Genomic DNA, 57,494 nt, shown 5'->3' with positions numbered 1-57,494 from the left:
CACGAGCTAATTGCTGAGTAATAGTACTGGCACCTTGCCTGGCTTCACCGCTCATAGCAACGACGGTAAAGGCGCGGAACATACCAATCACATCAATGCCAGGGTGTTCATAGAAGCGGTTGTCTTCTGTAGCAAGCACGGCTTTGAGCAGCAAATCAGGCATTTCTTCCAGTTTTAATGGAATACGACGTTTTTCACCGAACTGTGAAATAAGTTCGCCGTCCTGACTAAAGACACGCATTGGCGTTTGCAGCTTCACATCTTTTAATGTGGCCACACTTGGCAGGTCATCTTTGACATACCAGTAACTCGCCGCAACCAGAGCTACAACGGAAAAAGCACCTGCAATCATCAGAATGATTAGTTTTTTAAACCACGACACTGATTAACCTCAATGTATATTTTTGGATCTAGCGGGACTGCTAGTCTGTTTTTTTTTAAAAGCTGTTTGCTGACCCTACGCAATCTTGTATGAAACGACTAAGCTCATGACAGAAGTTCAATATAAATCATTGACCTGTGCACGGGACGCTATGCTAAAGCAGCTGTTTCAAACAAAAAAAACCTTAATGTTAGGGGTCGATATTGGCTCACATGCTGTTAAAGCTGTGTTATTAAGCCAACACAACCAGCATTATAAAGTAGAAGCCTTTGCAATAGAACCTATGCTGAAAGGCACGATGGTGGATCGTGAAATTCAGGATATCGAAGCTGTGGCTCATGCTTTATTGAATATCAGGAAAAAGATAGATAAATCAATTAAGTATGCTGCATCGGCTGTGTCTGGTTCTTTGGTGATCAGTAAAGTCATTTTTATGGATGCCAGTTTAACAGATGCTGAATTAGCCCGTCAGATTGAATTAGAAGCCGATAGTTTAATTCCATACCCGCTGAATGAAGTCAGTTTAGACTTCGAACGGCTCGAAGCCAATGAAACTGACCCGAGTAAAGTGAATGTGTTGCTTAGTGCCGCCCGCACCGAAAGTGTTCAGGCCCGTGTTACCGCGCTGGAGTCGGCTGGATTTACCGCCAAAGTAATAGATGTCGAAAGTTCAGCCTTAAGCCGCGCCGCTGAGCTGTGCCTGGATCAATTGCCCGAGGATGCTGCAGAAAAAGTAGTGGCTGTGCTGGATATAGGCGCCACTATGACGCTGCTGAGCATAGTGGAGGGCGATAAAAACCTCTACACCAGAGATATTGCCTTTGGTGGCGAGCATTACAGCCGCAGTATTATGAATTACTACAATAAAACCTATGAAGAAGCAGAACAGGCAAAAATTCTGGCCGACTTGCCTCCCAGTTACAGTTTTGAAGTCCTGGCACCTTTTCAGACCATGTTATTGCAGCAAATCCGCCGAGCTATTCAGATGTACCTGACCACCAGTGGTAAAGAGCAGGTGGATTATTTGCTGATCAGTGGCGGTACCAGTTTGCTGGATGGCATAGACACTCTGATCAGTGACGAGCTGGCCATTCAGGCTGTGATCGCCAATCCGTTTCGCCATATGGAATCAGCCTCGGCTGTTCATCGTCAGGAGCTGACGGAAAAAGCCCCTTGCCTGATGATTGCCACAGGCTTAGCGCTACGGAGTTTTAACTCATGGCATCAATAAACCTGCTGCCATGGCGTGAAGCCGCGCGTAAACAACAACAATTGAATTATCTGACGGTGTTGGCGCAGGTGGCTGTATTGGCCTTTGTGTTGATGTTTATTGTCTATTGGCTGTATCAGGCCCGTGTGGAAGGGCAACTCAGCCGCAATACCTTACTGGAGACGGAAATTCAGGTATTGGATCAGCGTATTGCACAGATCCGTGAGCTGGAAAAACAAAAAGCCGGTTTGCAGCAGCGTATGTCACTGATAGAGCAGTTGCAGCGCAGCAGAAATCTGGGCACTCAAATTATGGATGAAGTGGCCAAGACTGTACCTGCTGGGGTGTATCTGGTGTCATTAGATAAGAAGTTCAACAGGTTACTGGTGACAGGGAAAAGTGAGTCTAACAACAGATTATCCAGCTTGCTGCGAGTGATTGAACAATCCCCTCTGCTGACGTTACCTGTGTTGGAGTTTATTCAGGCCAGCAAAGAGGACAGTGGTTTATTAAGTGATTTCAAAATGCACTTACATCTGGTGGGTGCTGAACCGCCTCCATTACCACCGGAGCCCGCTGGCAAGGCTGGCGCTGCTAAAAGCGGAGCAAGCAAATGAGCCTGAACATTAACTTGTCCGATATCGATTTATCTGAAATTGATTTTAATAATATGGGAGCCTGGCCGAAAGCTGGGAAAATTGGTCTGGCTTTGGTCGTGGCTTTTGTCGTGATGTTGCTGAGTTATTTTTTCCTGATTGAAGCTCAGGTGACGAACCTCGAAACAGCACAACAAAAAGAGCTGGAACTGCGGGTGGATTACCAAAATAAATATGTAAAGGCGATCAATCTTGAGTTGTACCAAGAGCAAATGCTGGAAATGGAAAAAACCTTTTCCACCTTATTAAAACAACTACCTGCAACCCACGAAACCCCTGGCATGCTGGATGATATTACTTTTGCCGGTACTTCAGTGGGGCTGACCTTTGTCCGGATTAACTGGATGCCGGAAATTGAAAAAGAGTTTTATACCGAATTACCTATCCAGATTGAGGTGGTGGGGGATTATCACCAGATTGGTAATTTTGTCAGTGAAATTGCCAAGTTACCCCGTATTGTCAGTTTGCATGATTTTTTGATCCAAAGCAGGGAAGACGGTAAGCAGAGTTTTAGTGTTATCGCCAAAACTTACAGGTACAAGGAGCTGAAAAAATGAAACTGACTTCATTGCTTCTGCTTTTTATGACCCTGTTTTTAGCTGGATGTTTTGACGATACCACTGATATTCAGCAGTTTATGGCGGATGTGAAAGCGAACTCCAACGCTAAAATTCCGCCTTTGCCACCGGTCAAAGCCTTTGAACACTTGCCTTACACCAGCTCCGACTTACGCAGTCCTTTCAGTTTGCCATCACCGGAGGCTTACAACCAACTGCCTGTGCATCAGCCGGGTTGTATTCAATTGGATAATCAGCGCGAAAAACAAGCACTGGAACAATTTGCCATAGATAACTTAAAAATGCGTGGCACCCTGGGCCATGCTGATCAGTTATGGGCTTTGATTGAAGCCTCAGATCAAAGTTTGCACAGGATTAGTATCAACGACAGATTAGGTTTATTTCATGGCAAGGTGATAGCCGTAAAGCCAGACTATATTGAGATCACAGAATTTATTCCTGATGGCAGTGGTTGCACTGTGCAGAGGAACAGCAAATTGCAATTGTTGGATGCGTCCGCTGATGCAGCCGAAACTAACTGAGCACCCTGAATCATGATAAAAATTAAAACAAGCTCCAGGCTTCTGCACCTTAGTAAAGTAATAATGCTGTTTTGTGCTGTGCTGGCTTTTTATACCTCAGCACGGCAGAGTACAGACTTTATTAATGAGATTGAATCGATAGATTTTCGTCGTGGAGAACAAGGCGAGGCAAAGATTCTGGTGTTTCTGCAACAAAATTCGGCTGCTGTGGATGTGGTTGAACAAAATGGCCAAATCCAACTGGACTTTCATGATACTCAAATCAGTGATGAGTTGTTGTATCAACTGGATGTGCTGGATTTCGCTACTGTGGTTAAAGGTATTGAAACATTCAGGGAAGGCGACAAAGCAAGGTTGGTGATCGCAACTCTTGATTCATTCACCTACAGCTACCAGCAAGTCGATCAGGTGTTTCATCTGGTGGTGCAAAAAAGCGCTGCGGACCAGCAGCAGTCAGCCGCAACAGCTCAGTATGTAGGCCGCGCTATTTCTTTGAATTTTCAGGATATTCCGGTGCGTACAGTGCTGCAGATCATTGCAGATTACAACGGCTTTAATCTGGTTACCAGTGACTCAGTGACAGGCAATATCACCTTGCGGTTGGATGGCACGCCCTGGGATCAGGCGCTGGATATAGTGCTGAAAGTGCGTGGTTTGGATAAACGTATGGATGGCAATATTCTGATGATAGCGCCCTCTGATGAGCTGGCAGCGCGCGAAGCGAAAGAGCTACAGGCTCAGCAGCAGGTTGAACAACTGGAACCTCTGATCTCAGAGTTTTTACCTATTAATTATGCCAAAGCGGCGGATATTGCCGCTTTACTCAACAATAAAGAAGCGACCCTACTATCCGCCCGCGGTAATGTGGCTGTGGATGACAGAACCAATACCTTGCTGGTGAAAGACACTGCAACCACTATTGAAAGTGTGCGGCGTTTATTGCGACGGCTGGATGTGCCGGTGAAGCAAGTGCTGATTGAATCCCGGATGGTGACAGTTAAAGACAACGTGCGGGACGAAATAGGCTTACGCTGGGGCTTTAGCGACCAGCAAAATGACAGAGCCTGGTCTGGCAATGCACCTGGTGCCAATAATCTGGCTGGTGGCACTGTGCCTGCTTTAAATGATAGATGGAATGTGAATTTACCTGTGGCGAATCCGGCTGGCAGTATAGCTTTTCATGTGACTAAATTTGCTGATGGTACTTTACTGGATTTAGAGTTGTCAGCGCTGGAGCAGGAAAACAAAGGCGAAATTATTGCCAGTCCTCGTATTACCACGGCCAATCAGAAAAAAGCCCGCATAGAGCAGGGTACTGAAATTCCTTATCTGGAAGCATCCAGCAGTGGAGCTACTACAGTGACCTTTAAAAAGGCGGTATTGAGCCTTGAAGTCACCCCACAAATTACGCCAGACAATAAAATTATTCTGGATTTGGAGATCACTCAAGATACTCGTGGTGAAACTGTATCGACTGGCAATGGCCCTGCGCAGGCGATAGATACGCAGCGCATCCAGACCCAGGTGCTGGTCGATAATGGCGCTACAGTAGTTCTGGGTGGCATTTACCAGCAGCAGATGACCAATACCACCTCTAAAGTACCAGTGTTTGGTGACATTCCCTATTTAGGTAATTTATTTAAACGCCGCAATGACTTTAATGAAAAAACTGAATTACTGATTTTCGTTACACCAAAAATACTGACTGAGAGCCTGTAGCACGACGTAAAGCAAGGCCGGAGCTGACGCTGGCTCCGGCAGAAAATTCGCTTGCCAAGCCAAGCTGATTGCTGACATAATTCACCGCTTCAAATTTTCGTGGGAGCTTTCGGGTCCTGAAATTAACCTTCTAAGTTAGCGCAGCAGCATTACGAACTATGGCAGAAAAACGCAATATCTTCCTGGTAGGCCCAATGGGTGCAGGCAAAAGTACAATTGGCCGTCATTTAGCAGACATGCTTCATCTCGAATTCTACGACTCAGATCAGGAAATAGAACGCCGCACTGGTGCAGATATAGCCTGGGTATTTGATCTGGAAGGCGAAGAGGGATTCCGTGTTCGCGAAGAAAACGTGATCTCGGACTTAACAGAATTACAAGGCATAGTACTGGCGACTGGCGGTGGCTCAGTGCTGAGCAAAGAAACCCGCAACCGTTTATCCGCGCGTGGCATAGTGGTTTATTTAGAAACCCCTATAGAGAAACAAGTGGCCCGTACTCAACGTGACAAAAGACGTCCGTTGTTACAAACCGAAGAGGCACCAAAAGAGGTGCTGGAACGTCTGGCGGCTGAGCGTAATCCTCTGTATGAAGAGATCGCTGACTTTACCGTACGCACAGACGAACAAAGTGCCCGTTCAGTGGCGAATCAAATCGTTGAACAACTTGGTTTCTAGTTTGAGATAACTTTTCAGGGATATTAAGGAGAGCTGTGTATGCAAAAAGTTGCAGTACAACTTGGAGAGCGCAGCTACCCTATCCTGATCAGTCCCCAGTTATTTAGTCAGCCTCTGACGGATTTTTTACCTCAAGCCCGTCAGGTGGTGATTGTTTCTAATCCAGTGGTTGCAGGGCTTTATTTGCCTGCTGTCACTGCATTATTTCCTGATTCAACAGTGCACTCCTTTATTTTACCCGATGGCGAAGCCTACAAAACCTTAAGCTCTTTTGAACAGGTGATGTCCTTTTTGCTTGAGCACAAAATCAACCGTGATGTATTACTGGTCGCTTTAGGTGGCGGAGTGATAGGCGATCTGACAGGTTTTGTTGCAGCTTGCTACCAGCGTGGTGTACGTTTTATCCAGCTGCCGACCACTTTATTATCTCAGGTTGACTCTTCTGTCGGCGGTAAAACGGCTGTTAACCACCCGCTGGGTAAAAATATGATTGGTGCTTTTAAGCAACCTGATCTGGTGCTGATTAATACTTCGGTTTTAAGCTCTTTACCTGCCTCTGAATTTGCTGCAGGCATGGCGGAAGTGATTAAGTATGCGCTGATCAGCGACCTGGCCTTTTTTAACTGGCTGGAGCAAAATCAACAGGCTATCCGTGAATTGCAACCTGCTGTTTTAGGCGAAATGATCCGCCATTGTTGTCAGATGAAAGCGGATATTGTCAGCCGCGATGAAACAGAGCAAGGTGAGCGGGCTTTATTGAATTTGGGCCATACTTTTGGTCATGCCATTGAGGCCTTTTTAGGTTATGGTCAGTGGTTACATGGCGAAGCAGTGGCTGTAGGTATGGTGATGGCAACTCAGCTGGCCGTCAGTCGTGGTGATGTCAGCTCCGAAGAGTTACAACGTATAATCCAGTTGTTATCTGCTTTTGATTTGCCTGTGGCACCGCCAAAGCAGATGAACATTGCAGATTTTATGCCTTATATGAAAACCGATAAAAAAGTACAGGCAGGCAAAATGCGCTTTATTGTTCCTACCGCCCTGGGGCAAAGCGCAATAGTCGATGATGTGACCGAACAAGAACTAATGGCTCTCTTTAGCATATGAGTAAACAAGCTCTGCAACAGCGTTTAACGCAACATTCCGGCCTTTTAGGCTCCCAACGTCAGTTACTGCAACGTTTGCTGTTGCAGCTGGAATTTAATCAGCCTGACCGTTTACAACTGGTGGGGTCAAGCGGTAGTGGAAAATCTACCTTGATCCTGACGCTGGCTGAAATTTGCTCTGAGCAGTTTAATGTGGCTTTGTTACAGGCTGATGCTGGTCTGAATCCTGTTGATGTACTGAAAGTACTTCAGCAACAATGGCTTGGCTCTGCTGCTATGCCACGCACTTTGACAGATTTTGTGGCTCAGTTGGATAAAACACAACAATACCTATTGCTGGTAGACGATGCCGATCTACTAAACGAGGCCAGTTGGCAGCTGGTTCAGCAACTACCTGTCAGCGTTTTCGTCAGTTGCCTGAAAGCAAAAAATGATATTCGTCTGGCAATGAATATTCCTGCATTCAGTGAAGCAGAAGCCGCTGAATTATTAGCGCCTTATAATTTGCAGGGCCGTGAACAACGCGAACGTATTGAAGATTGTGCCGGCGATTTGCATTTATTGTTACATGGGCTGAATGCCAGCCCTGCCCGTAAGGCGGCAGTGTTTTCTAAACCCAAAGCAGAAGCTGCTGCTTCACCGCTGACATTTTCGGCCAAGGAAGAGATCACTGCTCCAGCTTTTGTAGCCAATGCCAGGGACAGCAGCTTTGATTTAAATGACAGGGACGATCCGCTGGGATTTCGTGCCATAGATACAGCAGATGAACACCCCTCATTTTCAATAGAAACAGAACAACGCAGCGACTATCGCCACCGCACAGTGGAAGATACAAAACCAGCAAAGCAGGCCTCAGGCCAGTTTTTTTCACCTTTTTTAGTGATGAGCCTGGGTTTTGGTTTGATTGCCGCCGTAGTGATGTTCTGGTTGTGGACTGAACAGCAGTTCAGGGAACCTATAGCTAATGATATGGTGCCTTATTATCCTGCAGCCGACACTAGTGCTGCAGCACGCTTGCAAGCAGATCGTCATTTTGAACCTACAGTAGAAATCAAAGCGGAAATACCGGCGCAGTCTGCTGCTACCGTAAATAATTCTGCGGCATCAAATAGCGCGCAAACTGTTGTTGCCGATCAGGGCTTGCCACAAATGGCGATGGAAAAAACCACTGATACCGCCAGTATGACAGTGCGCAAGGAAGTGGCTAAAGATGACAACGGTTTGCCTCAACAGCAAATAGTTTCTATGACTATTGAGTCAGAGCCTATGCGCGAACAACCTGTGATCCCTGCGTTACCTGCGCCAGGTGAGGAAGCTGTTGTCGTTGCTGAGCCAGAACCTGCAACGGAAGCTCCTGTACAACAGGCACCTGCTGAAGCTGCACCGGAGCAAAATGACCTACTTGCAGAGATGGCTGCTGACGCCGAACAATCGGTTCAACAAACACCCCCGACAGCGAATGCATCAGCTCAAGGCGATGCCGCTGTGCTGTTAGGTATGCTGCCAGACACTGTGGCTATTCAACTCGGCGTGTTTTCTCAGGAAGCTGCTGCGAAGAAATTTTTACAGCAGTATTCAACATTAAATCTGCAGTTGTACCAGCGTCAACAGCAAGGTAAAACTCAGTTTGTTGTGGTGTCCGCCTCTTATGTCAATGGCGCAGCTGCACGGCAGCAAGTGAAGTCTATGCCTGAAGAGTTGCGGCAGCAAACCCCATTTGTGAAACCTTTAAGTGATATTCAGCGTGAGATCCGCTCAGCCAATGCAAACTAACCTGATACGGCGGCAGACTAGACAGGTGACTTGCTTATGCTGAAGAAGTCCAGAGCTTTTCTGAAATGGGCTGGCGGAAAATATAATTTAGTTGATGCCATTTCTTTGCAACTGCCAAAGGCGCCTTTATTGGTCGAGCCTTTTGTCGGAGCTGGGTCAGTGTTTTTAAACACAGATTATCCGGACTATCTGCTGAATGATATCAATGCTGACCTGATCCATCTGTACCAGCTGTTGCAAACTCAGCCCGCGAAATTTATTGCAGATGCCAGAGGATTATTTGTCCAAAGCAGCAACGAAAAAAGCAGTTATCTGTCTTTTCGGGAAGAGTTTAATCAAAGTACCGACAGCTATCAGCGTTCGTTATTGTTTTTGTATTTAAATCGCCATGGCTACAATGGGTTATGCCGCTATAACAGCAGTGGTAAATTTAACGTGCCTTTTGGCAGCTATAAAAAGCCGTATTTCCCCGAAGCGGAGTTATGGTTTTTTGCTGAAAAAGCACAAAAAGCTAAGTTTGTTTGTATGGATTACAACAAGCTGATGCAACACATTAAAGCACCGGCAGTGGTGTACTGTGATCCACCTTATGTGCCACTGAGCCGCACGGCCAGCTTTACGTCTTATGCTAAAAACAGTTTTGATTTGGATGATCAGGCAGAACTGGCAAACCTGGCCGAAAATTGCCAGAGCCGTGGCATTAGCGTAGTGATCAGTAATCACGACACTATTTTAACCCGTAAGTTGTATGAGAAAGCAGAGTTAACCTCTATTCAGGTAGGGCGTTCTATCAGCCAGAAAGGCGCAACACGAGGCAAAGTCGCAGAACTTTTTGCGTTATATGCAACCAATGTTCAGCCTTCGACTACCCAACTGACCAGCAGCAGTAATAACCCAACAAAAATCATCACAGCAAAAACTCCTGCGACTAAGTAAGGCCAGATGGTTGTTGTCTGAAAGTCTTGTTGACGTTGTTGCTCAGATTGAACTCCAACAACAGCACCGAATACGGCTTTGAGTACCTGTTTAAAGCCTGGAGCTTTTGCCATTTTAACCTCTGTGGTTAAAACGGTTCAGTAACTCAAGTAAGTCAACAAAATGAAATTGGGTAGAGCGGCTGTTGCCCTGCAACCAGCTGAACCAGCTTTGCTGAGAAGGCTGACATAATGCAGTAATTGCCAGAGGCTTAGAAGGGTCGGCTTGCGCCTGCGCCTGGCATAATTCAGTGGGTGAGTCTTTCTGTTGATAAACAACAACACCAAGACACAAGCTAATGGCCAACGCGGACACTACTTTGCGGTTTGCTTGTTGTTTCATACGAACCTCAACTGGTTGAATTATGTGCTGGATGATACTCAAGTTGAGGACAAGTTACAAGTTTATAACTTAGTCAGCCAGTGACAAAAGTCACTTAAATAAGACTTTTTTAATGAAGCGAACAGAACTACAGGGGCAAAACAGTTGTTTTGCCCCATCAGTACAGATTAAAAGGTTTTACTTAAAGTCAAGACAACACGACCATCACATAAATCGCATTCTGCCGAATCGTCGATATCGGTGTCTGCATATTTCAGCGACACACCCGCACCTAAGACTTCTGTGCTGAAGCCGATGCTCCAGTCAATGTAAGTATCAGTATTGACAGGACCTGCTGCTAAAAAGGTTGCAAACTCACCTTCATCTTCAAAAACGTTGTAGCCAAAGTGTAAGTCTAACGCAATATTTTCTATCAGACTGTATTTGTAATCTGCAGAAAGGTAGTAATAGTCTTCAACTCCGGCGCCAAAATAGTCTGGTGAATAGGCAATACCTAAAGTCCAGCTGTCATAAAAAAACTTGGCATAACCTTCGTAAAAGTTAAATTCATCGACATCGTTATCGCCTTTTGGATAACGGTATTGCATCACACCAACGTCTACATTCCAGCTGTCGCTTAATGCACCGGTCCAGCCAGCTAAAATGTCCAACTCCATGCTGCCTTCACCGAACTTAATGTTTGAACCCCAGGTAGACAAATAAAAGCCAGAGTCTCCGCTTAAGGTAAAACCGCCCTGAACTGCCGGGCCTTCGTCCGTTTGCGAAATACCACGGAATAAATAATCTGAGGTAAAGGCCACATTGCCTGAAAGGCTGGCGGCACTCACACCGAAACTGCTACCCGCGATCAGCAATGCTACGAGGCTACGGCGAATTGTTTTACTTGTTGCTTTTGATCCCAGTGTTACTTTTTTTGTCATTTTATTTGCCCTTATCTATTAGTTCCCGTGAATACAGTCCATTTTTTGTGCCATTGCTTTATTCCTAATTAAATCAATAGGGTACTGAATTGGTATTGCAGAGATTTATCATTTATGTGCAAAAGTGGTGCGTTGCTGCCTGATTTTTGTGCAGTGCACCTTACTAACAAAGATGATTTTTTCTAAGCGATTCAGTAAAGTCTGGGCTTTGTTTTATTACAACAGCTTTTTGGAGAGAAGATGCGCCAACCTAACTGGATTGCTCCGTCAATTCTATCGGCAGATTTTGCCCGTTTGGGCGAAGATGTCGCGCGGGTTTTAAAAGCTGGGGCAGATGTTGTGCATTTTGATGTGATGGACAATCATTATGTGCCGAATTTAACCTTTGGCCCCATGATTTGCAGTGCCTTGCGCAACTATGGCATCACAGCTCCTGTCGATGTGCATCTGATGGTCGAAAACGTTGATAGCCTGGTGCCTGCTTTTGCAGAGGCCGGTGCTTCCATTATCAGTTTTCATCCAGAAGCATCCAAACACGTGGATCGTACTTTGCAATTGATCCGTCAGCAGGGTTGTAAAGCTGGCCTGGTGTTTAATCCGGCAACCCCATTAAGTTATCTGGATTATGTACTGGATAAAGTGGATTTGGTGCTGCTGATGTCGGTCAATCCGGGTTTTGGTGGTCAGTCTTTTATTCCTGCAACTTTAAAAAAACTGCAACAAGCCCGCCAGATCATTGACCAGAGTGGTTTGCCGATCCGGCTGGAGATTGATGGTGGTGTGAAGGTTGAGAATATCCGTGAAATCGCAGAAGCAGGTGCTGATACCTTTGTCGCTGGCTCTGCCATTTTCAGTCAGAAGGATTACCAGAAAGTGATCGATCAGATGCGTGCTGAACTGGCCGGAGTGAATTAGTGCGGCCTTTTCAATTGATAGCTTTTGATTTAGATGGCACTTTGGTCGACAGCGCTCCTGACATTTTACCCGCGCTAAACCAAATGCTGGCAGAGCTTGGAAAAGCGCAGGTCAGCCTGGTTCAGGTGCAGCATTGGCTGGGCAATGGTATGGCGATGCTGATTCAAAGAGCATTAACAGGCCAGCTTGAACCCAATCCCTGTGATGTGTCGGAGTTTAATCAGGCACAGCAGCTGTTTATTGGTTTTTACCAGCAAAGCAACGGCTCGCAAACTCGTTTGTTTGAGCAGGTGCCTGAAGTATTGGCGCAACTAAGTGCGCTTTATCCTTTGGCAGTAGTCACCAATAAACCACGTCAGTTTACTGAACCATTGCTGCGGCATTTAAGCATTCAACACTTTTTTAAAGCGGTTTGGTGCGCAGATGATGTCGACAAAGCCAAACCTGATCCACAGATGTTGTTGGCTTTAGCTGCTCAGCAACAACTACCGGTTACCGATATTTTATTGGTCGGGGATTCTGAAAACGATATATTTGCAGCCCGTGCTGCTGGTATGCCTGTCATTGCGCTGAGCTACGGGTATAATCACGGCCAATCCATTGCACAAAGTCAGCCGGATCTGGTGTTGGAGTCTTTCTCCTTGTTACCAGATGCCATTTGTTGTTTAGAACAGGAAAGATAGATGTCAGAGTCAAAAGCCAATCAGCAGAAAGCCAAACCTATAGTCTTAAGTGGTGCGCAGCCTTCAGGCCAGCTTACTATTGGAAATTATCTGGGGGCTTTGCGTCAGTGGGACAGAATGCAGGACGACTACGATTGTTTGTACTGTATTGTCGATTTGCATGCCATTACTGTGCGTCAGGAACCTGCAGCGCTGCGTAGTGCCTCACTTGACAGTCTGGCTTTGTATCTGGCCTGTGGTATAGATCCAAACCGCTCCAGCGTGTTTATGCAGTCGCATGTGCCTGAACACAGCCAACTGAACTGGATTTTAAATTGCTACACCCAGTTTGGTGAATTAAGCCGCATGACGCAGTTTAAGGATAAATCTGAACGTCACAGCAATAACGTCAATGCGGGTTTATTTACTTACCCTGTGCTGATGGCTGCCGATATTCTGGTGTATAACGCGCATCAGGTGCCGGTAGGCCATGATCAGAAACAACATCTTGAACTAGCCCGGGATATTGCCAGCCGTTTTAACGCTTTGCATGGCGATGTTTTTACTGTGCCTGAGCCTTATATTCCTGGTGTTGCAGCTCGGGTGATGAGTTTGCAGGAACCGACGAAAAAAATGTCCAAGTCGGATGAGAATCCGTGGAATTTTGTTGGTTTGCTGGAAGATCCAAAAATGATCAGCAAGAAATTCAAAAAGGCCATGACAGACTCTGAAGATCCACCTCGTGTGACTTACGATCTGGAAAACAAAGCTGGTGTGGCTAACCTGCTGAGCATTTTAAGTGGTGTGACGGGCAAGCCGATTGACAGTCTGGTGGCTGAATACGAAGGCAAAATGTATGGCCATTTAAAAGGCGATGTAGCAGATGCTGTGATTGCTTTATTAGAACCAGTGCAGGCGAAGTTCCATGAAATTCGTCAGGATCAGACACTGATGGACCAGGTATTAAAACAAGGCGCTGCAAAAGCCAGAGCTCGTGCAGCAGTGACACTTGAAAAAGTGTATGAGGCTGTTGGTTTTGTTTTACCCACCTAAATTACTTAGGGTTTGATTGAAGGTTGATTGATAATAATGCTGTAAAAGCCGGATTGTTATGATTTTATTGATAGATAATTACGATTCTTTTACCTACAATTTAGTTCAGTATTTTGCTGAATTAGGAGAGCAGGTACTGGTACGGCGTAACGATGAAATCAGCCTGACTCAGATAGCTGCTATTCGACCTTCCAGTCTGGTGATTTCTCCAGGCCCCTGTAGTCCGGATCAGGCTGGTATTTCTTTGGCCGCCATTCAGCACTTTGCCGGACAAATTCCTATTTTGGGGGTTTGTTTAGGCCATCAGGCGATAGCTCAGGCTTTTGGTGCCAAAGTAGTGCGTGCTAAGACAGTGATGCATGGCAAAAACTCGCTGATTAAACATCGGGATCAAGGTATGTTTAAAGGCTTAAATAATCCCTTGAACGTAACACGCTATCACTCACTGGTAGTGGATCAAGAGTCGGTGCCGGCTGATTTTAGTATTGAAGCCTGGACTGAAGCTGATGAACCGGAAATTATGGCACTGTCGCATAAAAAATTGCCTGTGCACGGGGTGCAATTTCATCCCGAAGCCATTTTAACTGAGCAGGGACATCAGTTATTACAGAATTTTCTGACATTGTGCAAAGGCCTGAACAATAATGATAAATAAGGTGTGTCAACACACAACGTAAAGGGTAGTTATGTCTTTGTCTTCCTCCTCTTTGGAGCAGCTGTTTATTGATAATCTGATTGGTGTCGACCCGAATCAGAAGCGTTTACGTTATTTAAAAAACCAGCAAACGACCAACGAACAGCGTCCTATGTTAGAAATAGAACGTAAAGCGCTGGAAGCCCGTCAGTCAGGTGAAAACGCTAAAAAAATCTTCCTCGACTTTACGCAGGCTCATTTGCATGACGAGGTCGCTCAGGAGCTGATGCAACGCCTGAGCAGCATTGAAGTGATCAGCAGCTCATTGTTTGATTTAGGGCCGAATTTCCCGGCTTTAATTGATGCTTTAAGTGCCAAAGCTGTGACGTTAAACCAGCTGGATCCATTGATAAGCAATGTGCAATGGCTGAAAGAAGATGTACTGCGTTTGGTGAATCAGCCGCGGTATCGAAATAAGACTAGCTCAGGTAATCTGGTCAAAGACATTAAAACTGCGTTGCGCTTCTTAGGTGTTGAGGCCCTGCAGGCCCTGGTTCCGGTGTATGCGTTTCGCCACTGTATTCCGCACTCTACTGATCCTTTTGTTCAGTTTAAGGTCAAAATCTGGGAATATTCTTTGGCCACAGCTTTAGCTGCCCGTGAAATAGCAAATTCCCAGGGACTAAATGGATTTGTCGCTTTTTGTGCTGCTATGTTCCAGACCATGGGCCATATGGTGGTGATCCGCAACTATTTACGCAGTTACGCACAAGTGAAACGCACTGAGTTATTACGAGCCCGCGATGCCCGCGACAATGAACTGACCGATGCTTTAGAAGCTTTAGATGCCGACGCTGGCTTTTTATCCAGCAGCATAGAAGAATTTGCCGGTATTATCAGTGCTGATTTAATTGCTCGCTGGCAATTAAAACGTATGCCGTTGGCAGCTATTCTGGACCAAATCGCAGATGAAACGCCATTAAGCAGCTGTAGTGATTTAACCCGTGTTGTCAAACAAGCCAATACTTATGTGCAGGTGAAATTTCTGGTTCATGAGCAGCGGCTGGATGTGGAAGAAGCCAACAAAGCGTTAAACGACGCAGGTGTTCATAACGAAATGCGTAAAATGTTGTCTCAACTGGACCTGAAAAAGCTGTCATTTGAATAATTGTAAAAAAATTAGTCAATAAACATGCAGTTTTTTTCAACAGCACTTCTGTAGCGTCAAAAAGCTGAGCAGATCAACAGGGCCATTCGTTGCTCGATGTTTTTCTGCTCTGTTTCCTGAAGAAAGCAAATAGCTAGTTATTCACATCCTATGCAAAACTATCTGGAAGCCTTGTTTTTCAAGGCTTTTGGCCCTTCTGACAGCAAGACTTTTCATTTTTTATCTGTAATAATGCGGTGAAGCATCTTTTTCCGTTTGCTGTTTTTTTACTGAAAATTTGACCAGAGTAAACAGCAGACTTTTATTGCAGCAGAGGTAAAAAATGGCAGAACATATTCAGGTCACCCGTGCTTTGTTTGATGAAGTGATGGTTCCAAACTATGCACCGGCACCTATTATTCCGGTCCGTGGTCAGGGCTCCCGGGTCTGGGATCAGGCGGGTCGTGAATACGTTGATTTCGCAGGTGGCATTGCAGTGAATGCCTTAGGTCATTGCCACCCGGCTTTGGTGTCTGCGTTAAAAGAGCAAGCCGATAAGTTATGGCACTTAAGTAATGTGATGACCAACGAGCCGGCTATTCGTCTGGCAAAAAAACTGGTCGACAGCACTTTTGCTGAAAAAGTCTACTTTGCTAACTCTGGTGCTGAAGCCAACGAAGCCGCTTTAAAGCTGGCACGTCGTTGGGCTTTGGATAACTTTGGTGCGCAAAAACAGCAAATTATCTCTTTTGGTAAAAGCTTCCACGGTCGTACCTTTTTTACTGTGACAGTGGGAGGTCAGGCGGCTTATTCGGATGGTTTTGGTCCAAAGCCTGGTGCTATTGACCACGCTGAATACAACAACCTGGAAAGCTTAAAAGCGCTGATGTCGGAGAATACCTGCGCTGTGATTTTAGAACCGTTGCAGGGTGAAGGCGGCATTATCCCGGGCGACGTTGCTTTCCTTCAGGGCGTACGTGACCTGTGCAACCAATTTAATGCGTTGATGATTTATGACGAAGTGCAATCTGGTGTCGGCCGCACGGGAAAACTCTATGCCTACATGCACTGCAATGTAGTGCCTGACATTCTGACCACAGCGAAGTCTTTAGGTGGTGGTTTCCCGGTTGGCGCTATGCTGACCACTACAGCTATTGCCAGTCATTTAAAAGTCGGTACTCATGGCAGTACCTATGGCGGCAACCCGTTGGCCTGTGCTGTAGCAGAAGCCGCTTTAGATACCATCAATCAGCCTGAAGTACTCCAGGGTGTGCTGGATCGTGAACAGATCTTCCGTCGCGAATTGGCTGCTATCAACGAAAAACATAATGTGTTCAGCACAGTACGTGGTCAGGGCATGTTGTTAGGCGCTGTATTAAACGATGAGTTTAAAGGCCGTTCACGTGACTTTTTCCTCGCTGCAGCTGATCAGGGATTATTTGCTTTAGTGGCAGGCCCGGATGTGGTGCGTTTTGCTCCTTCTTTAGTTATCCCCGAAGCAGACATTATCGAAGGCATGAAACGTTTTGAAAAAGCAGTAGCCCAAGTGAAACAAGGCTGAATTTAGCCTCTATTCATTGTTCGACTACATACTAATAAAGCAAAAAATGAAGCGCCTTTTCAAAGGCGCTCTGAAGCAAAATAACTGGAGTAAGCGACTATGATGGTCATTCGCCCAATCCGAGCCGAAGATTATCCTGAACTGTACGACATTGCTGTCGAATCAGGTCATGGCTTTACTTCGTTGCCCGTCAATGATGAGTTGTTACAACGTAAAATTAGCCGATCAGAAGCCTCCTTTGCCAAAAAGGTCGTTAAGCCAGGTGATGAAGGTTATCTGTTTGTATTGGAAGACCCACAAACAGGAGCAGTGGTTGGTACCAGTGCCATTGAAGCTGCAGTAGGATTGGAAGATGCGTTTTATCATTACCATTTAGGTAAAGTCGTGCATACCTCCCGCGCTTTAGGGGTTTATAACCCAGTGGATATTCTGACCTTGTGCAACGATTACACAGGTGTCTCTGAGCTTTGTACGCTGTTTTTACGTGAATCCTGCCGCAAACAAAACAATGGTCGCTTGTTATCCAAGTTCCGTTTTTTATTTATTGCTGAATTCCGCTCACGTTTTGCTGACAGAGTCATTGCAGAAATGCGTGGTGTGTCGGATGAAGACGGTCATTCCCCCTTCTGGAAATGGTTGCAGGACAGCTTCTTTTCTGTAGATTTTCCGACAGCAGACTACCTGACCGGCATAGGCCAGAAGGTGTTTATTGCCGAGCTAATGCCCAAATACCCGATTTACGTCAGCTTATTGAGTAAAGAAGCTCAGGCCGTGATTGGCAAAGTGCATGAAAAAACCCGTCCTGCTTTAGCTTTGCTGCAATCCGAAGGTTTTTCTAATACAGGTTATGTCGATATTTTTGATGCAGGCCCCACGGTCGAAGCCAAAGTGGAGCATATCCGCACTGTACGGGGTAGCCGTAAGCTGCAAGTCCAGATTGGTACTGTGACAAGTGGCCAGCCTTATATGGTGTCTAACACTAAGCTGGAAGACTTCAGAGCGACCTGGTTGCAACTGCATGTTGATGAAAACAGCGAGGTGGTGATTCTGCCCCAGGACTGTGCCGATCTATTGCAGGTTACTCAGGGCGACTGGGTGCGTTTAGCCCGGATTTAAACCATTATCCAAGGTAAAGTGGAACAGACATCATGACAGAACAAGCAGTGCAATTTATCAATGGTCAGTGGCAACAAGGCGCGGGTCAGTTATTTTCCTCGTTAAACCCAGCCAAACAGCAGTTGATCTGGCAAGGCCAGAGCGCAGATGCCACTCAGGTCAACAGTGCCGTCGAAGCAGCCAGAACTGCTTTTGAAGACTGGAGCGAGTTAAGTTTTGATGCGCGTTTAGATATAGCCCGCGCTTTTGCCGCACAACTGACAGACCACAAAGAACAATTCGCTTTGTGTATTGCTGAAGAAACAGGTAAACCTTTGTGGGAAACCCGCACTGAAGTGGCGGCGATGATTGGTAAAATCGACATTTCTGCCCGTGCTTACCGGGAAAGAACAGGGGTGAAAGAAAACCCTATGCCGCAAGGCAAAGCCTGGATCCGCCATAAGCCTCATGGGGTAGTGGCTGTATTTGGCCCTTATAACTTTCCAGGCCATTTACCTAATGGCCATATAGTGCCAGCTTTATTGGCCGGTAATACAGTGGTATTTAAACCCAGCGAGCTGACACCAAAAGTGGCCGAACTGACAGTGCAGTTATGGCAGAAAGCCGGCTTACCTGCTGGTGTGCTGAATTTACTGCAAGGCGAAATTGATACAGGTAAAGCTATTGCCAGTCACCCTGGTATCGATGGTTTATTTTTTACCGGCAGCTCTGGTACTGGCCATTATTTACATCAACAGTTTGCTGGTCAGCCGCATAAAATTCTGGCGCTGGAAATGGGGGGCAATAACCCTCTTATCGTCCAGAACGTGAAAGACATAGATGCGGCAGTGCATGACATTATTCAGTCGGCTTTTATTTCTGCAGGTCAGCGTTGTACTTGTGCGCGCCGCTTGTATTTGCCGCTAGGTGCAGAAGGCGATGCGATACTGGCTCGTTTGCTTGACGTGACAAAAGCGCTGAAAGTGGGGCTGTACGATGATGTTGAGCAGCCTTTTATGGGCACATTAATTTCCGAAAAAGCCGCTTTGGGTATGCTCAAAGCGCAGCAGGATTTAATAGAACGGGGTGCTCAAGTGTTGCTGGCTATGCAGCAGCAACCACAAAGCCCTGCCATGTTAAGCCCTGGTATTCTGGATTGCAGCACTATAAGCGGTATGCCGGATGAAGAGCACTTTGGCCCGCTGCTGAAAGTCTTCCGTTTTGCACAATTCAGCGATGCGATTAAAGCTGCCAATAACACCAGCTTTGGTTTGTCTGCTGGTTTATTGTCGGATGATGAAGAACTGTATCAGTTGTTTTTCCGAAAAATCCGCGCAGGCATAGTGAACTGGAACCGGCCTATTACCGGAGCCAGCTCTGCAGCACCTTTTGGTGGTATAGGCGGCAGCGGTAATCACAGGGCCAGTGCTTATTATGCAGCAGATTATTGTGCTTATCCGGTCGCTTCAGTGGAGCTTGAACAGTTACAGTTACCAGAACAGCTGTCACCGGGTTTAAGCTTCTGAGCCTGACAAAGTTCGTTTTTTAAGTTTTATTTTAATCGGGGCTATGCCCCGATTTGTTTTATCAAACAAAATTTGCTTAAATGACATTCACTTATCGGCAAATTATCTGGGCTTTTGTGTCAAGCACAGATAAAGTCCAGTATCCAGTGTTGTGCACTATAGGTGTCCCTTTTGTATGGTAACTGATAAACCCGGCTACGAGCATCTGATCCAGTTTTTGACTGAACATTTGTCTTTGTTTGAACAACGAGGTCCAGTCGTCGCCGGAGCTAAAACTCTGGGTGAAGTGTTGGAAGAATCTATTGCTGAACAAATTATCCAGCTCTGTACTCAGCATACCGAATTGGAGATGAATCATCGCAGCATGATAGTGCGGGAAGTGGACGGCATCTTGTATGACTTTCAGGAGGTTCTTGCTTCGGTACTGGAAGAACCTGCCACTGCACAGCAAACTGAGCTCATTCAGGAGATTTCTTTGCTGATCAAAAATCTGTTTGATACTGCGATTGCGGCTTTGATGGATTAATCTTAACTAGCCTCATCTGACTGTTTTCCGTAAAATAGCCGTTCTTTGACTACGGACAACAGGATCTCCTATGCAAGCCAGCGTAAAATGGGCCGGTGACCAAACCTTTATTGGCCGCTCTGACAGTGGTCACAATGTGGTGTTTGATGCCCATAAAGAGGGCAGTGCTGCCCCAAGCCCTATGGAAATGGTGTTGATGGCGGCAGGTGCCTGTTCTTCGGTGGACGTCGTCAGCATTTTGCAAAAAGCCCGCCAGCAAGTCACAGATTGTGAAGTGATTTTAACTGGTGAACGTGTAGATACTATTCCCCGTGTATTCAGCAAAATTCATCTGCATTTTGTCGTGACAGGTTTTAATGTCAGCGAGAAACATGTGGAAAAGGCGGTCAATCTGTCGGCTGAGAAATACTGTTCAGTTTCTATTATGTTGTCACAAAGTGTTGAAGTGACTCATTCTTTTAGTGTGAAACAATCCGAAGTACAGCCCGCGGCTGAATAAAGATTGCATCGGTGCAGCTGTTCTATACTGAATTGCAGCTCTGACTATTGAGGTAAAAAGAACGTGGTAAAACCTTTTGAAAAACTAAGACTGCATGGTTTTAATAACCTGACCAAAAGCCTGAGTTTCAGCATTTACGATATTTGTTATGCCCAGACTGAGCAGCATCGTCAGGAGTATATCTCCTACATCGACGAGCAATACAATGCCGATCGTCTGACCGATATCCTGAGTGAAGTGGTGGATATCATAGGCGCAAACATTTTAAATATTGCCCGGCAGGATTATGATCCACAAGGTGCCAGCGTGACTATTCTGGTCTGTGAAGAACCTATAGAAGGTTCACCGGACAATTCAGAAAACCCGGGCCCATTGCCGGATTCTGTGGTGGCTCATTTAGATAAAAGCCATATTTGTGTGCACACCTACCCTGAAGTGCATCCACAGGATGGCATTTGTACTTTCCGTGCTGATATTGAAGTGTCAACTTGTGGCTTAATTTCGCCACTGAAAGCGCTGAACTTCCTGATCCACAGCTTTGAATCGGACATAGTGACCATAGACTACCGGGTACGTGGTTTTACCCGTGATGTGAAAGGTGTCAAACACTACATAGACCATCCTATTCATTCGATTCAGAATTTTATGGACGAGCAGACCAAAAATGCCTTCCAGATGGTGGATGTGAATGTGTATCAGGAAAACCTGTTCCATACCAAAATGATGCTCAAAGAGTATGATTTAAACAACTATCTGTTTGGTACTGGTGTGGGTGAACTGGATGACGTTGAGCGCAAAGTCATCAATAAAAAAGTGAAACGCGAAATGCGGGAAATTTTTTACGGCCGTAATTTACCGGAAATGGAATAAGATTTAAAAATGGGGTCAGATCACATTATTGGCCTGGCCAATAATGTGATCTGACCCCATTTTTATTCTAACCAGTTAATCTGACCTCTGGCCTGACGCCTTTTAATAATCAGCTGCTCTACCAGTGGCGTTAAAATCAGCTCCATGGCTAAATTCATTTTGCCACCCGGCACCACCAATGTATTAACCCGCGACATAAAAGCGCCGTTGATCATTTGCAGGTAGTAAGGGAAGTCGACATGTTTAATACCGCGAAAACGGATCACGACAAAACTTTCATCTAAAGACGGAATATCTTTGGCGCTGAAGGGGTTTGAGGTATCGACTGTTGGCACACGTTGGAAGTTAATATGAGTGCGTGAAAACTGTGGAGTGATCTGATTCACATAATCATCCATGCTGCGCACTATGCTCGACATCACAGCCTCACGGCTATGGCCCCGTTCTGAAGTATCGCGGATAATTTTCTGGATCCACTCTAAGTTGACAATAGGCACCATGCCGATCAGCAAATCCACATGCTGGGCGACATTGTTTTGTTCTGTCACCACACCACCATGTAAGCCTTCATAAAACAATAAGTCGGTGTTGGGCCGTAAATCCTGCCAGGGCGTAAAAGTACCAGGCAGTTGGTTGTAAGGCACTGCTTCATCAAAGGTATGCAAATACTGTCGTACTTTACCTGTGCCTGTTTCGGCATAGCTGGAGAACAGCGATTCTAAAGCGGCAAAGTCGTTGGCTTCAGCACCAAAATAGCTGATATGTTTACCTTGCTCTTTGGCTTTACGTATTTCCAGATCCATTTCTGGTCTGCTGTATTTGTGAAAACAATCCCCTGCAACAAAACCGGCATCAATACCAAGGCTGCGGAATATATGGGAAAAGGCGCTCATCGTGGTGGTGGTGCCAGCACCTGAGGAGCCTGTGACCGCAATAATAGGGTTTTTGTGAGACATAAAAAGCCAGGTTGTGTTGATTGTCAGCCGACTACCATAAAGGATAAAGTAAGGTTACTGCAAGCACAGTAATGAAGCTGCTGCTGATGAACAGAGAAGGACCATCAAGTGCGATCATTTTCTCTTGCTTTGGCTGTGATGGCGTTGCCAGTGGCAGCTGCCTTGCCACAATACAATTTATATCTGACTGATTTATCGAAAGATTTATCTATTTCTAATAGAATAAAAATTAACGAAATTCCGACTTATATCAACCAGCCAGCTTTTAGTAATGATGGGAAAAGCTTGTTTTTTACGCTGGAGCAGGGCAAAGATGCAGCGGTGCAAACCGATATTGGCGTTTATGTTCTCGCGGATAAAAAACAAGATGTGCTGACTAAAACAGCGTTAAGTGAATATTCACCGACCTTACTGCCTGATGGTTTAGGTGTTTCTGTTGTGGTGGTAGAAGCGGATCAAACGCAACGATTATGGAAAGTGGACTGGCAAGGTAACAGCAGTTTACTGAAAACAGAGCCCAAAGGTGTCGGTTATCATGCCTGGGGGCCGCATCAGGATTTATTGTTGTTTATTTTGGGTGATAAAGAAGATAACCACACAGTGCGTTATCTGGATCAAGACGGAAAGCTGACGACGCTGGCGACAGGGGTAGGCCGGGCTTTAAGCTGGCAGCCCGGTACTCAGAAAGGTTATTACACTCAGGCTAAACACGATCAGTTGTATTTAAGTTCTTACGATGTAAAAACCAAGGCGAACACTCAAACTGAATTGGCGCTTCCAGCTGGAGGCCAGGATTTAGTCTGGTGGTCCGAAGATATCTTATTGGTTTCTGCCGGCACTAAAATTTATCAGTGGCAGGTTCAGGGCAAACAAGAATGGAACTTGTGGCTGGATTTATCCAAAGAATGTGGCACCGAAATCAGCCGTTTTGCACTGAATAAAGCACGTAGCCAACTGGCTTTTGTTTGTAAGGCGTAAAAGAAGGGTCAGAGCTATCAGCTCTGACCCTGAGGTTTAAAACTTAAAGTCGATTAAAACCGGGTCATGATCCGATGAACGGAATGGATCCGGGGCGTATAAGGTTTTTTGCTGAGCTTGCGATTTAAACTCAGTGTTGTAATCCAGCACGGCTGGTTCATCCGCATTAATAGCCCAGTGCTGGAATAAGGTCAGTTGTGTTGCCATAGTTTTGCTGGCAAGCGCATGATCCAATGAACCTGTGCGGCCTCTGAACACATAAGAATAATGCCCGCTTTCATCTTTGGGAGCCAGATGCACCCAACCTGCTTGTTCCAGTGTATAAATCGGATCTTCCTGACGGTAGGCATTTAAATCCCCAATCACCAGCTGATGAGGTGTATTGACGCCAGTGGGCTGGGTCTGTAACCAGGCAGATAAGGCTTTGGAGGCCAAAACACGGGATTGATTCCAGCAGCTCTGACCATCTTTATTATCCCTGTTGCCATTGTCTACAGCGGCTTTATCTTCCGGGCAACTGCCTTTGGATTTAAAGTGATTCACACTGACAGTAAAAAGGCCTTCTGTGGATTTGGCTTTAAATGTCTGAGTCAAAGGGGCTCTCGAACCATAAGCAAAGGGGCCTTCGGCAATCATCACTGCTTTGCCAGCTTCTGTGACTTTATGTTGGTTGTAGATAAGAGCCACTTTAATAGCGTCACCCCCTAACGCCTGTTGCGGCTGCACAAAAGCATAACGTTGCTCTCCTAAGGCTTTATTCAGCTCTCGGACCAAAGTCGCCAAAGCACTGCGCTGATCAAAACCGTTATTTTCTACTTCCAGTAAACCTATCACATCAGCATCCATACCGGACAAAGCCGCTATCATTTTGGCTTGTTGGCGCTGCAGCTCATTTGCATTTGTAGCACCACGGCGGGTAGGGAAAGGGTTAGCCGCAGTTTCGCCGGTAAAAAAGTTCAGCACGTTAAAACTCGCGACCCGAATATGATCAGCGGCTTTGGCTTTAGGTGCTCCAGTTCTTGCATTGCTGGCTGCAAAATCCGGCACTTGTGCCGCAACTAAGCGATAACCCTGCTTAGTTTCAATTAAATAACCCTGCAGGTTTTTTACTGTATCGCCAACCCGCACAGTATTGCTGGCTGATAAATTGCCGCCAGGGAAGAGCACAGGATCCGGGTTCTGCTCAAAAATCCCATCATCCAGCCAGAGCTGACTTAAATTCTGTTGTTGCTCCAACTCTTTTGCTGCTTTACCTGGTCTGTGTAGCTCGGTGGCTATCCAGAGTCTTTTATCGGCCAATAAAACTTCACCGTAGCGTGCTAACGGATAAGTGTCGTTGACTATTAAGGCTTGAGGAAAGGACAAATACTGACCTTCCAAAGCTTCCCAGTCTTGTTTGGATTTTACTGGCAATGTTGCCACTACAGGTTTTGGCGCTTCCTGTTGACCACAGACTGAGGTTTTTACATCCACCAAAGCTGTCATGCCGTTTATCTCAACCACTTTACCCGTGACTTCAAGCTGTTGACCTGCTTTTGCCTGTTGAACCAGCTTTTTATCAGCAATAAATAAGGCGTCACTGGTTTTTGGATTAGTATCAGGGTTCAGGCTTTGGATCAAAACCCCGGCTGCTTTACTGCCCGGATAAAGAACAGCAGTGACTACACCTGATGTAGACACTGTTTTGTTTAACAGCGGACTTTGTTTAGCATCGCCCTGAACTGCTGCAATAGTGGTTTCTGTCTGACAAGTCGCAGATACACCAAAGGATCCTGCGGCCAGTACCAGTAAAGTAAAAATGGATAATTTCATCAAAAGTGTCCTTTAAAACAGATCTGTACAGCCTAAGGCACCCAGAAAAATCTACAAGGGCAAATCGTTGAATTTCGTATGAAATTGCTGTGAATAGCGATGAAATAAAAAATTGCCCGGAGCAATTTTTAACATTGGARCGCAGCGACGATGGCCCTAAGGGTRAGCGCCATGGRTGGCAGCGAATAAAAAAGGCGCCACAACGGCGCCTTAGTAATCAACTAATACCTTTAATTCTTTTCGCGGGCGATGGCGCGATAGCCAATATCTCTACGACTGAAGACGCCGTCCCACTGCACCTTGTCGGTTAGCTCGTAGGCTGCTTTTTGTGCCTCTGTGACATTAGCGCCCAAAGCTGTAGCGCACAATACACGGCCACCAGCCGTTAATACCTGACCGTCTTTTAAGACTGTGCCAGCGTGGAATACTTTGGCTTCACGGCTGTCTTCTGTAGGTAAACCCGAAATCACATCACCTTTGCGGTAATCATCCGGATAACCACCAGCGGCCAGCACTACACCTACAGCGGCACGGCTGTCGAATTTAATTTCTTGTTGGGCTAATTTACCTTCTACAGCAGCCTGACACAGCTCTACTAAATCGGATTGTAAACGCATCATAATAGGCTGAGTTTCAGGGTCACCAAAACGGCAGTTAAATTCCAGTACTTTACAAGTGCCATCAGGCGATACCATCAAACCTGCATAAAGGAAACCTGTGTAGATATGGCCTTCAGACGCCATACCATTCACTGTTGGGTAAATGACGTTTTGCATCACCCAATCATGCACTGCTGGTGTTACTACCGGCGCCGGAGAATAAGCGCCCATCCCACCGGTATTTGGGCCTTTGTCGCCGTCATCACGGGCTTTGTGATCCTGAGATGACGCAAAAGCCAAAGCGTGGGTGCCATCTACCATCACAATAAAGGAGGCTTCTTCACCTGTTAAAAACTCTTCAATCACCACACGGCTGCCGGCAGAGCCAAACTTATTGCCAGCCAGCATATCGTCAATGGCAGCAAAAGCTTCAGCTTCAGTCTGAGCGATAATCACGCCTTTGCCTGCAGCTAAACCATCGGCCTTGATCACAATAGGAGTGCCATTGGCTTTGACATAAGCTTTAGCCGGCGCTATGTCAGTAAAGTTGGCGTAAGATGCCGTTGGAATTTTATGACGGGCTAAAAAGTCTTTGGCAAAAGCTTTCGAGCTTTCTAACTGAGCAGAGGCTTGGGTCGGGCCAAAAATAGCCAGACCCTGCTGACGGAAGGTATCGACCACACCTTTGGCCAGTGGTGCTTCAGGACCCACTATAGTCAAAGCTATGCCTTCGCTTTTGGCAAAAGCGGTCAGGGCTGGCACATCGTCTGCTGCAATAGCCACGTTGGTCAGATTCGCTTCGAGCGCAGTACCTGCGTTGCCCGGAGCTACAAAGACTTGTGTCACATGAGCCGATTGTGCTGCTTTCCATGCCAGAGCATGTTCACGACCACCACCACCTATTACTAATACTTTCATCGTCAGTCTCGCCCTAATCAAAAACTAAAAAATATCAAAAACTAAAAATCAGTGTGACTAAAACAAACAGCAGCCTATTTGGCTGCTGGTTTGCGGAATTTCAGAGTCATACGGTCACTTTCACCAATGGCCAGGTACTTGTCTTTGTCCTGCTCTTTTTGTGACAGAGTAGGAGGCAAAGTCCAGACGCCACCTGGATGGTCTGCTGTATCTTTTGGATTGGCGTTAATTTCGCTGCTCTGCTCTAAGACAAAACCAGCTTTTTGCGCCAACTCAACCGCTAAACTTTGTGGGAAATAGCCTGATTTTAACCAGTCAGCTGATTTTTTATCTTCAGGTAAACGGTGTTCCACTACGCCTAACACACCACCCGGCTTTAAAGCCGCGTAAAAGGATTTAAAAGCATCGATCGTGCCTTGTTCACCTTTTTGCATATACCAGTTGTGCAGGTTGCGGAAGGTCAGTACTACATCAGCACTGTTGGCTGGAGCTACTTGCTGGTCTGGTAAAGGAGAGAATTCGGTCACAACCACGTTTTTATACGCTTCATTAGAGGCAAGCTTTTCTTTAAAAGCTTTCAGGTTGCGTGTTGCGTATTCAGAGGTGCTGTTGGCAGGGAAATGAGCTGCATAGTATTTGCCCTCTTTGGCCAATAATGGAGCCAGAATTTCAGTGTACCAACCACCACCTGGTGATATTTCTACCACAGTACTTTGTGGTGTCACCCCAAAAAAATGTAGGGTTTCAACAGGGTTTCTGTATTGATCACGTGCTTTATTGGCTTCAGAGCGGGCTGGGTTTTGCAGCGCCTGCTGTAAAGCTGTGGTATCAGTGTTTGCAAAAGAAAACTGGCTAAGCACTAAACTGGATGCTAAAACGAATTGCGATAACGCCTTCATAACACGATCCTTCTGAGTTAAAAACCGGCGCTAGTGTAGCAAAGCACAACAGCTTTTGCAGTCAGAAATCACCAGCGGTCGTATTTGTGGGATGTAAATCTGCACTAAAAATTTCAGATGGCTGGACTGCCAAATTTCAATCAACAAAAATTATATGCTGTGATAAAATGCCGCCCCTTGAATTTTTAAGCTTGTTGCCTTGCTGAAGATGGCTTCAGAACAGTAACAGGTTTCTCTTATAAGTATAGGCTGGAGCTGGCATGTTAGAGCAAATCCGAATTGTGTTAGTGGGTACCTCTCATACCGGAAACATAGGTTCAGTTGCCCGCGCTATGAAAACTATGGGTCTGAGCAAGCTGGTGCTGGTGTCACCAAAAGAATTACCAGACGGTCAGGCTTATGCGTTATCTGCAGGCGCCAGTGATATTCTGGCCAATGCACAGGTGGTGGATACCTTAGAGCAGGCTATTGCAGATTGTGGTTTAGTGGTTGGCAGCAGTGCCCGTTCCCGCACTTTATCCTGGCCTATGCTGGAGCCGCGTGAATGCGGCGAAAAAGCTGTGCTGGAAGCCACACAAAAACCTGTAGCTCTGGTGTTCGGTCGTGAAAACAATGGCCTGACCAACGAAGAACTGCAAATGTGTAACTACCATGTTTGTATCCCGGCCAATCCTGAATATAGCTCCCTGAATTTAGCCATGGCTGTACAGATTATTGCTTATGAAGTTCGGGTCGCCTTTTTAGCGCAACAGGATAAAACCCCCGAAGCGGATTTAACTGTTTATCCGGAAATAGACCAGATGGAGAAGTTTTATGTTCATCTGGAACAAACCTTAAGTGATACAGGTTTTATCATCAAGCAGCACCCAGGCATTGTGATGGCGCGTTTGCGTCGTTTATTTGCCCGTTCCAGACCTGATGATCAGGAACTGAATATTTTGCGTGGCATTCTGGCCTCGATTCAACGCACAACCAAGCCTCAATAAAAATAGGATTTGTAAGATGTTTGCAGGTATCAAAGAAGACATTAAAAGTGTGTTCGAGCGGGACCCGGCGGCGCGTAGTGCTTTTGAAGTACTGACTAACTATCCTGGGTTGCATGCCATTTGGTGGCACAGAATGAATCATCGCTTATGGTTAGCCAATTGGAAATGGCTGGCGCGTTTCTTAAGCACCATAGCGCGTTGGTTAACAGGGGTTGAAATTCACCCTGGTGCTAAAATTGGCCGTCGTTTTTTTATCGACCATGGTATGGGTGTGGTGATAGGCGAAACCGCTGAAATTGGTGATGACGTCACTTTGTACCATGGTGTGACTTTAGGTGGCACCAGCTGGAATCCGGGCAAACGTCACCCGACTTTAGGCAATGGTGTCGTCATAGGTGCAGGCGCAAAAATTTTAGGGCCTTTGTATGTTGGTGAGTCTGCCCGCATAGGTTCAAATGCTGTGGTGGTCAAAGATGTGCCGGCGGGAGCCACAGTGGTGGGTATTCCTGGCCGTATTGTCGCCAAACAGGATATGGAACTGACTGAGCAGCGTCAGCAAATGGCGAAAAAGTTTGGTTTTGATGCCTATGCGGTGTCGAGCGATAACCCGGATCCAGTGGCCAATGCGATGGGGCGGATGCTGGATCATATGCATTTTCTCGATAACAAAGTGACGGAGCTGTGCCAAAGCGTCAACAAGCTTGGTGGTAACGTCTGCGAAATAGTGCCGGAAATTGCCATTGAAGACGAAGCTTTTATTCAGGCTGAACGTGAAGCGGCTGAACAACGTAAAAAAGCAGTGGATGCTTTTGACCCGACTATTTAACAACGCAGATAAGCACAGCCGATCGATTCATCGGAAAAAGAGTTGAACCTAAACGGATAATACCTGACTAAAACGGTAGGATTAATACTTGACTAAAACAGTCAAGAATGTACAATTTGCGCCATTCGTTTCAGGGAGTCCGTTATGCGTTTAACTTCAAAAGGCCGTTACGCTGTGACCGCTATGCTGGATGTTGCATTACATGCTGAGTCTGGCCCGGTTTCATTGGCGGATATCTCTGAACGGCAGGGTATTTCCCTGTCTTACCTTGAACAGTTGTTTGCCCGTTTACGCAAACAAGGTCTGGTCAGCAGTGTGCGTGGTCCTGGTGGTGGTTACCAGTTGGGCCTGGATCCGATGCAAATATCGGTGTCTGCTGTGATCAGTGCGGTCGATGAGTCCGTAGATGCCACACGTTGTCAGGGTAAATCTGATTGTCAAAGCGGCGCTAAATGTTTAACCCACACCTTGTGGACAGACTTAAGCGATCGTATCGAAGACTTCCTCACCGGTATCACTTTAGGTGAACTGGTTCGCCAGAATGAAGTGAAAAAAGTGGCGAAACGGCAAGATGGCCGTGTGTTAAAAAATCCAGCAACTGAAATTGAAGTCAGTTGCCAGTTGTAGGCAAAAGCCGGAGCAGAAAATGAAGCTACCTATTTATTTAGATTATGCAGCCACAACCCCGGTTGATCCGCGGGTGGCCGAAAAACTGATGCAATTTTTGACTATGGATGGCTGTTTTGGTAATCCAGCGTCTCGTTCGCACAAGTTCGGCTGGCAGGCAGAAGAAGCGGTAGAAATTGCCCGTGCGCAAATTGCCGAACTGGTCAACGCCGACCCACGTGAAATTGTATTCACTTCAGGCGCGACCGAATCAAACAACTTAGCCATTAAAGGCGCAGCACAGTTTTACCATAAAAAAGGTAAACACCTGATCACCGCCAAAACCGAACACAAAGCTGTACTGGACACCATGCGCTCTTTGGAACGTGAAGGTTTTGAAGTGACTTATCTGGACGTGGAAGCCAGTGGTTTAGTCGACTTAGACAAGTTAACTGCTGCTATCCGCCCAGATACTACTGTGATTAGCATCATGTTCGTCAACAACGAAATTGGTGTGATCCAGGATATCGCAGCTATTGGCGAGCTGTGCCGCAGCAAAGGTATTATTTTCCATGTAGATGCGGCTCAGGCTACAGGCAAAGTGGATATCGATTTAGAGACCTTAAAAGTCGATCTGATGTCGTTCTCTGGTCATAAAACTTATGGTCCAAAAGGCATTGGTGCTTTATATGTGCGCCGTAAGCCACGTATTCGTTTAGAAGCTCAGACGCACGGTGGTGGTCATGAGCGCGGTATGCGTTCAGGCACTTTAGCTACGCACCAGATAGTGGCTATGGGTGAAGCTTTCCGTATTGCCAAAGAAGAAATGCATGCTGAGCGTGAACGTGTAGCTGTGTTACGTGACCGTCTGCTGGATGGCATTAAAGACATCGAACAGGTGTTTTTAAATGGTGATGCAGTGCAACGTGTGCCTGGTATTACTAACGTCAGCTTTAACTATGTTGAAGGTGAGTCCCTGATTATGGCGTTAAAAGATATCGCCGTATCTTCAGGTTCAGCTTGTACTTCAGCCAGTCTGGAACCTTCGTACGTGTTACGTGCTTTAGGTTTAACCGACGAGCTGGCACACAGTTCTATTCGTTTCAGCATCGGCCGTTACACCACGGAAGAGCAAATTGATCACACCATCAAGATTGTGCATGACGCTATTGGTAAATTACGCGACATGTCACCTCTGTGGGAAATGTACAAAGACGGCGTGGATTTAGGCAGCGTAGCCTGGGTTGCACACTAAGCTAGCAGCAATATGCCCAAGGGCATTTGAGGAAAAGAATCATGGCATACAGTACTAAAGTCATCGATCACTATGAAAATCCGCGTAACGTCGGTTCATTCGCTAAAGACGACCCAACTATAGCTACAGGTATGGTTGGCGCACCGGCTTGTGGTGACGTGATGAAGTTACAGTTAAAAATTAATGACCAGGGCATTATTGAAGATGCCAAGTTCAAGACTTATGGCTGTGGCAGCGCTATTGCATCCAGCTCATTAGTCACTGAATGGGTTAAAGGCAAAAGCATCGACGAAGCTGCTTTAATTAAAAACACCGATATAGCGCAGGAATTGGCTTTACCTCCGGTAAAAATTCACTGTTCTATTCTGGCGGAAGATGCAATCAAAGCAGCCATTGCTGATTACAAACAACGTCACGGGAACTAAGTTATGGCTATTTCAATGACACCAGCGGCAGCGGATCGCGTCAGAAGTTTTCTGAGCAACAGAGGCAAAGGACTTGGCTTGCGTGTGGGTGTAAAAACCACAGGCTGTTCAGGTTTAGCTTATGTGCTGGAGTTTGTTGACGAGTTAAATGATGACGATCAGGTGTTTGAACACAACGATCTGAAACTCATCGTTGACGGTAAAAGTCTGGTCTATATAGACGGCACTCAGCTTGATTTTGTCAAAGAAGGTTTAAACGAAGGGTTCCAGTTTAACAACCCAAACGTCAATGGCGAATGTGGTTGTGGCGAAAGCTTCACCGTTTAACGAAGGGCGCAGATGAATTACTTTCAGCTTTTTCATCTGCCAGCTCAGTTCGAGCTGGATTTGACTGAATTAGGCACTCGTTATCTGGAATTGCAACGTCAATTTCATCCGGATAAACATGCTGCAGGCTCTGAGCGCGATAAGCTGATGGCGGTGCAACAGGCGGCCAATATCAACGATGCGTATCACAGTTTAAAGCAGCCGTTATTACGTGCCGAACATTTACTGGCGTTACGGGGTTTAAAAATCAGTAACGAGCAGCGCAGCTTTATGGAGCCTGCATTTTTAATGCAGCAAATGGAATTACGCGAATTGCTGGCTGAGATTAGCGACGCCGCTGATCCTGATGCGTTAATTGACGAAGCCGACCAGCAAATTCAGCAGCAGAAAAAAGCCTTATTACGACAGTTGCAATCGGCACTGGATGCCAACAACCCTGAGCATGATCATCAGGCGGCTGATATAATCCGCAAACTCAAATTTTTCTTTAAGCTACAGCACGAGCTGGAGCTGATTGAACAAACACAAGATTAAAGAGCAGCATGGCGTTATTACAAATTGCAGAGCCCGGTCAAAGCGCGGCTCCACATCAGCACAAGTTAGCCGCAGGTATTGATCTCGGTACCACCAATTCGCTGGTTGCTACTGTTCGCAGTGGCGAAGCCAAAACGCTGTTTAATAAAGCGGGTCAGGACATGGTGCCTTCTGTGGTGCGTTACACCGCAGATAACGTCATAGTCGGTCATGCCGCCGCAGCGGATGCTGTGCTGGACCCACACAACACCATAGTGTCGGTCAAACGTTTAATGGGCCGTGGTTTTGCTGAAATCAACGCCGATGCTGAGCATATTCCGTACGAGCTGGTGGACCAATCAGGTTTAGTGGCAATCAACACCATTCAGGGCATTAAAAACCCGGTGGAAGTTTCAGCTGAGATTCTGGCGACTTTAGCAGATACAGCAAGCCAGACCTTAGGTGGCGAGCTGACAGGTGTGGTCATTACTGTGCCTGCTTATTTTGATGACTCGCAACGTCAAGCCACCAAAGATGCTGCCAAACTGGCAGGTTTAAACGTATTACGTTTATTGAACGAGCCTACAGCTGCAGCTTTAGCTTATGGCCTGGATTCAGGTCAGGAAGGTGTGGTTGCTGTTTACGATTTAGGTGGTGGCACTTTTGATATCTCCATATTGCGCTTAAAGCGTGGTGTGTTTGAGGTGCTGGCCACAGGTGGTGACTCGGCTTTAGGTGGTGATGATTTTGACCATGCTTTAGTCAACTGGTTACAACAGCAAACCGGTCAGACTACACTTTCGCATTCAGAGCTGCGCCAGTATTTGGTGAGCGCCCGTCAAATCAAAGAAAACTTAAGTACAACTGAGCAGCTGGACTTTGTCCTGCCACTCGCTGGCGGTGAATTCAAAGGCCAAATCAGTCGTACTGATTTTGATGCCTTAATTCAGCCTTTAGTGCGTAAAACCATTCGTGCCTGTAAACAAGTATTGCGTGATGCCGGTTTAGACACCGAAGAAATTCAACAAGTGGTAATGGTCGGTGGCTCTACCCGCGTGCCATTAGTACGAAGCGCTGTGGCGGAGTTTTTTGCCGCAGAGCCTTTAACGTCGATTGACCCGGATAAAGTAGTCGCCATAGGCGCTGCTATTCAGGCCAACGTGCTGGTGGGTAATAAATCTGACCACGATACCTTGCTTTTAGATGTGATACCTCTGTCTTTAGGTTTAGAAACTATGGGCGGATTAGTGGAGAAAATCATTCCACGTAATACCGTTATTCCTGTGGCCCGTGCTCAGGAATTTACCACTTTTAAAGATGGCCAGACCGCTATGGCTATTCATGTGTTGCAAGGTGAACGTGAACTGGTGGATGCCTGTCGTTCTCTGGCGCGTTTTAATCTGACCAATATTCCGGCTATGGCCGCCGGTGGCGCTCATATTCGTGTCACTTTTCAGGTTGATGCCGATGGTTTATTAAGTGTCACAGCACAAGAGAAATCGACAGGGGTCAGTGCCAGTATTCAGGTGAAACCTTCGTACGGTTTAAGTGACGATCAGGTTGCGACCATGATCCAAAGCTCTATGTTGTATGCCAAACAGGATATGCAGCTGCGCTTGTTAAAAGAGCAGCAAGTAGAAGCAGAACGGGTATTGGAAGCTGTCAGTGCGGCTTTAAATGCCGATGCGGCACTTTTAACTGCAGAAGAAAAATTAAGTGTAGAACAAGCCCTTGCTGAACTTGCGACAGTGAAACAAGGCGACAACACGGCCGCTATTAAAGCCGCCATTGAACATACCAATCATATAACGGATGAGTTTGCAGCGCGCCGTATGGATATATCCATCCGTAAGGCGTTGCAAGGTCATAAGGTTGACGAGGTCTGATATGCCACAAATCATCTTTTTACCCCATGCACAATTGTGCCCAGAAGGCGTAGCAGTCGAAGCCCAAACAGGTGAAACTGTGCTGGATGTCGCTTTACGTTGTGGTATTTCCATTGAACATGCCTGCGAGAAATCCTGTGCCTGCACCACCTGCCACGTCATAGTGCGTGAAGGCTTCCGCTCTCTGAATCCAAGTGACGAGCTGGAAGACGATATGCTGGATAAAGCTTGGGGTTTAGAACCGGACTCACGTTTAGGTTGTCAGGCCCGTATAGCGGACGAAGATTTAACAGTCGAAATCCCTAAATACACAGTCAATATGGTCAGCGAAGGGCATTAATTCTGACCTTGTTATAAAAAAATAAGCAGCTTCGAGCTGCTTTTTTTTATAGTTGCAGCACTGGTTTTGATCACGAAATAAAAGCTTTATCCGCTCTATTTAGAAAAAATAGGTTTTTTATTTTCGTTAGCGTATAATTCGCGGCCTTAAATTTATTCACCCTTTTGATTACAGGAGTCTGTCATGGCTTTAGAACGTACTTTTTCAATCGTAAAACCAGATGCAGTAGCGAAGAACCACATCGGCGCTATCTATCACCGTTTTGAGTCTGCAGGTTTACGTATTGTTGCTGCCAAAATGCTGCACTTAAGCCGTGAACAGGCTGAAGGCTTCTACGGTGAGCACAAAGAGCGTCCATTTTTCAACGCTTTAGTATCTTTCATGACCTCTGGCCCAGTGATGGTTCAGGTTTTAGAAGGCGAAGACGCTGTTCGTAAAAACCGTGAAATCATGGGTGCTACTAACCCTAAAGATGCTGCTGCCGGTACTTTACGTGCTGACTACGCTGCAAGCATTGACGAAAACGCTGTTCACGGTTCAGACGCTGCTGCTTCTGCTGCCCGTGAAATCGCGTTCTTCTTCACTGAAGCTGAACTGTGTGCCCGCACTCGTTAAGAGTGTTTAGGAAAAGTTTGATTTAACAAACTGATCCACAGGGACGATAGTTAGTAAAAGGGAGCTTAGCTCCCTTTCTATCTATTTAAACTGTCCTATTTTTTATCTATCTATGTTGTGAGGAAAGCCCAAATGAGCCAAACAGAAAACAAAGTCAATCTGCTTGATCTGACCCGTACCCAGATGAAGGAGTTTTTTGTCTCTATTGGTGAAGCAGGCTTCAGAGCCGATCAGGTGATGAAATGGATCTACCATTTCTGCATCGACGACTTTGATAAAATGACCAACATCAACAAGAAGTTGCGTGACAAATTAAAAGAAAAAGCCGTGATTGCAGCGCCTGTAGTGGTAACGCGTCAGGACAGCGCCGACGGCACTATCAAGTTTGTGATGGGGTTGGCTGGTGGTCAGGAAGTGGAAACTGTCTGGATCCCGGAAAAAGACCGCCGTACTTTATGTGTGTCTTCGCAAGTTGGCTGTGCTTTAGAATGTACCTTTTGTTCTACTGCCCAGCAGGGTTTTAACCGCAATTTAAAAGTGTCTGAAATTATTGGCCAGGTATGGCGTGTAGCTCAGATCATCGGCAGCTACGGCGATACAGGCGAAAAACCAGTGACCAACGTGGTGATGATGGGCATGGGCGAGCCTTTGCTGAATCTGAACAACGTAGTGCCAGCCATGGAGCTGATGCTGGAAGACTTTGGTTTTGGTTTATCCAAACGCCGTGTCACTTTAAGTACCTCAGGTGTAGTACCAGCCTTAGATATGCTGAAAGAGCGTATCGATGTGGCCTTGGCGATTTCATTACATGCACCGAATAACACGCTGCGTGATGAGTTAGTGCCGGTCAATAAAAAATACCCTATGGAAGAATTCCTGGCTGCGGCGAAGCGTTATGTCACAGATTCACGGGCCAACGATAAAGTTACAGTTGAATACGTGATGCTCGATGGCGTCAACGACAGCATGGAACAGGCGCATGAACTGGCGCATGCCCTGAAAGGCACACCATCTAAAGTGAACCTGATCCCGTTCAACCCGTACCCTGGTTCACCGTACAAACGTTCCAGTAATTCCCGCATCGACCGCTTTAATAAAGTGCTGCAGGAACATGGTTATACAGTGATGGTGCGTAAGACTCGTGGTGATGATATTGACGCTGCTTGTGGTCAGTTGGTGGGTGATGTAATTGACCGTACCAAGCGTTTAGAAAAAAAACAGATGAAAGGTCAGGAGATTTCAGTAAAAATGGTGTAACACTCCATTCAACTGGTATTCCTATGCAAAAACTCAGGCTCCTGGCTTGTGTTGTTTTCAGTTTACAGTTAGCGGCTTGTGTCACTGAAACCACAGTAGTGGGCAGTGACCGGCAAATCCGTCCTAAGATGGACCAAAAGGAAGCCGCCCGTACCCGCATAGCGCTTGGCATTAACTACCTGCAACGGGGTGATAATGCCCAGGCCAAGTTTAATCTGGAAAAGGCCAAAACTTTAGCGCCTGAACTGGCTGAAGTGCATAACGCCCTGGCTTATTATTATCAGCAGGTCGCGGAGTTCGAAGACGCAGAAAACTCCTACAAAACAGCCATAGAACTTGAACCCAACAACGCTGACTCTTATAACAACTACGGCGCTTTTTTATGCCAGCGCGGTAAGTATGATCAAGCCGAGCAGTTACTGTTGCAGGCGATAAGCCGCCCTGGTTATATCCGCGCTGCTGACAGTTACGAAAACATCGCCTTGTGCCGCTTAGAGCAAAAAGACTTTATTCAGGCCAAAACCTACCTGGATTTATCCATTAAACACAATGCCAGCCGTCCCAGCGCTTTGTTTAACTTAGCTTCGGTCAATTATGCCATGGCCGATTTGCCAGCAGCTCAGGTGCTGCTTGATCGAATGCAAAGTGCATCGCAAATTTCGCCACGTTCGGTGTTGCTCGGCTATCTGATAGCGCAGGAACAACAAGACTACAGTCGGATGCAAACGGCAGAGCAGTTATTGCTGACCACCTATCCACAAAGTCAGGAAACCCTGCTCTTTAGCCAGGGCAAGTTGAATCAGTCTGAATTCCGCTTGCTCAGACAAGACTATAAGCAGCAGTTGCTGCAACAACCTGCGGAACAAATCAAAGCAGGAGTGGTGCAACCCAAAATTAAAATCACCCGTAAAAAGCCTCCAGCAGCTGTGGCGCAGCAAAGCGATGAAGCTCAACTCAGCGCTGCAACTGTTGCAGAACCTTTGCCTGAAGTTGAAAACTTAACCCTAACAGAACCTGCGGCAGCATCTGCTGGGTCCGATCATCAGCCTGAAGTGACAGAAGCTGCGGCTGCTACAGAGGTTAAGCAACACGAAGTGCAACAAGATGAAACCTTGTATGGCATAGCAGAGCGTTACAGTGTTACTATTAGCGATATAATCAGCTGGAACTCTTTGCGTGATAATCAGCCTATAGTCAAGGGCCAGGTCCTGTGGATTGGACAACAAGCACCCCGGCAGATCGAACCACAAATTGAAGTACCAGAACGTTATCAAATCCAGTATGGCGACACCTTATTCCGGATATCGATGCGTTACAGGGTGAAACTAACCAGCCTGCTGCAATGGAACAACTTAACTGAGCAAAGCCCGATACGGGCTGGGCAATTTATCTACTTAAAAGATCCGGCACAATTAGAATTATGACGACTGAATTAACGCAGCCCAGTAGCGCAGGACAAACTTTAAGCGCAGGACAAACCCTACGCCAGGCCAGAGAGCAACAAAATCTGACCGTAGCGCAAGTGGCACAGCAACTGAATTTAAGTAAAAGCCTGATTGATGATCTTGAACTGGATCAGGTGGATGCCAAGCTGTCCTCAACTTTTGTCCGGGGTTATTTACGCTCTTATGCCAAGTTACTGAAGATACCAGCCCAACAAGTGCTGGAGGCGTACAGCAGTAACTCCAAAGGTTTACACCAGATCCCAAGCCTGACCCGCAGTTTCTCTAAGCGTACCGCCAAAGAAGCGACAGAGAACCGCTTTATTTGGGTTACTTATTTTGTCATTTTTGTGTTTGTGGTGTTATTGGTCGTCGGGTTCTGGCAAAGTCGTTTTGGCAGCTCGGCATCAGGCACAGCCTTGCCTATGGCGCAAACAGATGAAACTATGTTGGCCAGCGAAGAAGCGCAGCCGACACAAAGCGAAGTTTATCAGCCAACTCCAACTACGCAGACAGACAATTCAATTCCGGTCACTCAACTGGATCATTCGCCAACATCAACAGAAACTTCAGCACTCAGTACTCAGCCACAAGCTACTGTTGCCACAGATGCACCAGTGTTGCCTGTGCAAGAGCAAGTAGCTGCTCCAGCTCCTGTTGAGACTGATCCACAAGTACCACCTCCAGTTGCTGTACCACAAACTGAAGCGTCGCAATCTGACACTTCAACTGTGTCGCCAGCGCCTGAAGTAACAACCACAGATATTCCTGCAGTGGATGTTCCGGTTACAGCCATCACAGAATCTCAAACCACAGCAACCACAGACGCTGCAGCCAATGCCAGCATCAGCTTGTCATTAACTGCAGAATGTTGGGTTGATGTGGTGGACGCTACTGGTAAACGTTTGGTATTTGGCAGCAGACAAGCTGGTGAAGAGCTAAATGTGCGTGGCGTAGCACCAGTCAAAGTTTTATTAGGCAATGCAGCAGCAGCCACTCTTAGCTTTAATGGCGAAGCCATCGATCTGTCTGGTTATCCAACAGGTCGGGTCGCCCGGTTAACCCTCGGACAAAACTGATGAGTTACGCAGAAAATCCTATTAAAAGACGTCAGTCCACCCAGATTAAAGTGGGTAATGTACTGATAGGTGGTGATGCCCCTATTGCCGTACAGTCGATGACCAATACCAAAACCACAGATGTTGCAGCCACAGTGGCACAAATTCATGCGATAGCAAAAGCTGGCGCTGATTTAGTACGGGTGTCTGTGCCCACCATGGAAGCGGCAGAAGCCTTTAAGCTGATCAAACAGCAATCGCCTATTCCCTTGGTGGCCGATATTCATTTTGACTACCGTATCGCCCTGAAAGTGGCTGAGTACGGTGTCGACTGTTTGCGCATTAACCCGGGTAATATAGGTCGTGAAGACCGTATTCGTTCTGTGGTTGAAGCGGCCCGCGATAAAAATATTCCTATCCGTATTGGGGTCAATGGCGGTTCGCTGGAAGCAGATTTGCAGGAAAAGTATGGCGAACCTACACCAGAAGCGCTGGTGGAATCAGCCATGCGTCATGTCGAAATTTTGGACAGACTGAACTTCGACCAGTTTAAAGTCAGTGTCAAAGCCTCCGATGTGTTTTTGGCTGTAGGTGCTTATCGTCTACTGGCAAAACAAATTAAACAACCGCTGCATTTAGGTATTACTGAAGCAGGTGGTGCTCGTGCTGGTTCAGTGAAATCTGCTATTGGTCTTGGCATGCTGTTGTCTGAAGGCATAGGCGATACCTTGCGTATTTCACTTGCGGCCGATCCGGTGGAAGAAGTGAAAGTGGGTTTTGATATTTTAAAATCACTGCGCATTCGTTCCCGCGGCGTTAACTTTATTGCCTGCCCAAGTTGTTCCCGTCAGGAATTTGATGTGATCAAAACCATGAATGAACTGGAACAGCGACTGGAAGATATTATCGACCCAGTCACAGTGTCCGTCATTGGTTGTGTCGTCAATGGCCCTGGTGAAGCCTTGATCTCCGATTTAGGGGTTGCAGGGGCTAACCGTATGAGTGGGTTTTACCTCAAAGGTCAGCGGCAGAAATTACGCATTGATAACAACACTGTCGCAGAGCAATTAGAAGCTCAGATCCGATTGTATCTGGCAGAGCAAAAACGACTGATTGAAATTAAACAGCTGGATTGAGTAGCTTCGCTGCATCATCCGCTTAGGATAAAGAGATAAAACCCGTGTCAAAAGATATCCAGGCCATTCGTGGCATGAACGACTGCTTACCTGCGGATACCCCGGCATGGCAGTATGTGGAACAGATTTTACGTAAAACAGTGCGCAACTATGGCTATGAGGAAATTCGTTTTCCTATAGTCGAAATGACCGAGCTGTTTAAGCGTTCTATCGGCGAAGTGACCGACATCGTTGAAAAAGAAATGTATACCTTTGCCGATCGCAATGGTGACAGCCTGACCTTGCGCCCTGAAGGCACTGCAGTCTGTGTGCGTGCAGCTAATCAAAATGGTTTGTTGTACAACCAGGAACAACGCCTGTGGTATATGGGGCCTATGTTTCGTCATGAGCGCCCGCAAAAAGGCCGTTACCGCCAATTCCACCAGTTTGGTTTAGAAGCTTTTGGTATGGCAGGCCCGGACATTGACGCTGAAGTGATTTTACTCAGTGCTCGTTTGTGGAAAAGCTTAGGTTTATCTGCCCATGTGACTCTGGAGCTGAACTCTTTAGGTTCTAATCAGGCCCGCGCTGATTACCGCGCTGCTTTAGTGGCTTATTTAGAGCAACACAAAGAGCTGCTGGATGAAGACAGCTTACGCCGTATGCACAGCAATCCACTGCGGGTGCTGGATAGCAAAAATCCGGTGATGCAGGACATGTTGGGTAAAGCCCCCCAACTTTTGGATTATTTAGACGATGAATCCAAAGCAGATTTTGATGGCCTGCAAAAGCGTTTAAAAGCCGCTGGCGTAGACTTTGTGATCAATCCACGTTTAGTACGCGGCCTGGATTATTACAACAAAACTGTGTTTGAGTGGGTGACCAGCAGCTTAGGTTCACAAGGTACTGTTTGTGCCGGTGGTCGCTACGATGGTTTAGTCGAGCAATTGGGTGGTAAAGCCACTCCTGCAGTTGGTTTTGCCTTAGGCATGGAGCGACTGGTATTATTGCTGCAAACCTTAGAGTTATTGCCAAAAGCCCAGGCTCAAACTGATATTTATCTGATGGCCTTAGGGGATGCAGCGGAACTTGCCGCAGTTTCTATTGCCGAAGCCCTGCGTAATGATTTACCTGAACTGCGCTTAATGACGCATTCCGGTGGCGGCAACTTAAAGAAACAATTTAAAAAAGCAGATAAGTCTGGGGCCAGCCTTGGTCTGTTATTAGGCGAAACTGAACTGGAACAAGGCGAAATTACGCTGAAATGGCTTAGAGAAGATAAGCCACAACAAAATATTAAATTGACTGAATTGAGCGACTACTTAAAACAGCTGTCTTAAGCTGCAAACTATTAAATTGACTGAATAAAGCGGCTGTATCTAAAGTCGCTGGTTTAAAGGGATCGAAGATGGAAATTTACAACAGCGAAGAACAACAAGTCGAAGCTATTAAGCGCTTTTGGAAAGAAAACGGCACCGCCATTATCGCTGGTGTAGTGTTGGGTTTAGGTGGTTTGTACGGCTGGCGTTATTTCCAGGACCAGCAACTGGAAAGTACTATGGCGGCTTCAAGCGCTTATACCCAGTTACTGGAGCAGCAACAAACCGCAGCGGATAACCCTGAGTTGTTGGCGCAATTCCAGACTTTTGTTGATAAAAACAGTGACTCTTCTTACGCTCTGCTGGCTGCTTTTGTGGCTGCCAAAGAAGCTGTAGCTAAAGAAGATTATGCTAGTGCAGCCAAACAGCTGAACTGGGTAGTCACGACTGCAACTCAACCAGAAATTAAAGCTCTGGCGCAGCTGCGTCTGGCTCGTGTACAAAATGAACAAAAAGACTATCCTGCTGCTTTAGCTACTTTGGCTTTAGCAGTACCGGAAGCTTTTAAAGCACAACAGCAAGAACTGACAGGTGATGTGCTGCAAAATTCAGGTGAGCTGGCGAAAGCTAAAACTGCTTACCAGGCTGCTGTTGCAGCAACTCAAGATGCTCAGAATCCAATTCTGAAAGTGAAATTAGACGAACTGGCGCACGTAACTGCTGCTTAAGGTGTAAGAGTGAAGTTATTCAGGTCCCGTATCGGCTTAATGCTGGTGTTGTTGACGACTTTGGCAGCTTGTTCTTCCAAAGAAGAATTGGTTTATCCGGAAATTAACAACAAAATTGAACCCGAAGAAATTTGGAGTGCATCTGTTGGTAATGGTGTTGAACATTATGATTCAGCACTGCGCCCATTAATCTACAAAGATAAAGTTTTTGCAGCCAGCCGTGCTGGTTTAGTGATGGGCTTCGACAAAGAGTCTGGCAAACGTCTGTGGACTTTTGATGTGCGCGACGAAGGTACAGGCAGCTTTCTGGATGGACTGAAGTTTTGGAATTCAGAAACAGCACGTGTATCGGGCGGTATTAGTGCTGGCTACGATAAAATCTTTGTAGGCACTGAAAACGGCGATGTGGTGGCGTTAAACCCTGAAACTGGCGAACTGGTATGGCGGGTTAAAGTCAAAGGTGAAGTGATTGCCAGGCCTGCAGCGGGCGAAGGTTATGTACTGGTCAATACATCGGCTGGTTATATCTTTGCGTTGCATCCGGATACAGGTGAACAGCGCTGGATGTACGAGCAGGAAAATGCAGTATTAAGTTTGCGTGGTACCAGCGAGCCAGTGGTCGCTAATGGTGGCGTTATTTTGGGTAGCGGTGCAGGCAAGGTTGCAGTGTTGATCGCCGACAAAGGTGTATTAGCATGGGACGCTGCCATTGCTGTGCCAAAAGGTGCAACCGATTTATCCCGTATGGTCGATGTTGATGCCACTCCTATCGTAGCCGAAGGTACTATTTACGCCATCGCCTTTAACGGTGAATTGGTCGCGTTAGAACTGCGCACGGGCCGGGTAATGTGGAAACGTGAATACGCCAGCTTCCGCGATATGGTGATTGAAGGCAATACTATTTATCTGGTTGACAGTGTAGGTAAGATTTTTGCTGTTGACCGTCGCAATGGCTCTGAGCAATGGGCGCAAACAGGTTTGCATAAACATTTCCTGACAGGCCCGGCAGTTTATAAAGACTATCTGACTGTGGGTGATGTGGAAGGTAACTTATTCTGGTTAGATAAAAATACCGGTGAATTTGTTGCTCAGGAATCCTATGGTTCCGGTTTTTACACTCAGGGCATCAGCTCAGCCGATGAATTAGTGATCCAAACCCGGGATGGTGAGCTAAGTTTAATACGCTTACCTTAAACCAGCTGAGTATGGAAGAAGACAAGGTCGGAGCCGATAAATCATCGCCTCCGGCCTTGTTGTTTAATAAAGTTTAGTGATTTACGTAGCTGCCATGACTGAAAAGTCTGGCGTCACAGAGTAAGAAGGCCAGTTGGCCTGCGGTATCCACAAGGATACATAGTAATTTTATTTGAGGTAAAACCATGTTACCTGTAGTGGCTTTGGTTGGCAGAGCCAACGTTGGAAAATCAACATTATTTAACCGTTTGACCCGCACCCGCGACGCCTTAGTGGCAGATTTCCCGGGCCTGACGCGCGACCGTAAATACGGTTCAGTCAAATACGAAGGTTACGAATTTATTGTGGTCGATACCGGTGGTATAGACGGCAATGAGCAAGGCATTGAAGTAGAAATGGCCGAGCAGTCACTCAAAGCGATAGATGAAGCTGACATAGTGCTGTTTATGGTGGACGCCCGTGCTGGCGCTACTGTAGCTGATGATGCGATAGCGCAGCATTTACGTCGTATCAATAAAAAGGTGTTTTTGGTTGCCAATAAAACCGATGGCCTGGATGCTGATACAGCAACTGCTGACTTTTACAGTCTGGCACAAGGTGAAGTTTATCCTATAGCTGCAGTGCATGGCCGTGGTGTGTTGTCTTTACTGCAACATGCGTTATTGCCTATGTTATCCGAACAGCAACAACAGCGCATTGCTGCTATTGAAAGCGGCGAAGAGTTACCTGAAGACTTGGAAGAAGAAAGCGAAGAGGATATTACCCAGGCTAAGGATCAGCATATTAAGCTGGCCATAGTGGGTCGTCCAAACGTCGGTAAATCTACTTTAACCAATCGTATTTTAGGTGAAGAGCGTGTTGTGGTATTCGATATGCCAGGCACAACACGGGATTCGATTTATATCCCTATGACCCGTGGTGAGCGCGAATACACCCTGATTGATACAGCTGGTGTGCGTCGTCGTGGCAAAATTGACGATATGGTCGAAAAGTTCTCCGTCATTAAAACTCTGCAAGCTATTGAAGATGCCAACGTGGTGATTTTAGTGCTGGATGCCCGTTTAGGTATTTCCGATCAGGACTTAAGTATTTTAGGTTTTGTGCTGAACGCTGGTCGCTCATTGGTACTGGCTGTCAATAAATGGGATGGCCTGGACGAGCGCGTCAAAGAAGATGTAAAACGTGAACTCGACAGACGTTTAGGTTTTATCGACTTTGCCCGCCTGCATTTTATCTCGGCATTACACGGCTCTGGTGTAGGTAACTTATTTGAATCGGTAGAAGAAGCCTTCGACTCGGCGACCCGTCGTGTCAGTACAGCGCTTTTAACCCGTATTATGAAAATGGCGGTGGAAGATCACCAGCCACCTATGGTGAAAGGCCGTCGTGTGAAGCTGAAATACGCTCACGCCGGTGGTTACAATCCGCCTCTTATCGTTATTCATGGTACCCAGGTAGACGACCTGCCAGATTCGTACAAACGTTATCTGATGAACTATTTCCGTAAATCTTTACAGATGATGGGCACCCCAGTGCGGATTGAATTCCGCGAAGGCGAAAACCCATTTGCCGGCAAACGTAGTATGTTGACGCCTAATCAGCAGTACAAACGGGACCGGATCTTAAAAGCCAGAGCGAATCTGGTGAATAAGAAGTAAGTTTTACAAGGCCAGCGAAAGCTGGCCTTGTTGTTTGTGGCGTATTTTTTATATCAAGTCTGGTTGCTGCGGAGTTGTAACTCAACACGCAGACACGCCGTGAATACATCCATGTAGGCTCGTGTTTCGCTATCCCTGCGAAACACGGTCTGCTAAGTTGTGTTACAGCTCACGCTTTGATGCATATTATTACGACGTTTAAACTAAACAAGGACATTTAGGTATGGAAGCTTTTGCTAGAATTATCGTTTACATTTTTGGATTCTTTTTTGTTTTTTCCGCTTTGATGTTCTTGAATCAGGTTTTTTTCTATAACGCCTGCTTTCAAAGTCACTGCATTGATAATGCCATCCCGAAAATTCTGGTCTTCTCAACCATAGTATTTGGTTTAATCGTGTTCTTTCTGAATCAGAAAAATGCCCCTGTGAATTGGGAAAAGGACATAGATCAACAGTCAGTCCCTAATGCGCCTATAAAACCGGCCGAGAATATCCGTTTAGTAGCTACCACAGAGATCACAGCTAAGCATTTTGATTCCTTCAAAGCAGCTGCACAGTATGCTAAAGAGATGCTGGCTGATGGGTACTCAGATATCGTTGTACGAAGAGAAGGGCGTCTCTTTAATGTAGAAGGGAAGGGGCATAGGAGAATCACGCAGGCGAAGTTAAATTTGACTCCAGCTGCACAGATTGATAGCGCTCCGTTAAAGTCTGCAGGCGTTTTAACCACAAGAGTCCTTCAACCAATCAAAACGTATATTGACGACGAAAGCGAGCAAGATGATCATTTAGAATTTTATGAAGAGCTGGAATATGAACTCAATGAATATTCCGAATCTCTAGCTCGGAGTGAGGAAGATGGATGGTTTTATAGCGACAATGATTCAGGCCCAGAGTCAATAGTAGACCCATCGACATTACAGAAAGAAAGTTGAGCCAAAGATCTAAAAAGTCATACCAACTACTGGCACCAAATCCCCATTGGGCCGGACTTTCGCTGCGACTTGGGGTCGCCTTTTCTTTGGATATTTGTCTTTTGGCGAAGCCAAAGAAAGTATCTCGCCAAAGGCGAAAGCTTTAAAGTAAAACATGTAGCTAATAGCAACTAAAGGCTGGGGTCAGGTTTTGCGATGTACGCTGGATTTATTTCAGCTCCCGCTTATCTGCAACCATACCTGCTCTGCACAAAACCACTCTGGTACACCCTGGTTTCCAAATGTTGTAGTTTCAGATCTGCAGCCAAAGTACCAAACAGCGGTATACCTTCACCTATCAGCACCGGTATACGGGTGAGCGTCAATTCATCCACCAGGTTATGGCGCAGGCTTTGTTGGATGATATTGCCGCCATCCAGATAAACAGCTTTATAACCTTGCTGCTTAAGCTGATGAAGAATATCAACCATAGCGCCCTGACGGATCTCTACTTTGTCTTGTAGTTCAGGCGGTAAATCAGCGGAGCTTAGCTGATGGCTCAACACTATGGTTTTAATTGGATAGGGCCATTCAATACCAAAACTCAGCACTTTTTCAAAGGTGGCCCGGCCCATCAGAATCAGATCAATGCCAGACATAAAAGCGCTGTAGCCATGATCGTCTGTTGAGTCTGTGGCAGAAGTTAACCACTGAATGTCGCCATCTTTTTTAGCGATAAAACCGTCCAGGCTGGTGGCTATAAATACTTTTACTTTCATTGGTTTTCCGCCCTTTAAATTACAAGTTACAGCAGCAATTATCAGAACAGAAAACACCCCCGGCGAACAGTAAAAACTTGTAGTTCGCCCTGGGGATTTTGTTAGCATTAATGTCCTGGCAGTGCGTGCAAATACACTTGTGGGGCTGAAGACAGCGCCTGATGAATCATTTGAGTAGGTTCATCGGCCAGTACCTGATCGGCACCTTGCTCTAAACCATCAAAAGTACGATTCACCACTTGTTCCGCTGATACTTTAGGCACGTCTAAACCTTTGGTTAAATCTGTGTCGATAAAACCTACGTGCAAACCCAATACCTGAGTCTGTTGAGCCGCCAGTTCCTGACGCACCGCATTGGTCATAGACCAGGCTGCAGATTTAGTTACGGAGTAGGTGGCCAATAATGGGCCTGTGATCCAGCTGGCAATCGACAACACATTGATAATGCCACCACCGCCGTTGTTCGCCAGTACAGGCGCAAAACTCTGAGTTAAACGCAGTGGGCCATAGAGGTTAGTTTCCAACTGACGGCGCATCATGGTTTCAGCATCGTCGGCTAGCATGGCGCCAAGTTCGGCTACACCAGCGTTATTGATTAACAAGGTAAGATCTGAACATTGTTCAACCAACTTTGCTATATCGTCTTTGTTAGTCACATCTAGTTTCATCGGAATAACACCTTCCAGTGTGATGCTGTCCGGGTTGCGTGCTGCGGCATACACTTTACGAGCGCCACGGGCCAGTGCTTCTTTTGCAAAAGCTAAACCTAAACCACGGTTAGCACCTGTTACCAATACCACTGCATTTTCAAGTTTCATCGCATTTGCCTCGCTTTAATATGATGGTTATCATATTTTGATTTAAAAAAAGGGTTAACCCGCTTATTAGTTTTACTGACTATCTGAATGACGTCGAACTAAATCTTCACGGCTTGCTGTTAAATAAAAGCTGGCCTGAGCTGTGCCTTTTAAACCCCGTGCCAGCTGAAGCGCGCCAATTAATGTGCTGGTCAGTAAAAACGCACTCTCGCGGTTTAGCTTTTGATTGCTCAGCTCTTGCACTTTTTCCACATAAGCCTCAATAAGTTTGCCTGCTATAGCTTTTGTCGTTGTGTCCAGTCGGAAAAAATCTGAACCAAGTGCTGCAACAGGACAACCTGCACCTTCAGTGCAATTGTTCAGGTGTTGCTCTGACAGGTAGATTTCGATAAAGGCGGTGAGTGGTTCACCGCCTTCACTGATGGCTTGTGCCAGGCTTTGTCTGAGTATTTCTGCAGATTCAGCGCCTGCATACCCTAAGGCCTCGGCCAACAATGCGTCTCTGTTGGCAAAATGCGCATAGAAGCCGCCGTGTGTTAAACCCGCTTGTTTCATCACATCAGCTACAGCCAAAGAGTCAAAGCCATCCCGGCGAATAATTTTTGCAGCAGTCTGCAGAATTCGCTGGTGGGTCATCTCTTTTTTACTTAAAGCTGTCATCAAAATGGCCTGCAGTTGCTAATATGATGATTATCATATTTTTAATTGTGCCTGCTGGCAAGTACTTTTTTTGAGCATTTTATACATTTGAACGAGATGAGGTCTAAGTGGTTGAGTTTTGGACTTTTATATTTGCGAACTAATGACTCAGGGGGTTGAGTTCAAGTAGTGCTGTAGCTGCGCCACGCGCTTTGGCCGCTCAAACAACTGATACAACTCAAGCCAATCCGACAGTTGCATCAAAGGCAAACCCAACTGCCAACAGGTTTTCTCTGGCTGAAATAAAAATTGCTGCAAACCGTCGTCTTTCAGCACTTGTATGCCCGCCATCAGTTCGATCACAAGACCATTTTTATTGAAACGGGCAAAGCCCTTGCTGCGATAAATGGGATGTAGCGATACAGGCACAGTGTGAGCATACTGACTGAGCAGGGTTTTAAACTGTTCAAAGCGTTCCAATGTGCAGACTAAATCCAAATCCCTGGCTTGTGGTTCTATGCCATAACAGTGCAGTAAAAAGCTGCCGCCTATGGCCCAGTCTGTTGGGCCAAGCAGTTGGACTAATTCTGTGGCGACTTGCCTGATATCAGTTTGCGGCATCAGTTTATTGCATCAGAGGGGGCAGAAATCTGTTCTATACGGGCGATAAAATGCCCCTTTGCCAGCTGGGTTTTTACCTGTTGGCCTGGCTGTAACTTCGATGCATCAGTGATCACTTGCTGCTGTTCATCAAAGCTGATGCTGTAGCCGCGCTCTAAAGTCGCCAGTGGGCTGACCGTATGCAAACGGCTGCTTTGCAATAACCACTGCTGCTGCTTTTGCTTTAGCACTTGCTGCATGGATTGGTGCAACTGATGGTTGTGCTGACTCAGCTTTTGTTGCTGCTGTTTAATCCGCACCAGTGGCGTCAGTTGCTGTAAACGATGTCGCAAAAACTGCTGCTGTTGGGTCGCTTTATCGATGCGTCGTAGCAAGGCATTTTGCAACCTCATCTGTAATTCATCCAGATACTGCTGCTGTTGCTGTAAACGTCGTGCCGGGTCAAGCAAAGTTAAGCGATGCACCAAAGCCGTTAAACGCGGCTGCTGCTGCCTTAAGTAGCTTTGCATCGAACGTTGCAAGCGTTGCTCTGCTGAGAGCACTAGCTGCAGTTGTTGTTGCTGATCAGGTGATACCAGCTCAGCTGCAGCTGATGGCGTGGCTGCACGCACATCGGCCACAAAGTCGGCTATGGTAAAGTCTATTTCATGACCTACAGCACTGACGGTTGGAATAGGGCAGTGGGCTATTAAGCGCGCTACCTGTTCATCGTTAAAACACCATAAATCTTCGAGTGAGCCACCACCACGGCCAATCAGCAGCACATCCACTTCATTGCGGGAGATGGCTTTTTGAATGGCATTGTAAATTTGCGCCGGAGCCTGAGTACCCTGAACTAAACAAGGATAAATAATAACTTCCAGGGCAGGAGCGCGGCGTTGCAGTACTGTAATGATATCGCGAATGGCTGCGCCTGTAGGGGAGGTGACCACTCCAACTTTTTGTACTTTTTTTGGTAGCGGCTTTTTGCGCTCTGGCGCTAACAAACCTTCGGCGGCTAAAGTGGCTTTGATTTGTTCGTATTGCTGTTTTAGCAGGCCGTCACCAGCAGGTTCCAGCATATCGGCCAATAATTGATATTCACCACGGGGTTCGTACACACTGATACGGGCTCGGATCAAAATTTGCTGACCATTTTTTGGCTGCAGGCTGGCGTATCTGTTGCTTTGTTTAAACATTGCCACTTTGACCTGAGCAGCCTGATCTTTTAACGAAAAGTACCAGTGGCCGGAAGAGGCAGCGATAAAATTGGACACTTCACCCACTAACCAGAGCTGGCGAAATTGCAGCTCAAGTGTCAGGCGAACTTCAGAGTTTAAACGGGAGACAGTGTAAATATCAGCTTGCGACATGGCTTGGATTCCGGTGGTTCAGGCAGTTAATGTAACACAAAAGCGAAAAATTGATTGTGGCAAGGCGCAAAAGCGGATAAAATTGCGCCGCAACATTCCCCCCTCTTTTTTTAACAGCGAGATTGTTGCAATGCTCAGGATCGTGAAAGAAGCCATTACATTTGACGACGTGTTACTTGTACCGGCGCACTCCACTGTGTTACCCCATACCGCAGACCTGCGGACTCAATTGACCAGCAAAATTACGTTAAATATTCCTATGGTATCGGCGTCTATGGACACTGTCACCGAGGCCCGTTTAGCTATTGCTTTAGCACAGGAAGGCGGTTTAGGTTTTATTCACAAAAATATGACCATCGAAGAGCAGGCAGCCAATGTTCGTAAAGTAAAAAAATACGAAAGTGGTGTAGTCTCAGACCCTGTGACTGTACGTCCGGAACAAAGTATCCGTGAAGTGCAGCAACTGGCAGCTCAACATGGTTTCTCTGGTTTCCCTGTGGTCGATGCTGACAACAACCTGGTTGGCATAGTGACAGGTCGTGACCTGAACGTTGAAACCAATCCACAGCTGGCTATTTCTTCTGTGATGACGCCAAAAGAGCGTTTGGTTACAGTGAACGAAGCTGGTCCACGTGCTGAAGCTTTGGCTTTAATGCACAAGCACCGTATTGAAAAAGTATTAGTGGTCGACAATGCTTTTAAATTAAAAGGTCTGATCACAGTACAGGATTACAACAAAGCCGCCAGCAAACCAAACGCCTGTAAAGACGAATTTGGGCGCTTACGTGTGGGCGCTGCTGTGGGCGTAGGCCCTGGCACAGACGAACGTATTGCTGCTTTAGTTGAAGCTGGTGTAGATATTTTATTAATAGATACCTCACACGGTCACTCTGAAGGTGTGTTAGACCGGGTCCGTCAAACCCGCGCTTTATACCCTGATTTACAAATAGTGGCCGGTAACGTCGCCACAGCTGAAGGCGCAAAAGCTTTAGCTCTGGCTGGTGCCAACGCTGTGAAAGTGGGTATAGGCCCAGGTTCTATTTGTACCACCCGTATTGTCACAGGTTGTGGTGTACCTCAACTGACAGCTATCTCTGATGCAGTAGATGGCGTACAGGGCATGGACGTTTGTATTATCGCTGACGGCGGTATCCGCTTCTCAGGTGATATAGCTAAAGCTTTAGTGGCTGGTGCGCATTGCGTGATGGTAGGTTCAATGTTTGCCGGTACTGAAGAAGCGCCGGGCGATGTTGAACTGTATCAGGGGCGCTACTACAAATCTTACCGTGGTATGGGTTCATTAGGTGCTATGGCACAACGTAATGGCTCATCTGACCGTTACTTCCAGGGCAGCAACAACGCTGAGAAGTTAGTGCCTGAAGGTATCGAAGGCCGTGTGGCGTACAAAGGCCCAATCGGCACTATTATTCACCAGCAAATGGGGGGCCTGCGCTCTTCTATGGGCTTAACAGGTTGCTCTACTATTGCTGAAGTCCGCACTAAGCCGGTCTTTGTCAAAGTAACTTCTGCTGGTATGGGTGAGTCGCACGTGCATGATGTGCAAATCACCAAAGAAGCACCAAACTACCGCTTAGGTTAACCGCTTAATCAGAGGCTGGCGTTTTGCCAGCCTCTGTGTTTTATCCATTCGACATTTGTTACTAAGGTGATTATGAGCAAAAACATTCACTTCCATCGAATTCTGATCCTCGACTTCGGTTCGCAATACACTCAGCTGATCGCCCGTCGTGTGCGTGAAATTGGCGTTTACTGCGAGCTGTGGGCATGGGACGTTACTGCTGAACAAATCGCTGAATTTGCTCCAACCGGTATTATTTTATCTGGCGGCCCTGAAAGTGTGACTGAAGCTGGCTCGCCTCGCGCACCATCTTATGTATTTGAAGCCGGCGTGCCTGTGCTGGGTGTGTGCTACGGCATGCAGACCATGGCTGAGCAACTGGGCGGTAAAGTGGCCGGTTCCGAGCATCGCGAATTTGGTTATGCTCAGGTTGAACTGATTGCAGAAAATGCCATGTTCACCGGTATTGAAGATCATCTGAACGAACAAGGCCGTGGCTTATTGGATGTCTGGATGAGTCATGGCGACAAAGTCGTACAAATCCCAGAAGGTTTTGTCACGACTGCGCAAACGCCAACTTGCCCTCATGCCGCTATGGCTAACGAAGCCCGTCAGTTCTACGGCGTACAGTTCCACCCTGAAGTGACTCATACCCGTCAGGGCCTGCGCATGTTAGAGCAGTTTGTGGTTGATATCTGTGGTTGTGAAAAACTCTGGACTCCGGCCACCATCATTGATGACGCTATTGCCAACATCAAAAAGCAGGTGGGTGATGATCAGGTTATTTTAGGTTTATCAGGTGGTGTCGATTCTTCCGTTGTCGCTATGTTATTACACCGCGCTATCGGCAAAAATCTGACTTGTGTCTTTGTCGATAACGGCTTATTGCGTTTAAACGAAGGCACGCAAGTGATGGAAATGTTTGGTGATCATTTTGGTCTGAACATTATTCATGTCAAAGCTGAAAACCGTTTCCTCGACGCCTTAAAAGGTGAAGCTGAACCTGAAGCCAAGCGTAAAATCATAGGTCGCGTTTTCGTCGAAGTATTTGACGAAGAAGCGAAAAAACTAAGCAATGCTCGCTGGTTAGCTCAGGGCACAATTTACCCTGACGTGATTGAATCTGCAGCGTCTAAAACCGGTAAAGCTCATGTGATTAAGTCGCACCATAATGTTGGCGGTTTACCTGCTGATATGAAAATGGGCTTAGTCGAGCCACTGCGTGAACTCTTTAAAGATGAAGTGCGCAAAGTAGGTTTAGCTTTAGGTTTGCCATACGACATGCTGTACCGTCACCCATTCCCAGGCCCGGGTTTAGGTGTGCGTGTATTAGGTGAAGTGAAAAAAGAATACTGTGATTTATTACGCAAAGCAGACGCGATTTTTATCGAAGAGCTGCGTAATTCAGGCTGGTACGACAAAGTCAGTCAGGCTTTTACTGTATTCCTGCCAGTGAAATCTGTGGGTGTAATGGGCGATGGCCGTAAATACGACTGGGTTGTGTCTATCCGCGCCGTAGAGACTATCGACTTTATGACAGCACATTGGGCACATTTGCCATACGAGCTGTTAGGTCAGGTGTCTAACCGCATTATCAATGAAGTGAACGGTATTTCCCGTGTGGTGTACGACATCTCGGGTAAGCCTCCAGCAACTATTGAGTGGGAATAATCTCCCCTTCGTACTTGAAGCCGCAGCGTTGTTGACTGCCTGCTCGTGTTGAGAGAGGCTCGCCGAAGTCACATAGGACAACTATGCTCCTTGGGCGAGAACACTTGTCGCCTAGCTGCAACTCCAATTACTTTGGGTAGATCCTTCGTACTTGAAGCCGCAGCTTTGAGTCGATTGGATAGAAAAGGGGCAGATTTAATCTGCCCCTTTCGCTTTTTACAGCTTATTAATTTCATTTTTCAGCTGATAGGATTTATCTGTCACAATAGCTTCTAAAGTCGCTACCCTTTCTTTTAGCTGCTCTATTTGTTGTTTGATTTCGTCACTCGACTGGCCGGCACTTTTTAGTTTGATTTGTGTTTTAGTGTAGTTTTCATAAAAAGCATAACCAAAAGCGCCAACAACAGCGACAAAACCTATTTCAAATGGTCCCATGATATTCCTTCCCTAAGTCTGTAAAAACTGAACTGATCAATATGCGTATAACAATTAGCAAGTGTTATACCATAGTTAACATCTTGTTTTTATTCAAATGCTTAGCTCATTTGTACATATAAAGCTTTGAGTAAACTCACTAAAATATAGCCAAAAGCTTAACCTTAGCTGGTAAAATTAGCCAGATTCAGCAGCAACACAAGAGGCAAAGATGACCGCAGACAACGATTTATACTGGATGCAGTATGCTTTGCAGCTTGCCGACAAGGCGGAACAAAGCGGCGAAATTCCGGTAGGTGCTGTGGTGGTAAAAGACGGCGTGGTGCTGGGGGAGGGCTGGAATCAGTCGATTCAGCTCAATGATCCTTCCGCTCATGCAGAAATGATTGCCATCCGTCAGGCGGCAGAAAAAATTGGCAATTATCGCTTAATTGATTGCACCTTGTATGTCACGTTAGAGCCTTGTGCTATGTGCGCAGGTCTGTTGGTGCACAGCAGAATAAAACGTTTGGTGTTTGGCGCTAAAGATGCCAAAACAGGAGCCGCAGGTTCAGTGCTGGATATAGTGCGTCATCCGATATTAAACCATCAGCTTGATGTATCGGATGGTCTTTTGATGCAGCAATGTGCAGACAAACTCTCTGAATTTTTCCGCCGTCGCAGGGCTGAACAAAAGGCTTTAAAACAGCAGGAAAAACAACAGAGTGGTGAGGAAGGAGAGTTTAAGCAATAGCTTCGGTGGCGCTGGCTAAATCCTGGATGGACTGAAAAGAGCGGCGACGTCTGTTTAATTTTAACATTGTCATATTACGGCTGACCCGTCTTCTGCTGGATGCAACATCCATTAATCGCCGCTTGCGCAGCATTGTTGGTTTTTTACGTTTTAACATTCAAAGGCTCCAAATTATTTTCGCTAATATAAAAGCTTAGCGATGCAGTTACAACACTAAGACTGCTTAGGAGTGCTGATGTTCCCTGACTTTTCTTCTGAATTTACTGCTTTATCACCAAATTGCTCGTTAAGGCGCTGTTTTTGTTGATCTAACCTTTGCTCAGTTTTTTTCTTTTCATCAACCCACAATAAGGTGTCGTAGAAACGGCGCACGTTTTCAACATAATAAACAGCCTGAGCACCACGGGCGTAACCCAGTTTTGTATTCTGGTAATAACGTTTTTGCTGCAGCAAAGGCAGGCGTTGTTTCACTTCATGCCATTGGTCCGGATTGGCACCATCGCGCTCTGTCAGTACACGAGCACTTTCAACATGGCCCCAGCCAATATTATAAGCTGCGATAGCAAACCAGAGCCGGTCTGGCATCTGGATCCGCTCTGGAATACGTTCCACCATACGCTGCAGATACCGGGCGCCACCTCTGATACTTTGCGCAGGATCCAGCCGGCTGCTGACGCCCATGGTTTGAGCAGTGCTTACAGTCAGCATCATTAGACCCACTACACCAGTCGAACTTCTGGCATCAGGCCGCCAGTTTGATTCCTGATAGCCAATAGCAGCTAATAAACGCCAGTCAAAATTACCCGCATACTTTTCAAACAAAGGCTGATAGCGGGGTAAATCTTTTTCAATAGCTTTGATGTAATCCAGCGTGGCGATGTAATCAAAACGGCGGATGTGGCCAAAGTATTTGTCTTCAAGGCTGAGTAAATCGCCGGATTGATAATTCTGCCCAAAAAACTCAATCAACACAGCCCAAAACGAATCGTCGGCTTTGTTGCTCAGAAGCCAAGCTACGGGCTGCTGTTCTTTCACTTTAAAAGCGACTGTGAGGTTGGGGAAAAAACGCTGATTCACAGCCAATAAGTTGGAATCGACCAGCGTATAAGGAATTTTACCGTCTTCGACTTGCTGCAGCAGTTCATCTGCATCCTCAGATTCACTTTCCTGCCATTGCAATTGTGGATGATCTTTTTGTACTTCTTTGAGTGTTTCAGCCAAAGAACTGTCTTTAGGGACCAGAATAGGGGCTTTAATATCGTTAAAACTGCCCGGCTTTTTTTTGCCTTTACGGTACACCAGCACTTCGTTACGCCATAAATAAGCTGGCGCTATACGGTACTTTTGTTTGCGGCTGTCCGTCACAGCTAAACCACCAGCTATGTAATCAACCTGGCCTGAATCCAGTTTTTGCAGCAACTCTTCCCGCTGATAGCTGGGAAATAACTCCAGTTCAACGCCTAATTTTTCTGCCAAAGCCACCGACAGTTCATAGTCGTAACCTGTAGGGCCATCGGCTCCTACGTAGTAGCTGGTAGGGCTGTTTAAAATACCTACACGAATGCTATCTCTTTGATAAATTTGATGAAGCTGAACAGGTTCCTGTACCGGAGTACAAGAAACTACTGCTGTTAATACAGCTCCTAAAATACCAAATCGAATCATCCGATTATGCCTTTGCTTTAAATCTGCGCCATTTATACCAAAATTCCTGCAGGTCGTCAGATCTTATTCATACCATTACTGGCGTTTTTTCTTTATAATGCGGCGCCTGATTTTGGGTTCCATTGTCGCTCAACCAACGGAAAAAAAACCTATGTTGATCCTGCGTGGTGCACCTGCACTGTCCGAGTTTAGAGTTCAGAAGTTCATCGATCTTTGTGCCAAAGCCTCCTTGCCTGTCAGTGGTGTTTATGCCGAATTTATGCATTTTGCTGATTTAAGCAGCGAATTGTCGGCTGAACAACAAACGACTTTAAGCAAATTGCTGACTTACGGACCTACTATCGTCAGCCATGCACCAGAAGGGTTGTTGCTGGTGGTGACACCACGTCCTGGCACCATTTCTCCATGGTCTTCCAAAGCGACTGATATTGCCAAAAACTGTGGTCTGAGCCAGGTCAAACGTTTAGAGCGTGGTGTGGCTTATTATGTCCAGACCACGGCTACCTTGACTGAAGCTCAGCTGCAGCAGTTAAAGGGCTTAGTGCACGACCGCATGATGGAAGTGGTGTTCAGCGAGTTTGAACAAGCTTCTGCCTTATTCCGTAAAGCTGAACCCGCGCCTTTAAGTTCAGTGGATATCATCACAGGTGGCCGTGAAGCCTTAGTCAAAGCCAATATCGACATGGGTCTGGCCTTAGCTGACGATGAAATCGATTATCTGGTGACGAATTTTAATCAGTTGGGCCGTAACCCAAATGATATTGAACTCTATATGTTTGCGCAGGCCAACTCTGAGCACTGCCGTCATAAGATTTTTAACGCCGACTGGACTATAGATGGCGAACAACAGCCAAAGTCGCTGTTTAAAATGATTAAAAATACTTTTGAAAAAACACCAGAGCACGTGTTGTCCGCTTATAAAGACAACGCCGCTGTAATGACAGGCTCTAAAGCGGGTCGTTTTTTCCCGTCTGCTGATACTCAGGAATATGGCTACAACCATGAAGATATTCATGTGTTGATGAAAGTGGAGACTCACAACCACCCAACAGCTATTTCGCCATTCCCTGGTGCTGCTACAGGTTCTGGTGGTGAAATCCGTGACGAAGGTGCCACAGGTGTAGGCGCCAAACCAAAAGCCGGTTTGTCAGGTTTTTCTGTATCAAACTTACGTATTCCAGGTTTTGAACAGCCGTGGGAAACCGACTTTGGTAAACCAGACCGTATAGT

Annotated in this window: 59 protein-coding genes (2 of these 59 cut by a window edge); 44 read left to right on the top strand and 15 right to left on the bottom strand. The window is 46.4% G+C overall.

Annotated features, from left to right (window positions below; genetic code table 11):
* Nucleotides 1-382 carry the start of a PBP1A family penicillin-binding protein gene (locus P3C17_RS05720; RefSeq protein WP_300928505.1) on the bottom strand. The gene continues 2,240 nt to the left of window position 1, outside the view, so the window shows 382 of its 2,622 coding nt (coding positions 1-382); its start codon is at nt 380-382; its stop codon lies off the left edge, out of view.
* A gap of 106 nt (nt 383-488) precedes the next feature.
* Between P3C17_RS05720 and P3C17_RS05715 the strand changes: the two genes are divergently transcribed.
* From P3C17_RS05715 to P3C17_RS05675, 9 genes are all read left to right on the top strand, one after another.
* The gene (locus tag P3C17_RS05715; RefSeq protein ID WP_300928504.1) at nt 489-1,613 is read left to right on the top strand and encodes a pilus assembly protein PilM; all 1,125 of its coding nucleotides are present in this window, start codon (nt 489-491) and stop codon (nt 1,611-1,613) included.
* The gene (locus P3C17_RS05710) at nt 1,601-2,209 is read left to right on the top strand and encodes a PilN domain-containing protein (RefSeq protein WP_300928503.1); all 609 of its coding nucleotides are present in this window, start codon (nt 1,601-1,603) and stop codon (nt 2,207-2,209) included. The genes P3C17_RS05715 and P3C17_RS05710 overlap by 13 nt, the downstream gene beginning before the upstream one ends.
* The gene (locus tag P3C17_RS05705; RefSeq protein ID WP_300928502.1) at nt 2,206-2,805 is read left to right on the top strand and encodes a type 4a pilus biogenesis protein PilO; all 600 of its coding nucleotides are present in this window, start codon (nt 2,206-2,208) and stop codon (nt 2,803-2,805) included. Before P3C17_RS05710 ends, P3C17_RS05705 begins: the two co-directional genes overlap by 4 nt.
* A complete protein-coding gene (locus P3C17_RS05700) occupies nt 2,802-3,347 on the top strand; it encodes a pilus assembly protein PilP (protein ID WP_300928501.1) in 546 nt (181 codons plus the stop codon). Before P3C17_RS05705 ends, P3C17_RS05700 begins: the two co-directional genes overlap by 4 nt.
* 63 nt (nt 3,348-3,410) lie before the next feature.
* Nucleotides 3,411-5,066: a type IV pilus secretin PilQ family protein gene (locus P3C17_RS05695; protein ID WP_300928500.1), complete on the top strand. Its 1,656-nt coding sequence runs from the start codon at nt 3,411-3,413 to the stop codon at nt 5,064-5,066.
* A 158-nt stretch (nt 5,067-5,224) separates the two neighbouring features.
* Nucleotides 5,225-5,743, top strand: a complete 519-nt coding sequence (gene aroK, locus P3C17_RS05690) for a shikimate kinase AroK (protein WP_008900467.1) — start codon at nt 5,225-5,227, stop codon at nt 5,741-5,743.
* 39 nt (nt 5,744-5,782) lie between these two features.
* Nucleotides 5,783-6,850: a 3-dehydroquinate synthase gene (aroB, locus tag P3C17_RS05685; RefSeq protein WP_300928499.1), complete on the top strand. Its 1,068-nt coding sequence runs from the start codon at nt 5,783-5,785 to the stop codon at nt 6,848-6,850.
* Nucleotides 6,847-8,622 (top strand): SPOR domain-containing protein, encoded by a 1,776-nt coding sequence (locus tag P3C17_RS05680; RefSeq protein WP_300928498.1) that lies wholly within the window; start codon nt 6,847-6,849, stop codon nt 8,620-8,622. The genes aroB and P3C17_RS05680 overlap by 4 nt, the downstream gene beginning before the upstream one ends.
* 39 nt (nt 8,623-8,661) lie before the next feature.
* Entirely contained in the window at nt 8,662-9,558 is an 897-nt protein-coding gene (locus P3C17_RS05675) for a Dam family site-specific DNA-(adenine-N6)-methyltransferase (RefSeq protein WP_346015657.1), read from the top strand.
* A gap of 114 nt (nt 9,559-9,672) precedes the next feature.
* On the opposite strand, the gene P3C17_RS05670 is transcribed toward P3C17_RS05675, so the two are convergent.
* Together P3C17_RS05670 and P3C17_RS05665 are read right to left on the bottom strand one after the other, a co-directional pair.
* Nucleotides 9,673-9,939 (bottom strand): hypothetical protein, encoded by a 267-nt coding sequence (locus P3C17_RS05670; protein ID WP_300928496.1) that lies wholly within the window; start codon nt 9,937-9,939, stop codon nt 9,673-9,675.
* Between the two features lie 167 nt (nt 9,940-10,106).
* On the bottom strand, nt 10,107-10,859 hold the full coding sequence (locus P3C17_RS05665; protein ID WP_300928495.1) for a TorF family putative porin: 753 nt from the start codon (nt 10,857-10,859) through the stop codon (nt 10,107-10,109).
* A gap of 240 nt (nt 10,860-11,099) precedes the next feature.
* Here P3C17_RS05665 and rpe point away from each other — a divergent pair, with 240 nt between their 5' ends.
* The 11 genes from rpe (at nt 11,100) to speD (ending at nt 21,347) form a co-directional block, all read left to right on the top strand.
* Nucleotides 11,100-11,774, top strand: a complete 675-nt coding sequence (gene rpe, locus P3C17_RS05660) for a ribulose-phosphate 3-epimerase (RefSeq protein ID WP_300928494.1) — start codon at nt 11,100-11,102, stop codon at nt 11,772-11,774.
* Entirely contained in the window at nt 11,774-12,457 is a 684-nt protein-coding gene (locus tag P3C17_RS05655; RefSeq protein ID WP_300928493.1) for a phosphoglycolate phosphatase, read from the top strand. Before rpe ends, P3C17_RS05655 begins: the two co-directional genes overlap by 1 nt.
* Nucleotides 12,458-13,489 carry a tryptophan--tRNA ligase gene (gene trpS / locus P3C17_RS05650; RefSeq protein WP_300928492.1) on the top strand — a complete coding sequence of 344 codons (1,032 nt, stop codon included), beginning with the start codon at nt 12,458-12,460 and terminating at the stop codon, nt 13,487-13,489.
* 58 nt (nt 13,490-13,547) lie between these two features.
* Nucleotides 13,548-14,144 carry an aminodeoxychorismate/anthranilate synthase component II gene (locus P3C17_RS05645; protein ID WP_300928491.1) on the top strand — a complete coding sequence of 199 codons (597 nt, stop codon included), beginning with the start codon at nt 13,548-13,550 and terminating at the stop codon, nt 14,142-14,144.
* Between the two features lie 31 nt (nt 14,145-14,175).
* A complete protein-coding gene (locus P3C17_RS05640) occupies nt 14,176-15,291 on the top strand; it encodes an HDOD domain-containing protein (protein ID WP_300928490.1) in 1,116 nt (371 codons plus the stop codon).
* Nucleotides 15,292-15,613: 322 nt separating this feature from the next.
* Complete coding sequence (locus P3C17_RS05635; protein ID WP_300928489.1) at nt 15,614-16,831, top strand: aspartate aminotransferase family protein; 1,218 nt, start codon at nt 15,614-15,616, stop codon at nt 16,829-16,831.
* A gap of 99 nt (nt 16,832-16,930) precedes the next feature.
* Nucleotides 16,931-17,947 carry an arginine N-succinyltransferase gene (gene astA / locus P3C17_RS05630; RefSeq protein WP_300928488.1) on the top strand — a complete coding sequence of 339 codons (1,017 nt, stop codon included), beginning with the start codon at nt 16,931-16,933 and terminating at the stop codon, nt 17,945-17,947.
* Nucleotides 17,948-17,979: 32 nt separating this feature from the next.
* Entirely contained in the window at nt 17,980-19,452 is a 1,473-nt protein-coding gene (gene astD, locus P3C17_RS05625; protein WP_300928487.1) for a succinylglutamate-semialdehyde dehydrogenase, read from the top strand.
* 175 nt (nt 19,453-19,627) lie between these two features.
* The gene (locus P3C17_RS05620; protein WP_233008334.1) at nt 19,628-19,978 is read left to right on the top strand and encodes a DUF3802 family protein; all 351 of its coding nucleotides are present in this window, start codon (nt 19,628-19,630) and stop codon (nt 19,976-19,978) included.
* Nucleotides 19,979-20,048: 70 nt separating this feature from the next.
* Nucleotides 20,049-20,477 carry an OsmC family protein gene (locus P3C17_RS05615; RefSeq protein ID WP_300928486.1) on the top strand — a complete coding sequence of 143 codons (429 nt, stop codon included), beginning with the start codon at nt 20,049-20,051 and terminating at the stop codon, nt 20,475-20,477.
* A 63-nt stretch (nt 20,478-20,540) separates the two neighbouring features.
* Nucleotides 20,541-21,347, top strand: coding sequence for an adenosylmethionine decarboxylase (gene speD, locus P3C17_RS05610; RefSeq protein WP_300928485.1), 807 nt, complete (start codon nt 20,541-20,543; stop codon nt 21,345-21,347).
* Nucleotides 21,348-21,409: 62 nt separating this feature from the next.
* Here speD and P3C17_RS05605 read toward each other — a convergent pair whose 3' ends face one another.
* Nucleotides 21,410-22,303, bottom strand: a complete 894-nt coding sequence (locus P3C17_RS05605; protein ID WP_127684794.1) for a phosphoribulokinase — start codon at nt 22,301-22,303, stop codon at nt 21,410-21,412.
* Between the two features lie 108 nt (nt 22,304-22,411).
* On the opposite strand from P3C17_RS05605, the gene P3C17_RS05600 reads away from it, so the two are divergent.
* Nucleotides 22,412-23,281 carry a hypothetical protein gene (locus tag P3C17_RS05600; protein WP_300928484.1) on the top strand — a complete coding sequence of 290 codons (870 nt, stop codon included), beginning with the start codon at nt 22,412-22,414 and terminating at the stop codon, nt 23,279-23,281.
* A gap of 36 nt (nt 23,282-23,317) precedes the next feature.
* Here P3C17_RS05600 and P3C17_RS05595 read toward each other — a convergent pair whose 3' ends face one another.
* From P3C17_RS05595 to P3C17_RS05585, 3 genes are all read right to left on the bottom strand, one after another.
* On the bottom strand, nt 23,318-25,093 hold the full coding sequence (locus P3C17_RS05595; RefSeq protein WP_300928483.1) for an ExeM/NucH family extracellular endonuclease: 1,776 nt from the start codon (nt 25,091-25,093) through the stop codon (nt 23,318-23,320).
* 230 nt (nt 25,094-25,323) lie between these two features.
* Entirely contained in the window at nt 25,324-26,610 is a 1,287-nt protein-coding gene (gene purD, locus P3C17_RS05590) for a phosphoribosylamine--glycine ligase (protein ID WP_300928482.1), read from the bottom strand.
* 74 nt (nt 26,611-26,684) lie between these two features.
* Nucleotides 26,685-27,509: a methyltransferase gene (locus tag P3C17_RS05585; RefSeq protein ID WP_300928481.1), complete on the bottom strand. Its 825-nt coding sequence runs from the start codon at nt 27,507-27,509 to the stop codon at nt 26,685-26,687.
* Between the two features lie 260 nt (nt 27,510-27,769).
* Here P3C17_RS05585 and trmJ point away from each other — a divergent pair, with 260 nt between their 5' ends.
* From trmJ to P3C17_RS05490, 19 genes are all read left to right on the top strand, one after another.
* Nucleotides 27,770-28,495: a tRNA (cytosine(32)/uridine(32)-2'-O)-methyltransferase TrmJ gene (gene trmJ, locus P3C17_RS05580; RefSeq protein WP_300928480.1), complete on the top strand. Its 726-nt coding sequence runs from the start codon at nt 27,770-27,772 to the stop codon at nt 28,493-28,495.
* Between the two features lie 16 nt (nt 28,496-28,511).
* Entirely contained in the window at nt 28,512-29,321 is an 810-nt protein-coding gene (cysE, locus tag P3C17_RS05575) for a serine O-acetyltransferase (protein WP_300928479.1), read from the top strand.
* Nucleotides 29,322-29,465: 144 nt separating this feature from the next.
* Nucleotides 29,466-29,948: a Fe-S cluster assembly transcriptional regulator IscR gene (gene iscR / locus P3C17_RS05570; RefSeq protein WP_233008344.1), complete on the top strand. Its 483-nt coding sequence runs from the start codon at nt 29,466-29,468 to the stop codon at nt 29,946-29,948.
* A gap of 19 nt (nt 29,949-29,967) precedes the next feature.
* Complete coding sequence (locus P3C17_RS05565; protein ID WP_300928478.1) at nt 29,968-31,182, top strand: IscS subfamily cysteine desulfurase; 1,215 nt, start codon at nt 29,968-29,970, stop codon at nt 31,180-31,182.
* A 41-nt stretch (nt 31,183-31,223) separates the two neighbouring features.
* Nucleotides 31,224-31,607, top strand: coding sequence for a Fe-S cluster assembly scaffold IscU (gene iscU / locus P3C17_RS05560; RefSeq protein WP_127025628.1), 384 nt, complete (start codon nt 31,224-31,226; stop codon nt 31,605-31,607).
* Between the two features lie 3 nt (nt 31,608-31,610).
* Entirely contained in the window at nt 31,611-31,934 is a 324-nt protein-coding gene (gene iscA, locus P3C17_RS05555; protein WP_300928477.1) for an iron-sulfur cluster assembly protein IscA, read from the top strand.
* A 12-nt stretch (nt 31,935-31,946) separates the two neighbouring features.
* On the top strand, nt 31,947-32,468 hold the full coding sequence (gene hscB / locus P3C17_RS05550; RefSeq protein WP_233081646.1) for a co-chaperone HscB: 522 nt from the start codon (nt 31,947-31,949) through the stop codon (nt 32,466-32,468).
* 8 nt (nt 32,469-32,476) lie between these two features.
* Nucleotides 32,477-34,333: a Fe-S protein assembly chaperone HscA gene (gene hscA, locus P3C17_RS05545; RefSeq protein ID WP_300928476.1), complete on the top strand. Its 1,857-nt coding sequence runs from the start codon at nt 32,477-32,479 to the stop codon at nt 34,331-34,333.
* Nucleotide 34,334: 1 nt separating this feature from the next.
* Nucleotides 34,335-34,673 (top strand): ISC system 2Fe-2S type ferredoxin, encoded by a 339-nt coding sequence (fdx, locus tag P3C17_RS05540; RefSeq protein WP_008900497.1) that lies wholly within the window; start codon nt 34,335-34,337, stop codon nt 34,671-34,673.
* Between the two features lie 183 nt (nt 34,674-34,856).
* Complete coding sequence (gene ndk, locus P3C17_RS05535) at nt 34,857-35,288, top strand: nucleoside-diphosphate kinase (protein WP_233081643.1); 432 nt, start codon at nt 34,857-34,859, stop codon at nt 35,286-35,288.
* Between the two features lie 132 nt (nt 35,289-35,420).
* Entirely contained in the window at nt 35,421-36,545 is a 1,125-nt protein-coding gene (locus P3C17_RS05530) for a bifunctional tRNA (adenosine(37)-C2)-methyltransferase TrmG/ribosomal RNA large subunit methyltransferase RlmN (protein ID WP_127025622.1), read from the top strand.
* Between the two features lie 23 nt (nt 36,546-36,568).
* Entirely contained in the window at nt 36,569-37,969 is a 1,401-nt protein-coding gene (gene pilW / locus P3C17_RS05525; RefSeq protein WP_300928475.1) for a type IV pilus biogenesis/stability protein PilW, read from the top strand.
* A complete protein-coding gene (locus P3C17_RS05520) occupies nt 37,966-39,066 on the top strand; it encodes a RodZ domain-containing protein (RefSeq protein WP_300928474.1) in 1,101 nt (366 codons plus the stop codon). The genes pilW and P3C17_RS05520 overlap by 4 nt, the downstream gene beginning before the upstream one ends.
* The gene (ispG, locus tag P3C17_RS05515; protein ID WP_008900502.1) at nt 39,066-40,181 is read left to right on the top strand and encodes a flavodoxin-dependent (E)-4-hydroxy-3-methylbut-2-enyl-diphosphate synthase; all 1,116 of its coding nucleotides are present in this window, start codon (nt 39,066-39,068) and stop codon (nt 40,179-40,181) included. Before P3C17_RS05520 ends, ispG begins: the two co-directional genes overlap by 1 nt.
* A gap of 44 nt (nt 40,182-40,225) precedes the next feature.
* Nucleotides 40,226-41,500, top strand: a complete 1,275-nt coding sequence (gene hisS / locus P3C17_RS05510) for a histidine--tRNA ligase (RefSeq protein ID WP_300928473.1) — start codon at nt 40,226-40,228, stop codon at nt 41,498-41,500.
* 68 nt (nt 41,501-41,568) lie between these two features.
* Nucleotides 41,569-42,207, top strand: coding sequence for a tetratricopeptide repeat protein (locus P3C17_RS05505; RefSeq protein WP_300928472.1), 639 nt, complete (start codon nt 41,569-41,571; stop codon nt 42,205-42,207).
* Between the two features lie 9 nt (nt 42,208-42,216).
* Nucleotides 42,217-43,401, top strand: coding sequence for an outer membrane protein assembly factor BamB (bamB, locus tag P3C17_RS05500; protein WP_300928471.1), 1,185 nt, complete (start codon nt 42,217-42,219; stop codon nt 43,399-43,401).
* Between the two features lie 185 nt (nt 43,402-43,586).
* Nucleotides 43,587-45,059 carry a ribosome biogenesis GTPase Der gene (der, locus tag P3C17_RS05495; protein WP_300928470.1) on the top strand — a complete coding sequence of 491 codons (1,473 nt, stop codon included), beginning with the start codon at nt 43,587-43,589 and terminating at the stop codon, nt 45,057-45,059.
* A gap of 223 nt (nt 45,060-45,282) precedes the next feature.
* Nucleotides 45,283-45,993, top strand: a complete 711-nt coding sequence (locus P3C17_RS05490) for a hypothetical protein (protein WP_300928469.1) — start codon at nt 45,283-45,285, stop codon at nt 45,991-45,993.
* A gap of 224 nt (nt 45,994-46,217) precedes the next feature.
* Here P3C17_RS05490 and P3C17_RS05485 read toward each other — a convergent pair whose 3' ends face one another.
* From P3C17_RS05485 to xseA, 5 genes are all read right to left on the bottom strand, one after another.
* Entirely contained in the window at nt 46,218-46,751 is a 534-nt protein-coding gene (locus tag P3C17_RS05485; protein WP_300928468.1) for a dihydrofolate reductase family protein, read from the bottom strand.
* Between the two features lie 107 nt (nt 46,752-46,858).
* Nucleotides 46,859-47,569, bottom strand: coding sequence for an SDR family oxidoreductase (locus tag P3C17_RS05480; RefSeq protein WP_300928467.1), 711 nt, complete (start codon nt 47,567-47,569; stop codon nt 46,859-46,861).
* 72 nt (nt 47,570-47,641) lie between these two features.
* Complete coding sequence (locus P3C17_RS05475; protein ID WP_300928466.1) at nt 47,642-48,229, bottom strand: TetR/AcrR family transcriptional regulator; 588 nt, start codon at nt 48,227-48,229, stop codon at nt 47,642-47,644.
* 147 nt (nt 48,230-48,376) lie between these two features.
* Entirely contained in the window at nt 48,377-48,829 is a 453-nt protein-coding gene (locus tag P3C17_RS05470; RefSeq protein ID WP_300928465.1) for a hypothetical protein, read from the bottom strand.
* Nucleotides 48,829-50,181 (bottom strand): exodeoxyribonuclease VII large subunit, encoded by a 1,353-nt coding sequence (xseA, locus tag P3C17_RS05465; protein ID WP_300928464.1) that lies wholly within the window; start codon nt 50,179-50,181, stop codon nt 48,829-48,831. The genes P3C17_RS05470 and xseA overlap by 1 nt, the downstream gene beginning before the upstream one ends.
* A 130-nt stretch (nt 50,182-50,311) precedes the next feature.
* On the opposite strand from xseA, the gene guaB reads away from it, so the two are divergent.
* Together guaB and guaA are read left to right on the top strand one after the other, a co-directional pair.
* A complete protein-coding gene (gene guaB, locus P3C17_RS05460) occupies nt 50,312-51,781 on the top strand; it encodes an IMP dehydrogenase (RefSeq protein WP_300928463.1) in 1,470 nt (489 codons plus the stop codon).
* 72 nt (nt 51,782-51,853) lie between these two features.
* Nucleotides 51,854-53,431, top strand: a complete 1,578-nt coding sequence (guaA, locus tag P3C17_RS05455) for a glutamine-hydrolyzing GMP synthase (RefSeq protein WP_300928462.1) — start codon at nt 51,854-51,856, stop codon at nt 53,429-53,431.
* A 216-nt stretch (nt 53,432-53,647) separates the two neighbouring features.
* Here the strand turns inward: guaA and P3C17_RS05450 are convergent, their stop codons facing one another.
* Nucleotides 53,648-53,866: a hypothetical protein gene (locus P3C17_RS05450; protein WP_300928461.1), complete on the bottom strand. Its 219-nt coding sequence runs from the start codon at nt 53,864-53,866 to the stop codon at nt 53,648-53,650.
* A gap of 211 nt (nt 53,867-54,077) precedes the next feature.
* On the opposite strand from P3C17_RS05450, the gene tadA reads away from it, so the two are divergent.
* Nucleotides 54,078-54,599, top strand: coding sequence for a tRNA adenosine(34) deaminase TadA (tadA, locus tag P3C17_RS05445; RefSeq protein WP_300928460.1), 522 nt, complete (start codon nt 54,078-54,080; stop codon nt 54,597-54,599).
* Here the strand turns inward: tadA and P3C17_RS05440 are convergent.
* Entirely contained in the window at nt 54,589-54,756 is a 168-nt protein-coding gene (locus tag P3C17_RS05440; protein WP_233081291.1) for a hypothetical protein, read from the bottom strand. The two genes, tadA and P3C17_RS05440, sit on opposite strands and share 11 nt — an antisense overlap.
* Before the next feature lie 56 nt (nt 54,757-54,812).
* The gene (mltF, locus tag P3C17_RS05435; RefSeq protein WP_300928459.1) at nt 54,813-56,264 is read right to left on the bottom strand and encodes a membrane-bound lytic murein transglycosylase MltF; all 1,452 of its coding nucleotides are present in this window, start codon (nt 56,262-56,264) and stop codon (nt 54,813-54,815) included.
* Nucleotides 56,265-56,415: 151 nt separating this feature from the next.
* On the opposite strand from mltF, the gene purL reads away from it, so the two are divergent.
* A protein-coding gene (gene purL / locus P3C17_RS05430; RefSeq protein WP_300928458.1) for a phosphoribosylformylglycinamidine synthase crosses the window boundary here: on the top strand, nt 56,416-57,494 show its start. Its footprint extends 2,815 nt past the window's final position; the window shows 1,079 of its 3,894 coding nt (coding positions 1-1,079); its start codon is at nt 56,416-56,418; its stop codon lies beyond the right edge, outside the window.

It is taken from the genome of Rheinheimera sp. 1928-s (genome assembly GCF_029269265.1).
Taxonomy (GTDB): Bacteria; Pseudomonadota; Gammaproteobacteria; order Enterobacterales; family Alteromonadaceae; genus Pararheinheimera.
This window is presented reverse-complemented; position numbering and strand designations above follow the sequence as displayed.

Coding starts and splice junctions, on each gene's coding strand:
- hscA (WP_300928476.1), top strand. CDS start 32,477: ATGGCGTTATTACAAATTGCAGAGCCCGGTCAAAGCGCGGCTCCACAT.
- P3C17_RS05695 (WP_300928500.1), top strand. CDS start 3,411: ATGCTGTTTTGTGCTGTGCTGGCTTTTTATACCTCAGCACGGCAGAGT.
- P3C17_RS05450 (WP_300928461.1), bottom strand. CDS start 53,866: ATGGGACCATTTGAAATAGGTTTTGTCGCTGTTGTTGGCGCTTTTGGT.
- P3C17_RS05715 (WP_300928504.1), top strand. CDS start 489: ATGACAGAAGTTCAATATAAATCATTGACCTGTGCACGGGACGCTATG.
- P3C17_RS05585 (WP_300928481.1), bottom strand. CDS start 27,509: ATGAAGGCGTTATCGCAATTCGTTTTAGCATCCAGTTTAGTGCTTAGC.
- P3C17_RS05605 (WP_127684794.1), bottom strand. CDS start 22,303: ATGTCTCACAAAAACCCTATTATTGCGGTCACAGGCTCCTCAGGTGCT.
- P3C17_RS05485 (WP_300928468.1), bottom strand. CDS start 46,751: ATGAAAGTAAAAGTATTTATAGCCACCAGCCTGGACGGTTTTATCGCT.
- iscU (WP_127025628.1), top strand. CDS start 31,224: ATGGCATACAGTACTAAAGTCATCGATCACTATGAAAATCCGCGTAAC.
- P3C17_RS05480 (WP_300928467.1), bottom strand. CDS start 47,569: ATGAAACTTGAAAATGCAGTGGTATTGGTAACAGGTGCTAACCGTGGT.
- xseA (WP_300928464.1), bottom strand. CDS start 50,181: ATGTCGCAAGCTGATATTTACACTGTCTCCCGTTTAAACTCTGAAGTT.
- trmJ (WP_300928480.1), top strand. CDS start 27,770: ATGTTAGAGCAAATCCGAATTGTGTTAGTGGGTACCTCTCATACCGGA.
- P3C17_RS05505 (WP_300928472.1), top strand. CDS start 41,569: ATGGAAATTTACAACAGCGAAGAACAACAAGTCGAAGCTATTAAGCGC.
- ispG (WP_008900502.1), top strand. CDS start 39,066: ATGAGTTACGCAGAAAATCCTATTAAAAGACGTCAGTCCACCCAGATT.
- P3C17_RS05705 (WP_300928502.1), top strand. CDS start 2,206: ATGAGCCTGAACATTAACTTGTCCGATATCGATTTATCTGAAATTGAT.
- P3C17_RS05620 (WP_233008334.1), top strand. CDS start 19,628: ATGGTAACTGATAAACCCGGCTACGAGCATCTGATCCAGTTTTTGACT.
- P3C17_RS05645 (WP_300928491.1), top strand. CDS start 13,548: ATGATTTTATTGATAGATAATTACGATTCTTTTACCTACAATTTAGTT.
- aroK (WP_008900467.1), top strand. CDS start 5,225: ATGGCAGAAAAACGCAATATCTTCCTGGTAGGCCCAATGGGTGCAGGC.
- fdx (WP_008900497.1), top strand. CDS start 34,335: ATGCCACAAATCATCTTTTTACCCCATGCACAATTGTGCCCAGAAGGC.
- cysE (WP_300928479.1), top strand. CDS start 28,512: ATGTTTGCAGGTATCAAAGAAGACATTAAAAGTGTGTTCGAGCGGGAC.
- der (WP_300928470.1), top strand. CDS start 43,587: ATGTTACCTGTAGTGGCTTTGGTTGGCAGAGCCAACGTTGGAAAATCA.
- P3C17_RS05530 (WP_127025622.1), top strand. CDS start 35,421: ATGAGCCAAACAGAAAACAAAGTCAATCTGCTTGATCTGACCCGTACC.
- mltF (WP_300928459.1), bottom strand. CDS start 56,264: ATGATTCGATTTGGTATTTTAGGAGCTGTATTAACAGCAGTAGTTTCT.
- P3C17_RS05440 (WP_233081291.1), bottom strand. CDS start 54,756: ATGTTAAAACGTAAAAAACCAACAATGCTGCGCAAGCGGCGATTAATG.
- P3C17_RS05615 (WP_300928486.1), top strand. CDS start 20,049: ATGCAAGCCAGCGTAAAATGGGCCGGTGACCAAACCTTTATTGGCCGC.
- P3C17_RS05700 (WP_300928501.1), top strand. CDS start 2,802: ATGAAACTGACTTCATTGCTTCTGCTTTTTATGACCCTGTTTTTAGCT.
- P3C17_RS05670 (WP_300928496.1), bottom strand. CDS start 9,939: ATGAAACAACAAGCAAACCGCAAAGTAGTGTCCGCGTTGGCCATTAGC.
- P3C17_RS05710 (WP_300928503.1), top strand. CDS start 1,601: ATGGCATCAATAAACCTGCTGCCATGGCGTGAAGCCGCGCGTAAACAA.
- astD (WP_300928487.1), top strand. CDS start 17,980: ATGACAGAACAAGCAGTGCAATTTATCAATGGTCAGTGGCAACAAGGC.
- P3C17_RS05565 (WP_300928478.1), top strand. CDS start 29,968: ATGAAGCTACCTATTTATTTAGATTATGCAGCCACAACCCCGGTTGAT.
- guaB (WP_300928463.1), top strand. CDS start 50,312: ATGCTCAGGATCGTGAAAGAAGCCATTACATTTGACGACGTGTTACTT.
- P3C17_RS05635 (WP_300928489.1), top strand. CDS start 15,614: ATGGCAGAACATATTCAGGTCACCCGTGCTTTGTTTGATGAAGTGATG.
- aroB (WP_300928499.1), top strand. CDS start 5,783: ATGCAAAAAGTTGCAGTACAACTTGGAGAGCGCAGCTACCCTATCCTG.
- iscA (WP_300928477.1), top strand. CDS start 31,611: ATGGCTATTTCAATGACACCAGCGGCAGCGGATCGCGTCAGAAGTTTT.
- iscR (WP_233008344.1), top strand. CDS start 29,466: ATGCGTTTAACTTCAAAAGGCCGTTACGCTGTGACCGCTATGCTGGAT.
- ndk (WP_233081643.1), top strand. CDS start 34,857: ATGGCTTTAGAACGTACTTTTTCAATCGTAAAACCAGATGCAGTAGCG.
- P3C17_RS05680 (WP_300928498.1), top strand. CDS start 6,847: ATGAGTAAACAAGCTCTGCAACAGCGTTTAACGCAACATTCCGGCCTT.
- guaA (WP_300928462.1), top strand. CDS start 51,854: ATGAGCAAAAACATTCACTTCCATCGAATTCTGATCCTCGACTTCGGT.
- P3C17_RS05595 (WP_300928483.1), bottom strand. CDS start 25,093: ATGAAATTATCCATTTTTACTTTACTGGTACTGGCCGCAGGATCCTTT.
- purD (WP_300928482.1), bottom strand. CDS start 26,610: ATGAAAGTATTAGTAATAGGTGGTGGTGGTCGTGAACATGCTCTGGCA.
- trpS (WP_300928492.1), top strand. CDS start 12,458: ATGTCAGAGTCAAAAGCCAATCAGCAGAAAGCCAAACCTATAGTCTTA.
- tadA (WP_300928460.1), top strand. CDS start 54,078: ATGACCGCAGACAACGATTTATACTGGATGCAGTATGCTTTGCAGCTT.
- P3C17_RS05475 (WP_300928466.1), bottom strand. CDS start 48,229: ATGACAGCTTTAAGTAAAAAAGAGATGACCCACCAGCGAATTCTGCAG.
- P3C17_RS05490 (WP_300928469.1), top strand. CDS start 45,283: ATGGAAGCTTTTGCTAGAATTATCGTTTACATTTTTGGATTCTTTTTT.
- P3C17_RS05470 (WP_300928465.1), bottom strand. CDS start 48,829: ATGCCGCAAACTGATATCAGGCAAGTCGCCACAGAATTAGTCCAACTG.
- hscB (WP_233081646.1), top strand. CDS start 31,947: ATGAATTACTTTCAGCTTTTTCATCTGCCAGCTCAGTTCGAGCTGGAT.
- astA (WP_300928488.1), top strand. CDS start 16,931: ATGATGGTCATTCGCCCAATCCGAGCCGAAGATTATCCTGAACTGTAC.
- rpe (WP_300928494.1), top strand. CDS start 11,100: ATGCGCCAACCTAACTGGATTGCTCCGTCAATTCTATCGGCAGATTTT.
- P3C17_RS05640 (WP_300928490.1), top strand. CDS start 14,176: ATGTCTTTGTCTTCCTCCTCTTTGGAGCAGCTGTTTATTGATAATCTG.
- P3C17_RS05665 (WP_300928495.1), bottom strand. CDS start 10,859: ATGACAAAAAAAGTAACACTGGGATCAAAAGCAACAAGTAAAACAATT.
- pilW (WP_300928475.1), top strand. CDS start 36,569: ATGCAAAAACTCAGGCTCCTGGCTTGTGTTGTTTTCAGTTTACAGTTA.
- P3C17_RS05520 (WP_300928474.1), top strand. CDS start 37,966: ATGACGACTGAATTAACGCAGCCCAGTAGCGCAGGACAAACTTTAAGC.